Genomic DNA, 57,671 nt, shown 5'->3' with positions numbered 1-57,671 from the left:
GCAATATTGCATCAGCTTTCCTCGATATGCTGGAGGCCAAGCACAAATTCACAGGACCGCTCCCATGCACAGCACCTCCCTCGACACTGGGCGCAGCGCGATCTGGCTGCCGATCTTCGCCGGCCTCTGCGCCAGCCTGGTCAGTATTGGTCTGGCGCGTTTTGCCTACACGCCGTTGATTCCGTCATTGATTCAGGCCCAGTGGTTTTCCGCCAGCGACGTGGTGTACCTCGGCGCCGCCAATCTAGTGGGCTACTTGATCGGCGCACTGATCGGCCATCCGCTGGCCCGTCGCACGTCCAACAAAGCCGCTTTGCGGCTGATGATGCTGGCGGTGACACTGGCGTTTTTTGCCTGTGCCTTTCCGTTATCGGTGAGCTGGTTCTTCGGTTGGCGATTGCTGTCGGGGATTGCCGGTGGCGCGATCATGGTACTGGTGGCGGCAACCGTGTTGCCCCATGTGCCCGCCTCGCGCCGAGGCCTGGCCAGCGGTGCGATTTTCCTGGGCATCGGCTTGGGCATTGCCGGCTCAGGCACCCTCGTTCCGCCGCTGCTGAGCCTTGGCTTACAGAACACTTGGCTTGGGCTCGGCGCCTTGGCCTTGATTCTGACCGCCGCCAGCTGGTTTGGCTGGCCGTCATCCGTTGCCAATGAAACGGCTGCACCACACGCTCAGCACACCAAATCGCCGTTTGATCCCAACCTTTATCTGCTGTTTGCACAGTACGCGTTCATGGCTGCCGGGCTGGTGCCAGCCATGGTGTTTCTGGTGGATTACGTGGCACGCGGCCTCGGTGCCGGGCCCCATGTCGGTGCACTGATCTGGGTGATGTACGGCCTCGGCGCGATAGTCGGGCCGGTGAGTTATGGCTTTCTGGCCGATCAACTGGGGGCGAAGCTGAGCATCCGCCTGGTACTGGTGGTGCAGGCGATTGCCGTCGGCTTGCTGGCGATATCGAGTTCATTCACCGCCCTGGCCCTGCTGGCAGTAATCCTCGGTTCGTTCCCGCCGGGCATCGTGCCGCTGGCGCTGGCCCGGGTGCATGAGCTGGTGCCACAACACCATCACCAGCAAGTGGCCTGGAGCCGCGCCACGGTTTCATTCGCAACCTTTCAGGCCATCGCCGGGTTTGCCTACTCGGCGCTGTTCAACGCCAGCGGCGGTCATCACGGGTTACTGTTCGTCATCGCGGCCGGGGCCATCGTCGTCGCGCTCTTGCTGGAACAGGCCTTGCGCTTGCTGAACCTGCGCGACCGGATGATGCCGGTGGGTTGTCCATGATCGCGCAACACAAGTTTGCGGCTATCGATAACCACGCGCCTGCACGTTGAACAACTGCGCATAACGCCCACCCGCCGCGACCAGGCTGTCGTGATCGCCTCGCTCAAGGATCGACCCCTGGTCCAGCACGATGATGTGGTCGGCATTGCGCACGCTGGAGAAGCGGTGAGAAATCAGCAACGTCATGCGCCCTTCGGTGTGTTGGCTGAAATGCTCGAACACCGCCGCTTCCGCCGCCGGGTCCAGGGCTGAGGTCGGTTCATCCAGAATCAGGATATCGGCGTCGCGGCGCATGTAAGCGCGAGACAAGGCGATCTTTTGCCATTGCCCACCGGACAGTTCCTGTCCACCGGCAAACCACCGTCCCAATTGCGTGGCGTAACCACGATCCAGACGCTCGATGAAAGGCGCGGCCATGCCTTCGGCGGCCGCTTGCTGCCAACGGTTTTCATCGTTGAACGCCAGGGTGTCGCCCACGCCGATGTTCTCGCCCACGGAGAACTGGTAGCGAATGTAGTCCTGGAAGATCACGCCGATGCGCCGTCTCAGCGCCTCTTCTTCCCAGGCCTGCAAATCACTGCCATCCAACAGAATGCGGCCCTGTTCAGGGCGATACAACCGCGTCAACAACTTGATCAGCGTGGTTTTGCCCGAACCGTTTTCCCCCACCAGCGCGACACTGTGTCCGGGCAACAGGTGCAGATCGATGCCCTGTAAAGCAGCGCGGCTCGCCCCCGGATAACGGAAACCGACACGCTCGAAACGCAACCCATCGCCGGGCACCGCACCCACTGTAAGGCTTCCGGCATCGGCCACCACCGGTTCGGCCAGATACTCATAAAGGCTCGACAGGTAAAGGCCGTCCTCGTAGAGACCACTGATGGCGCTCAAGCTGCTGCTCACCGCCGTCTGCCCCTGCTTGAACAGCACCAGGTACATGGTCATTTGCCCGAGGCTGATGCTGCCGTGAACGGTATCGACCACGACCCACGCATAGGCCAGATAAAACGCCGCGGTGCCCAGCAGTCCCAGCACAAATCCCCAACCATCGCGACGTAACGTCAGACGCCGGTCTTCGGCGTAGAGACGAGCAAACGTGTCCCGATAACGCTGCAACAACAGCGGCGCGAAGCCGAACAGCTTCACTTCTTTGATGTAGCCCTCGTGGGAGAGCAGTGTCTCGATGTAGTTCTGCTGCCGACTCTCCGGTGCCCGGCGCGTGAACAGCCGAAAGGCATCCCCGGAAAAGTGCGCTTCGGCAAAGAACACCGGCAACGCCCCAACCACCAGCAGAACCAGCGCCCAGGGCGAAAAATGCACCAGCAACACGCCAAAGCTGATCAACACGATCAGGTTCTGGATCAGCCCCAGCGACTTCATCACCAGCGCCAATGGTCGGGTCGATGCCTCGCGCCGCACCCGAACCAGCTTGTCGTAGAACTCTGAGTTCTCGAACTGCACCAACGATAACGTCTGGGCCTTCTCCAGAATCATCGTGTTGACCTTCTGCCCCAACTGCACCCGCAACAGCGACTGCTGCACCGACAGCGCGCGCTGCGTCCCGGACAGCAATGCAAGCACGCCCGCTTCAAACAGCACATAGCGCACGACCGGCCACAACGGCGCGCTGCCCTGTTGCGCGTGCAACTGCATCGCGGTAACTACCGCGTCGACAATCCGCTGCCCCAACCAGGCTGCCAGTGCCGGCAGCACACCAGCGATCAGCGTCGCCAGCACCAACCCCAGAAACAGCCCGCGGGACGTACCCCAGACCAGCAGCAAGGCACGCCTCGCCTGGTCGAGCAAAGAGGCGAAACGGGTAAGGACAGGCATAGGGCGATGGACTCGGTGGCGGATGTAAAGGGGCGCGGCAGGTCATACGGTATGGGGAATGAGCAACGCCCACTTTACGTGGATATGAGGCGATAAGCCTCGTCTCGCCCATAGGAAAAACATCTAAAAAAGTACCGCCGCTCACCACGTTTTAGCGCTTTGCTATGAGGAGTCAATGCCTAATGGAATTGGAAGACGAACCTGAACGTCCAACCGACGTGCCCCACTCCATCACCGGGAGCAGAACATGAAAATCACCCCGTACCTGATCTTCAACGGCGACTGCCAGGATGCCTTCAACTTCTACGCCAAAAGCCTGCCTGGCCAGATCGAAGTCATGATGACCTTTGGCGAAACTCCGGCTCGCGACCATGTGCCAGCGGACTGCCACAACCTGATCATTCATACGCGCCTGTTGGTCGGGGATCAGTCGATCATGGGGTCGGATACCACACCCGATCGCCCCAGCGCCGGCATGAGCGGTTGTTCGGTGTCGTTGAATGTCGACAGTGTCGTTGAGGCAGAGCGAGTGTTTGCGGCATTGGCGCAAGGCGGGAGTATTCAGATGCCATTGGAGACGACGTTCTGGGCGGCACGCTTCGGGATGCTGGTCGATCGGTTTGGCGTGTCATGGATGATTAATTGCGAAAAAGACCAATGACTGGCTCTCCCCCTTAGACTAATACTTAAGTATAATGGCCAACTGACATCACTCTTGTCTTTTCGTATTCAATCACCAGACGGAATAACTACACTGTTCACAAAATCAGCTCTTGACATAAAATATTACAAATATAATGTAAAAGGAATCAATTAATATCCCCCCGCTCTCATCTGCCCTAAAAAGAGGCGACAGTTGAACTGGCGCCTTTCGAGCGCGCACCTAGACTGCCATAGAACACCGTGGAATATTCTTATAAATCAACTCCAGAAATCAAAAATGCGGACTTCCGCACAATTTATACGCAAGACTTCTCAGTGATGCCTCATTCTGTAGCCCGGTCCGCGGATCAGCCTCGCTTCAGTATTGATCATAGAAAAGTCAACCTAGAGGGCCTAGTCCGACGCAAAGGCGCTCACCAACTAAATCGGATATCAAAAAATCAAATTGGCTAAAGCCTCCACAGTTGGCTATGTCATTGATTCAACTGAAACTACTGGCAATCGAATGGCACCTGCTGACAAGCTCAAAATGTTATAAAAAGTCAGATAATTTCAGTATTTTGTGTATTAAGATTGCAGCGCCAGCACATATGAGTAATTTGCACGATGAGTACTGAGAGCAAAATCGAAAATAGCCAGAGGGGTATTCTCGCTATTGGGCGCACTTGGCGCTCGGCAGAGAAACTTCGACAGTTATTTGCACCCAATCTCACACATATATATACATTAGATTACACAAACCCATTAAACCCAGATAGCGAAGCTCAAGCCCACGATGCCGTACTAATCGACATTGAGAGCCCTTCCATTCTTAATGACTGCCTGGCGCTCATCAAGAAATTACGCACGAGTCCAACAGAACTGTCCATTATCGTTGCAATCAATTTTCGCGCTCCGCAAACCAAAATTGAATGTTACCTGGCCGGTGCAGATCATTGTATCAATGTACCTAACGATCAGGATGAAAAAGCCAGGTTACTTTCAGAGTTGCTCGAAACACCTGAATGGCAGCCCGCCATTAAGCTGACCCTGGACCAAACATGCCTGCACTTATACAACGATGAGTTCAAACTGGATCTGGCTTATCAGGAAATGAAAGCCCTGGATGCGCTTATCAATGCAGAAGGCAATATCCTGCACCATGACTCTATGGCCGAATCCATGGGTTTGAATATCAAACTCTATGACTCACGTGTTCTGGAGAAATCCATAAGCCGCCTTCGAAACAAAATCAAAAAGCACTTCGGCATCAATATCATTCATAGTGTTCGCGGTTATGGCTATCGATTGCTTCGAGGGGTCGTTTCAGTAAAGCAAGCAAACTTTCATTCTTAAAGGGACTAAACGATGGAGTCCAGCAGGCAATATACCGTGCAAGATAACTTCGCAATGGTTTTCTTCAGGCAATCAATTCTCAAGCGAAACGATGAATTGTTCGGCAGTGAGATTTATGCCAAAGCGACCAAACAACAGACACCTCTGAACAAGGGGTATCAGCCATTACATCCCGATCACCCGCTGGCGATATATCGTGAAGTACTGATGCGGATCCAATTAAATGCCCTCTCACAGATCGAGACCACACCGTCCCCATCCGTACAGACACCCAATAAATTATTCGTGACCATGAACCAATCCGCGTTGTTGGATAAAGCGCTCATCAGAGAACTGAACGACGCTCAAACGACACTCAAGAAGCATGAGCAACAGTTAATCCCCAGCATTAATGGCAGTTCGCTCCTTTCGTTCAATCTCAAAGAAAAAAGAACCATTATCAATCATATTCATTTATTGAAGGACAACGGGATCGAGATCGCTTTCGATGGCTATGACTTAAGCGATGACAGCGCTGAAAAACTGATCAGCCCGAAGCTGTTCGATTACATAAAAGTGGACCTGACCCGGTCCAATTTCGACATCATGGTCGATAACAGTCAGGACTTTTTCAACAGGTCTTACGACTGCCTGAGCAGCATGATCCATGACAGCAAAATCAGATTCATTGCGGACCGGGTCGAGCACAAAGCACTGCACACACTGGCCCGCAGCATGCCTTTCGATTTTTTCCAGGGGAGGTATTACTCGCCTACCGAGGTTATTTAAGCTTCAAAAATTTCACCAAACTAGGAAGGAGCCTTATTGTGAATACGCCAAACAACAGCTTTCTAATTTTCACCCGAGATCAACTGGCACGACAAGCTATAGAATCGCTTCTCGCACAACGCCTGCATCTATCTTTTGAAATCGAATCTGGCAAACTCAGCAGCGAACGCATCCGAAAGAGTCGATTCACGCACATCCTGCTCGACCAGGCCGATATATCGCTGAGCGATGTCAGCTTTATCCGCAAAAATCAAAAGGATGCGGAAATCATACTCATTACTCCCAACTCGGAGCATTCAGAACTTCATCACTTCTCGCACTTCGGGGTTGATGGCTTTCTCAAGAAACCGGTGGCAGACGAAGAGTTCATCTCTGCAGTCAGCCGGGTTAAAGAGTCGCAGGGTAACCCCGACATCTGGTGGTTTAATGCCGACGACAGAACATTAATCAAGGAAGATATAACCATCCCATTGACCGGCACCGAATCGTTAATGCTCACCCAATTGGTCATCAGTGATCGACGGGTACTCAGCAAGAACGATCTTATTCTACGTATCGATAAAGACCCGGAGAATTACAGCGGCCTTGAAATGTGCTTGAGCCGACTGCAGAAAAAATTCAAGACTGCCGCCAACGGCGAACGCCTGATTCGCTCGGTCAGAAACCGTGGTTATTGCCTGGCACAAAGGATCAGAATCGCATACTGAGTGAGATCGCAAAAACAATAACAATAAATGCGATTTCCCGCTCCACCCGATACCGCTTGACTGCCTAACCACCTCGCCTTGTATTTCCCGCCGCCTGTCCCTCGCACATCTTTCTCTCCATAGTTCCTACCCGGCTCCCTCCCCATGGCGGGCAAGCGCTCATCGGACTGCTGCAATTTTATAGATGATTTAGCGATGCTCTCCAAATAAAAGAGCACGACCTTTTATAACAGGGGCGCCGAAAGTAGTGTCCGTTATAATTCGTCAGACACCCACAAAGATTAAGGTACTAGTATAAAAACCGGACACTGAGACAACCGTATCAGCTGACTTGAAAACAACATTCGGATGGCCAGCCATAGCCCGCGTTACTCCCTTCCAATAATAAAAATAATCCCTGACCGAACTGCGCTCGCTCAGCCTTTGCGCGCGGCTGCCATTTATTAACCGTCGACTGATACACAACGTGGCGCACGCCCGAGGGACACCGCGATGGTACATAATCGTATTAATCGAAACAGCATATCCAAAGGACTGACCTTCTGGGGGCAATGGATAATTGCCATCACTTCGGTCAATGCGTTGTTATTTGCTCTGGCGTTGTACCAGACAGGAGAAATCGAAGCTCATTATCGTGTGCTTGCCGTGCTGACTTTCCTCGGCTCGGTCCCTTCTTACTCCCTGCTGCTGGTCTATCACAAGCAGCATGGATACCTCTCCGGCCTGGGCCGACTGCTGCTGGGGTGGCTACTGACACTGACCGGTCTGACCAGCATCGGCTTTCTCAGCAAGACCAGCGAATTGTTCTCCCGGGAAATCATCATGGTCTGGGCTGTGGCAGGTTATTGCGTGCAGGCCTTGCTGTACCTGCCTCTGCATAGTTTTTCCAGACACTACCACCGGCAATTGCACAGCCAAAATAACACCCTGATCATCGGCACCGACCAACTGGCGGTGAATCTGGCGGACAAACTGGCCAAAACCGAGTATCCGCCGCTGGTCGGCCTGATCAGCTCAAAACCCAACGAGCTGTCGACCAACGTCAATACCCACCGGATCGTGGGCCAACTGCAGGAACTGCGCGAGCTGATCCGGGTGCACGATGTCCGGCGGTTGTACATCGCGCTGCCCTTGAGCGAAGCCAAACAGGTCGAAGCGCTGTACATCGACCTTCTCGACTCGAATGTGGATGTGGTCTGGGTTCCCGACCTGGGCAGCATGACGTTGCTCAATCATTCCGTCAGCGAGCTGGATGGCCTGCCCGCTATTCACCTCAATGAAAGCCCGCTGACCAGTTACCCGACAGCGGCGCTCAGCAAGACCCTGCTGGACAGAGGCCTCGCCGCCCTGGCACTGATCGCCTTCAGTCCACTGCTGCTGGTGATTGCCGTCGCAGTGAAGATCTCCTCCCCGGGGCCGATCATTTTCAAACAGGAACGGCACGGCTGGAACGGCAAGATCATCAAGGTCTGGAAGTTCCGCTCCATGCGCCTGCACGACGACCATCAAGTCCGCCAGGCCGGCCGCGAAGACCCTCGCATTACCCCGGTTGGTCGTTTCATTCGACGCACGTCCATCGATGAACTGCCGCAGTTCTTCAACGTACTGCAAGGCCATATGGCGCTGGTCGGGCCGCGGCCGCACGCGATTGCCCATAACGACTACTACACCGGCAAGATCCAGGCCTACATGGCCCGTCATCGAATCAAACCGGGCATCACCGGGCTGGCCCAGATCAGTGGCTGCCGTGGCGAAACCGAGACCCTCGACAAGATGCAAAAGCGCGTGGAGATCGACCTCAACTACATCAATAACTGGTCGTTGTGGCTCGACATCAAGATCCTGATCAAGACGCCCTTTACGCTCTTTTCCAAGGACATCTATTAACTGCTGCGATTCACCCCCCCCCCGCGTATTCTTCACCTTAGCTACCGGGGCAGTCAGTTCTCTGACTGCTCCGGAGTTCCCGCCCCGCTGTCTCAGCCCATTCCTAAATCCCCCCTATCGCCTTCCAATACCGGCCACTTTGCCTGCCGGCCTGTAGCAACACTTCCGCGCAATCGAAGAAGTCACTATCTGGATCGACCAGCACGACTCGAATGATGTTCCCGCTCGCATCAATGATCACTTGGCCGTGATTTCCGGAGACTCGGACTTCATAACTGAAATGATCTCCGAGCTGGGAGTTAGATGCAGGTCGCCCAAAGTTTATGACACTAGGGAATCTCTGAAAAAGACTTCCAGGCACGGGGCGGCGAATGTCGCGGATGTGACCCAGGTCGATCAGTTGTTACACGGCGAGGAAACCTACATATCTGGCGGGTTGCACGGGCGTAGATAAGCGTCCAGAGCACCAGAACCGTAAGATGATCTGGTCGATTGCGGCACGGCCAGCACCTACAAAAAGCACGACAAGGAGAGTTTGATCGGTCATCTGCGCCGCAAATCGAATACACCAAGGCCCAACTCAGGGCCAAGGTTGAGAGTACTAAAGCAAAAAAGCCCTACAGCACCGTTAATAAAGGGTCGTAGGGCTTTTTTGACATCACGTGTTTTTTGTTGATTTGGCATGGATTGGCGTGCGGTCTGCCCCATTTTTGCCCGATTGAAATTTGGAGCGCAGCAAGGCTCCTAGGCCCACTCACAACGGGTGTAGCCTTGCTGCGGGCACAAAATAACTGCTCAAGCGATGGTTGTATCGTTGTATCCGCCTTGTAACCAGGACGCCGATCCTGAGTCGCCGAATTTTCAGCGACGGATGAAAGGCATCCCGCAAGGCGGGGTATCGAAAATGTTTTCCGTTGGAAGAATTGAAATGTAGATCCCTATGGGAAAGGCCTATTCAGCAACCTTTTCCGAATACACCTTTTTACCTCTAACGAGGATAAAGGGCTTTTCTATTATCAAAAATGTCACTACAGAAGAAGCTGAAACAAGTGCAAGAACAACCGGCAAAAAAGCAATATAGTACAACATATCGCCCCCTTCAAAAGAGAACACTTTAAATACAGAGAACAGCAAATACAGCACTAACCCATGAGTTAGATATATGCTATAGCTGACCTCCCCAAGAGATTTAAGCCCATTACTCTTAAGCACTCCAAAAACATTATCGCCAAGGGCAATCATCACAAAAGAAACACCGAGTACTAGCATCTGAGCAACAGAATATTCTTGAGCGATAAACATTCCAAAGATCAAAAAAACCAAAGACACCAGAGAGCTAAGCTTATGTCCAACCACCGACAAAAACCTTGGAAAGTGCGCCTTTATAAGAACAGGAATAAATCCTATAAAAAAAAGCAGTGCTAGTTTCGGGACTATGAATCCAAAGTAAATACTTGGAATCGCCAATACCATTACAGCCAATGACAAAATTAGGTATTTGCCATACAATTTTCCGTTAAAAATAGCTGCAACTATAGGGAGTGAAAAATAAAAAAGCCATTCATACCTCAAAGTCCAATGTGCTCCAGCTGTTATACGAGTACTATCAGAGAAACCATTCAAAGAAGAACCAACAAAAACCCCCCACAACAATGCTTCCTTGACTATTCGACCTACTTCAATAACAAATCCAGTCTTTATTAAGCTAATCCCAAAAACAATGAAAACCACGAATATATAAAGCGGCATTATTCTTTGAATTCTCGACCTTAATATAACACCCCAATCTGGACTTCTTCTATATATTTTTCCAAAAAATAAAAACCCAGTTATCATAAAAAATAGTGAAACCGGCACCGCCCCCATATTATTTAAAACGTCACTTTCTGGGCGCACCCATTTGCCATCCACCTTCCAGTAATAAGTCACAACAAAGTGATGACAAACAACAGCAGTCGCAAGCAACCCCCGCAGCGCATCAATTGGCGAGGACCTTGACAATGTCTGCTCTGTCAATATATTAGCTCTCCTGAAGGCCCTATCAAGTAAAAACATTGACACCACATATATAACAATTATTAAAATAGTATCATTCATTACTTCAACTCAGTTTTTTATAAATCTTAATTAATCGCTGATTTAGCCCTTACACTAATACGCAACAGTTGTACTCATATTGTGTATGATCAACACAAGATCGCATTGAGCTCAGAGGTTCCAAGCCATACCAATCCCGCAGTTCACGACCTTATCTTGAGTGCTGGCGAGTGAAAAGTCGTTGACTGCATTCTCCAGCAGTAAGATCCGGACAGCGCGTCACAGTATTTGCTGCCCTAGCAAGGGCGCCGAATCTTATTTAAGTGGTGTGCCTTGTCCTAAGCGCATCCATCATCGGAACCATTGCGCTGACCTTCTTTGGGTTGAACAATACACATCCCTCTTATCACCAGCGACCACTTGAATGCGACAAAAAATAACTGTTAAAGATCGTTGTATTGAAGTTAGCGCCCATCCGAACTACTTCAGCATGCACACCTCAACGACGAATACCTGCAGTGCCCTCAACGCTGCGTGGGTCGGCGATGATTCCGGCCCGGATATCGAAAACAGTTCGTCCAGCAATTGGAGAGCTCGAAGGTTCCGTCAATGTCCAAGCTGGCGATGCCGGTGGAACCGAACACACGGTGCCCGCGATCATCTGGTCAGCAGCCTTCTGTGCCTGGGCGAACTGCCAGGGCAGGATCAGATTGGCGTCGCTCAGGTAGGCATAGCTCCGATCGTTTTTGTTCCAGCAGTTGAACACGCATTGCTTCTGACACACACCGGCATAGCCCTCCCCCCCACCACGAATGGCCCGTTCCGTCGTTAACCCGGTTGCGGATGGTCCAGTCAACGGCAATTTGGCCAGGGCCCCTTCCCCTAGGGCGTCACCCCAGAACGTGCGAGCAAGGATGTCTCGGTCTCTATCTGTGACGCTCATCGTTTTTCTCCAGCCGCGAAAAAGTCCGCGTTTTGGCGGGTTTGGGAAGGTCCTGCAATAGTTTCTGCAGTAGGAAGGACATAATCTCACATGAGCTATGTCATGTTGTGTACGAACCGTTTCTGCTCGTTACCTCAATTGCTTAAGAACCAGCTGGATAAATACTGAAGGACACTGCCGCTCCTGGAGCTGTTGCGCCATATCAATAGACTTAGCGATCATTACAGGTGCGACGTCGGCATTCAACTCACTCCACGCCAGCATTTCGAGGAAGGCTAGTGCGTTTTGACTGCCAACGAGCGCTTCAGAAATATTGGCCATGATTTCTCCTGACAGAAACTTATGTCCATGCGGACTCGCTGATCACAACCCATCCATTGGCGACCGTCCTATAGATAAAATGCAGAGTCTTGTTTTTTTCTCTTATCGCCGTGCCGCCAGACACGTCGACCGAAACCCCAAATACACTAATAGCGCCAGAGGTATAATTACCGGCAGGCCTTAGGGTTATCATAATTTCCCTGCCGTCTACTGGGTTTACTGCAGTAACGACAGCGCCACCATCGGGAACGCCTTTTTGGTAGGAGAAGAGTGGATAGTTGCAGTCAATCACCAATCCACCAAGCGTCCTGTAATTCGAGAAATTAGGTACATAGCGAATACCAGAAAGGTTGCCTATGTTGGACACCATGGAGTCATTCATCAATGGAGCTTCAATCCTGAAATCGACGTCAAGATTTACCAGATAGTTTGTGTCGTCGATATCTAGAAATCCTAGCGGCCGAATACCTGCGAATATCGGCTTTGCGATCGTGACACCAACTACTGATCTAAGTTTTATGCCTATCGACCTAGGAAGATGGGAGTTGTTGCCACGAAGTTCTGGCGCAGAAATCATCACATTTTTATCGCCGGACGCATCAATATCTGTACCATTATTCTCAAAATGCATGCCATCAAGAATGGTGCCGTCGGTTGATCGCATGAGTACACCAATATTGTTACTCTGGCAAACCCCGCCAGAAATCTTGATCCGGCTCAGGACGTCTTCCTCTCCTTCCAAGTGGGCGAGATCAAAGCCGATTCCGCAGTCAAGTGCGACACACTCGATAGCATGCATAACCGCGGCTGCGTTCCTGAACTTGAACCCTATAGCGCACGATTCAACCTCGACGCTCTGCATTTTTGTCATCCAGTTCAACTTTGACCAGAAGACTCCTGTCCAACCGAAGTACTTACCTCCGCCATCAATATACATTTCGCTGATCATTACGTTTCTACGAGCCTGCGGGCAATTGAATACAGTAACGTTTGAGACAAGCGAAGGATTCATGACACGCCCCCCTTTAACGCTGAAGTTACGAGCTGAGGAAGTATTGTCATCACAGTAGAATATTTGGCTATCGCCAGTTACCGGCGCAACTGTCGCCGACTTATCTATCTCTATCTCGCAGCCGTCATAGAGCCTGATGTCCTTTAGCCGGTAGGTGTGCCGCCCGTTAAGGACGACCTTTCCGTTAACAGCTAAGGCGGCAATAAGCGCAGGGGACCAATCCCAAGTGTCCGGATCAAGCGGATTCGGCTTGCTAATCACTAAGCCGGAGCACTCCCAGATGCTGACTACCTGAGCGGACACAAATTGATTGAGATTGCCCATCCCAGCATCTGCGGCATCAAGAATCTTTCGTTTAAAGCCAGATAGGGCTGCACCACCTTGGCTGGCCATCTCCTGCCGAAGCGCGGCGTCACCAATCACGAAGAGCTTAGCGGCATCGCCCGCCCAGCTTGTCGTGGTAAATGGCAGGCTTGCATCCTTGGCGCGATACAGCTCACCACTAAAGCGGAGAACCTGAGTCGGTCGCATAATTTCAAGACCGGCTACGTAATCTACCGGCGTCTCGAATCCGCTACTTTTAAGAAAGTCATGAAACACGGCAACTCGCGCAGCCTGATAAGTATCAAACTCAGATTCGCGGCGCGCTTGATCTGTATTGAACTCCTCCTCCATCCCCATCCACGACTTACGTAGCACACCCAGGCGATCGGGGTAGGACGGATTGGGCCCATTGACGAAGAAGTCCAGGCTCCGGGCGTTGTCATACAGGTCTGTTGAGGAAGCTGAGCCAATCGGATTACCGGTTTTGTAGATCGTTGTCATCTTGCTCGCAGAGTACGCCAGCGGCGCCGCGAAGGACGCGGTGCCGAGGGCGCTGAGCTTTAACAATTGGCGGCGATTTACCATGACGACCAAACCTCCAAAACAGGAACAGCAAGCAGTATGCCGGTGGGGAAAGTTTCGTGGGGGCGCAGCGGCCAAGGCTGGTCACTACTGGGGGCGCATCACTCTTAGGAGGGCCGAGGCCAATCCCTGTTCATGACCATATCGAAGATACTGGACATTGTGATGAAGTCAGGAACGATAATGACCCAGTCAGCATCGACAATCGGCCACTTTAGGAGCTCCAACTTTACGCTGAGCCGTTGACTGATCCTGCCGCCATCGAGGCCCGCTAATCAGTACTTTAATGACCTGATCGCCATGGCCGACCCTGGCGCAGACTCGCCCCCGCTGCGGCCCCAGGTGGAAGACTTACGTTTTGAGGCCCTAACCCATGCCGGCATGTTCAGTACGCAAAACCAATTGCGCGGCTTTATGTGCGACTTGATGGTGGCGGGCACGCTGACGCCTGAGCAGGTCCGGTAATTGAGCCAGCGCTTGAACCAGGGCCTGAGAGCCAATGAATCCGATGTAGATGGAGGTAATTTTAGACAGGTTTTTAGCTCGCAAATCATTCACCTACAAAAACAGATTGCGCTCAAATAAAAGCCCTGAGAAGATCGGAATCACTTTGATATCATCGACCCATCATTGATTGTGTCTATGAACCTATGAACTGGGTGGGCTGCTATCCCTTGTGTCCCAGGGAACACTTAAGACAGCAACAGTCTGAATGCTTTAACTCCAAACTTCTTGATCTATTGTAAGAAAAAAATCGGGGACTTCTCAGGCTCCGACCTCTTAGATTTTGATAGGTCGCCCAAACGCCGATCAATCACGTACTGAAGAAGCGGCCTGCTGATACAGCGAAAATAAACGCTTAGCATATAAACTATGTCCGTAATCATTCGGATGCCAGCGCACCCCATCAGATGAACCGGCACCATGAGCTAGTGGAAGGGCCGCAATATCGGCTACTGAGGAGTAAGGCACATGTTCTTCAGCGGATACTAACGCCATAACTCTATCGACCTCCCTGGACCAACCGCTGTAATGCCCAAGGCCATCTTGACGAGACAAGGACCATGGGCCTACGGCAATGATACTCGGACGGCTATCGAATGAACGAAGAGCAGTAATTAACTTTCTGTAATTTTCTTCTAAATTACCGACTCCACTTCTAATGTCTTCGTGCTCACCTAACTGAATAACTACAAGATTTGGGCGTGTATTAATTGCAGAGTCCAATGCGCGGAGTCGCTCTTCAACTGAGCCACTTCTTCCTGCGTTGTGATAACAAACCGCCGTCGGCTGCTTGCGGGCATCACTAATTTTTTTACTTAAAATACTTACATAATCAGACTGCCTAGAGGACGCGGCCATACCACCTGTATGACTCCATCCTAAATTCTTCTTTGTAGTTTCATCGAAGCCATGCAAAGTAATACTGTCACCGACAAACAATATCCGGTAAGCCTTGACATTTCCGGTATCACATTGCGTCACAGCATCTAGTTGCGACAACGGTGCAGCAGCCAAGAAAGAGCAACCAAGGGCAAGAATACTCCCCATCAACACTCTCATTAGAACTTTCATTTTTCACCCGTTTTCTAAAATCAATCGAATTACTAAAATATTGTTTAACATAGCGATTTTGAGCCTATCCGTAAGTGGACATTCAACAAAACGATACATGAAAGCCCAGACGCAAAGGGTAATAAAGATACTGCCAAGCACCGACGAAACAGAATAGATAATGCCAAGTCTCTTGAACACCTCAGCACCACAGGTGGCAGTTGTGGGATTAGACAAATGAATGGAGTAATACGCCGCCCCCCCAAAAATACCAAACCCCGATGCACTGTAATTTTTAACGCCTTTTCAAAGTTTGAACAGCGATAAACCACCAAAAAATATGCCAGACCATAAGTTATAGTATTGCCACATTCATGGAAGCGCAAAAAAACAAGCAGCCAAGTGAAAGCAGCAGAATGATAACAGTAGCACTTCGCTCAATGAGTACACCTCGCAGCATTAGCCTAGCCGTCACCCCCCCACAAAGAAATTAAGAACCATTGGATAGAAATAAAATACCAAAGCCACACTCCATGTATCCGATTTAAATATTGACGCAACTGCGAAAGCAACTAATACCGATACTGTAAATTTCACCGCACCCACCCGACCCAACAATGCCAGTGTAAAACCGGGCCGACTCCTATTGCGAGAATGACCTCTTCGCATGCAGCGCGCTAAGTAACAATTACGTTGGTTTTTTCAGTTCGAGGCGCGTGTTTCACTAGGGACTAGTAACTCGAACCTGGCGAGTTATTTGCTACATGTCACCATGGTGCCAAGCCAGACCGGAGTGGTCTCGGTTATTTCAGCTCAGGCTTTTAACTGCCAGGGGGAGCAACTAACCACCCCATCTTTCACCTTTAGCATTGACAACGATTACCTAACGGTAACTCCTGTGGTTGCGACCACTGGGGCGTTCATATTCACTATTGCCACGCTGGGTGGTACCAGTATGAAGCCTGACAGGTCATAGCATGAAGCGCCCGCACGGCTTGGATCGCAAGCCGTGCGGGGAGGGTTTAGGCGGGTGTTTTTATGGCGGGAGTAGTGTCGGCTGTAGGTTTTGCGAGGCGCCTTTTAATCAGGGCGTTTAGCCGCGAGGTCGCAGGCGTCTCTATCAAAGCATAGAAAAAGCTGCCGGCCACAATGGCGATCAGAGTGCTGAAGATTACTGAGATCGAGGGAATGATTAGGCCAATACGCTTTAGGATTTCCGGCGCCGCGGGCGATAGCAACGGGTGAAACAGATAGATGGAATAAGAGGCGGCTCCAAGAAAAACAAGTAATTTGGGTACAGTAACGTTAACGGTTTTCTCGATGGACGCGCATCCGTATACCGTAAAAAGCGAGGCGATTCCGTAGAGTATTGTTCCGCCCCACTCGGTGGAGCGTGGTAGGAATAGATAAGCCAGTGACAATACAACTAAGATAACGGCAAGGGACTTAGGCATGTAAATACGCTTCTGGATAAGACGCGCGGCCAGCATTCCCCATAGAAAATTAAGGACAATCGGATCTGCATAGAATTGCATCGCCGGTGACCAGTTTTCTGTTTTAAAGAATGAGGCGACGGTCAATAAACCGAACAGCCCGGCGCACCAGCGTATGGCGCTCAACTTTAGCAGCAGGCAAAGGGTAAACACGGCATAAAAGAACATTTCAAATAGCAGTGTCCAACCGACGCCCAATAGCGGCTTGACTTCGTTGTCAATATTTACGGAAGGAATAAAAAAATATGATTTAAATATATATCCCCAGTCAATTTCGGCGTGTAACACCAAGTGCGCGGCTGAGAGTAACACGAACAGTTTTATGGTGGTGGCAACCCAGTACAGCGGAACGATACGGGCAATTCTGCGGGCGGCGAAGTGCTTCCAGCCATTGGCCGTTCCGTGCAGTTTTTCAGAGGCGAGAATCATGACGAAGCCGCTGATCACAAAGAATAAGGAAACGCCATGGCTTCCGGGTCCGTACCTGAACGCGTCAGAATCTAGTCGCTCTTGCGCATAAAACGCGGAATGGCATAGGACAACGGCTAGCGCTGCGATAAAACGTAGCACCTGGATTAGATCGTATTTTTCTGATCTTTCCGGTGGGTTGTATGTTTCGCGTAGCATAGTTAATAAGTTCTTCATGAGGTCCATTTCCTAAAACTCTGTTGTGATATCGATTTAGCGTCGCAGGCGTATTCGAAGCCAGCCGTTGTCGCCAGTGAACGAACCGGTGTTGCCAACGGTACAACATGCCAGGAGGCTGCTTAGTGCTTAAAGTCTTTTCAGCGCAGCCAGTATCTGGAGGCCAGCAATCCCATCAACACGCCGATACTGTTTGCCAGCATGTCGTAGGGTGAAGCCGTACGCAGCGGCATCAAACCTTGCGCAAGCTCAATGAGTACGCCGGTGAGCAAACACCCCAAAGCTATCCAGACAAACTTCACATTGGGGAAAGCCAGACGGCAACTGCACGCAAACACCAGAAAGCCGATCCAGTGATGGAGCTTGTCCTCTTCGGCGAATAACTCCGGGATCGGCTGAGAGCGCAATCCCGCGAACAGCAGTATCGCCGTCACCATGGCAAAGGCCAGGCACCGGAGCCAAAACGGCAATTCGATCAAGCCTTTGAGCCACGTGATCATTCGGTAATTTTCTCGAAGTTGTTGTAGAACAAGCTGCTGTCACGCCCGTCGGTCATGGTCTGCAATGAGTAGGCACGACTCAGTCGCGCACCACCATCGCGAGTCAGTGGCGCCCAAATGATATTGGCACGACGCATGGTCGAGGTACTCAACAGCTCGTCGAACGGGATGGAAATGTAAATGCCTTTGTCAAAGCTGCCCTCGCCATATTCCGCCTTCGACGCAGTGGTCAGGGTGACCCAGCCGCCAAACTTCACGCCGTTCTTGAACTCCCGCGACAAGTCGACGGTGGTGCCCCAGTCCCGTGCCAGGTAACGCCCGACGCTGACCGCTGCAAGCATGTCATTGGGCAATTCAGTATAGCTGGTGACATGACCCGTTATGGTCTGGTAATCGCGCAGGCCAAAGCCCTGATCAAAATCCCGCTGGCGCACAAAGTTCAGATCGGCGCCCAATGACCAGCGTTTCCCCGTGGGTCGATACAGCACTTCACTGCCGACCCCGGCATACATGGATTCCAGATAGCCGCCATAGACCATGCCGTACAGATCCTGATCCAGCCGCGCCGCGTGGTTGAACTGGAACGTCGGCATCGTCACATCGGAGGTGGTCAGGTATTGACGCAAATCGGTGCGCACTCGCGGCAGCCCGCTCGGTGCGTCGTAGGTGAACTTGTCGTAGTTGTTCAGCAGGTTGGCGCTGAGCAGGCCGCTCCACCAGGTGTTGCGGGTGAAACGGTACTCCGCGTCGGCATCGGCGGTGAACTGATAGAGCAAGCCGTTGGGGCCGCCGATGTTCTGTTTGTAGCCCAGGCCCAAGCCATAGCTGAACGGTTCCAGCGCCTGGGTATAGAGCGTGGTTTCCCGGTGCGCAGTTGCTGGATTGACCTCGGTCGTACGGTGCAGATCCTTCAGCGGCTGATCGTTGTTCACCACCGCGCGGAAGGTTTCCCGCGGCACGCTGGTTTCTTCGATAGACATGTCATAACGCTGATTCACCAAGGTGAACCAGTCGATGTCCTGATTGACGCTGTTATCGAGAATCCGGCTGGCCCGACCGACAGCCTTGGCCGAATAAAAATAGCGAGACTGCTCGCCATACACCATCAACTCCGAGCCGCGCTGGGTGATGCGTTTGACCTTGTAGCCGGCATTTTGCTGCAGCCGGTTGGAGACATCGGCCCAGTTGACTTGATCGAGCGGGGTCGACGGTGTCTGCGCGGGTAGCCGCTCGGCGGGAGGATCATAGGTCTTGGCCGGTGCCTTGCGACTGACAAAGTTGGTGTGCAGGGTGATGCCGAACATCGCCGTATTGCCACGCTCCCAACCGGCGCTCAAGTCGACGCTATCGGCCAACTTGTAGACCACACCGACGTTGATCGGCAGGTCTTGCTTGAGCGGGTTGTCCAGTGGCTCATTCTTGTAATCGTTGCCCTCGTACTCGATCTTCAGGCTCAGTGGTTCCCAGGGCGTTTGATAGGCAATCCCGCCAAACAACGAAGGGTGGCCCCTGAAGTAAGCGTTGGTGTTCACGTCCCCTGCCCTGGCCACAGCCGCCGTGCTCTGCGGCCGGTCGTTGAATTGGCTGCCCAATACCGACAGCGGGTTACTGAAATCCCCACGATTACCCAGATAACCCCAGGCAATGCCGAGGCTGAAATCCAGGTCGCCATAACGCTTGTTGGCGACGAAATACTCGCTGGAAAACAGCCCGGTACCACCGATATCCCGGGCGCCGATAGCGACCTGCGGGGCCCAGTGAGTTTCTTCCCAAAGCCGCGCTTTCAAGTCGATGGCCTTGTCTTTGAAGCTCTGGCCGTCGCTAAAGTCCTCGGGGCCGTAATTACGGTTGGTGATCGCTGTGTAACGAAACGACCCTTCCAGCCAATCAAGCGGCTGCAAGGAAAAACTGTAGCGCGAATAAGGGTCGGTACGACTGGCCGTGACGCTCAACTCCCCCGCCGGGGCCATGCGCGCGGTGGGGGTCTGTAACAGACCAACGCCACCAAAATCACTCTGGGTGTAGCGAGGTTCACCGTGAGCCAATCCGCAGGGCAGGAGCAATGCAGCAGCAAAACGTAACTTCAACGGGCACTTCAAGGGGCCACCTCAGCCAGCGGTTGAGTGGCGAGAAACTCGGCCAATTGTTGATTGAGCTCAGGGGTCGGTGTCTCGAGATCGTCGCTCCTGATCGGCACCAGGATCTTGCTGCCGGGCGCCACAATGATGCCGTCCTCACGATTCCACGCCGCCACGCCCACGCGCCGAACCTGGCCGTCAGGCTGGATCAGCCACAGATAGTCGCCCTCGGCGTCGCCAAGAATGGCGCAGTCACGGGCATAGGCACGCACTTCCTGCAGGGCTCGGTAAGGCACCTGACAAGGCTGCGCGACCGCCCCGAAAACTTCCACGGTGGATGGCCGCTGGGGGTAAATCAGATGGTCGCCATTATCCAGCAGCGCGTTGCGGGCGAACCCCGTTTCCACAGCGATCGGATCGAGCACCGCGACCTGACGTCCGGTGACCGGCAGTTGCGCGACCTGCTCATATAGGCGCGCGCTCAATTCTGCTCGCGTGTTTTTGCCATCGAGCAAGGCCCCCCGTTGCAGCAGTTTCAGATCGAACAAAACACCTGCCTTCAAGCGCGTCTGCTTGTCCACCAATGAACGGTGCAGCCACGCCGCGCCCAGCCAGTAACTTTCGGCATTGGGTTGGGCGTTACGAATGACATCCAGCAAGCGCGCACCGGGCTTGATTTCGAATTGGCCAGGGCTGCGCACATCACCGCTGACCGTGACGGCCGCCTGGCCCACGCCCGGGCCGATTAACAGCAGGCCAAGTAAAAAAAGGTTTGAACACTTCACCGGGCAGCTCCCCGATCACGGCGCACCTGCACGATTTTCAGAAACAGTTGCGGCGTCAGATGCTGCTCGCTGCGCAGGATGAAACCGTCCTGGGGGTCGACCCAGTAGCGGTTGGTGGCGCGGAAATTCAGGGTGGGTGCATCCACCTGCTCGTCGATACGTAGCAAGGCGTAATCCTTGTCCAGAATGCTGATGGTCTCGATACCGTGAGGGCTGAAACGGCTGTTGACCGCGATACCAATGCGGTTGCCGTTATAGATGTCGATCCAGCGCGTGCTGGTATAGCCGTCAGGCAAATGCTGAAGGCCGCGCTTGAAGGGCGACTCTTCATTGAAACGAGTACCATCCAGGGAAGCGCCCAGCCCGACAGTGCGCACTACCAGACCGTCGCGCATCAGCAGCACTTGCTTACCAGAAGCGACCCAGAACTGCAGGTCGCCCCGCCGACGAGCCATAGCCATCACACCCTCACTGGAGGGGGTGGTGACCAGGATCTGCGGATACGGAACGGCGTCGACCTGAGCACGGGTCAAATTGATGGAAGCAGGCCCCGCGACAGATGTTTCAAGGGTGTCCCAGGAGGCCTTCATCAACGGGTTACACCCGCACAACAAGAGCGCCATCGTCAGACTGGCGCAGGTAGGCAAATTTTTCACGGCGGAATTGAGCCTTATCTGCTGTTGGCTTCGCTGAGGTTATTGAGAGAGCTGGCACCGGTCCCCAGGACAGTGGCCGTAGGCAGAAGCTGGCTGATCAGACGGTTCCAGCGCGTCACGCCGGCCGGGCCGACATAGACGATGTCTTGCGGTTGCAAGTCGAAACGGGTGGCCAGTACCAGGGCAGACGGGGATTCGGCGTCGAGCTGGAACACCTTGGCCGGTTCGGTTTCCAGGTGGTCGGCGCCGCGAATCACGTACACCGCATTGCCGTTGGAGGTGGTCTGGTTCAAGCCCCCCACTGTGCCCAGCGCATCGGTCAGGTTGATCGATTTGCCTTTGAAGCTCAGCGCGCGAGGCAGGTTGACCTCGCCCATGACATAGATCCGCTTTTGGTCGTTATAGGGCAGGTACAGCCGGTCGCCGCCCTTGAGGTAAACGGCTTGCAGCTGTGAGTCCTGGCGATTGAGGGTGTCCAGATCGAGCTTGTATTCGCGCCCGTCCCGGGTCAGCGTCAGGCCTGACAGGTCCGCGTTCGAGGGGTCCACACCGGCCGCACCAACGGCCTCCACCACGCTCAGCGGTGTGGTAGTGATCGGCTGTTGGCCAGCTTTGAGCACCGCACCGGAAATCACCACGGTCTGGCTGGCGAAGCGCAATACGCTGACGTCAACCTGGGGGCTTTCGACAAATTGCGACAAGCGCTCGGCAATAAAGGCTCGCAACTCTTCGATGGTTTTACCGGCGGCAGGGATATTACCAATGTAGGGATAAAACAACGTGCCATCCGGACGAACCAGACGCCCGTTGGCATCGATTTGCTGTTGCGGACCCGAAGGCGCCGTCAACTCGGGGTGATCCCAGACCGTGATGAATAACAGGTCGTTGGCACCCACGCGATAACCGCCTGGAACATAGGACAACAACGCTGGGGGAACGGATTCGCGAACTTGCGTGGCCGCATCCATGGCAATCAATTTAGGCGTGATGGGAATAAGCTCCACCCGGCTACTTTCCGGAGAGCCGTCACTGACCATTTGACTGGTGTCCATATGTTGACCAGGCGAAAACATACAGCCGTGCAAGCTGATACTTGCCAGCATAACAACAGATAATCTACGGATCATAAGGGCACTACGCTAGTCGAGGGCAAATCTAAAACAAGATCACCCAGAAAGTTCTGAGTGATCTTGAACAACATACTTCGCGAGGTTTAGTTGGTACCCGTCGTACCACTAGTACCGGTTGTGCCACCCGTTCCAGAGGTACCGCCATTGGAACTGCCTCCAGAGTTTGAAGCGGCCGCCGCAGCGCCGACAATGGCCGCGCCGATCACCACGGTTTCGGCGACCGTCACGTCCCCGACCAGCGGGGTATTCAAGGACAATGGCTCGCTCACTTCTTCGCTAGCCGTTTCGCCCGTCGTTTTGCTCGGCGGTGCATCCGCCGCCAACGCTGCGGTGCTCATGACAGCCAGCAAGCCGGCCGTAAGTAGTTTCTTCATATCAGACTCCTTCTCGACATCAACTCTGCATAAGATTTGATACTAAGGGACCGGGAATGGAACAGCAGGTGAATGAACTGACACCCGTCAATTTAACGAGACAGTTCATGCACATTGCCTCCTTTGGAGAATGTCATTTATAGGGAGTGCATGCCATACGCCAAACCTCGTCCCGTCATGGACAAAAGCGCTTGCACCGGGCAGGACCTTTTGACGAAAAAAGGTGATTTTCCAAGATGTTTGCTGCATGACAAGGCATTTTCGGCACAAAGTTCCGAGTAAAAATCACCCACCCCTCGCGCCTATTGTTATTATTAGTCAGGATTTTCCCAGCATCTTGTCCCGCAAGGTTCTATTGTGACTGAACATGCAAGGCTAAATAACATCAGGTCATAAATAGTTAATGTTAACTATAGACCATTATTAACCCGTCATTCCCCGTTCAACACCGCGCGCAAGCGTGGGTTGCGCAAGTCTTTTTCCGAGAGTTGAGGCGATTCAATGGGCCAGGTAATGCCCAGGTCCGGGTCATTCCAGAGCAGCCCACCCTCATCCTCGGGGAAATACAGATCGGTACATTTGTATTGAAAATCAGCGGTATCGCTGAGTACGCAAAAGCCGTGGGCATAACCCGGCGGCACCCATAGCTGCAGATGGTTGTCGGCGGTCAACTTGACCCCTACATGTTCACCGCAAGTGGCCGATTCGGGATTGATGTCCACCACCACGTCGTACACCGCACCTTGGGTAACGCGCACCAACTTGCCCTGGGGCCGGGTCCGCTGGAAGTGCAAACCACGCAGTACGCCATACTGCGAGCGTGAGTGATTGTCCTGGACGAAAGGCAACTCGATGCCGGCGTCGCGATAACGCTGTTCGTGATAACTCTCGAGAAAGAACCCACGGGCATCGCCAAACACCTTGGGCTCGATAATCAGTACACCGGGCAACCGGGTGTTGATGACATTCATTTCGAAGGCTCCATCGTCAGTACGCGCGCCAGGTATTGTCCGTACCCGGTTTTGTGTAACGCGGTGGCTTGTTTATCCAGTTCCGCAGCCGACAACCAACCCTGGTGATAGGCCACTTCTTCAAGGCAAGCCACTTTCAAGCCCTGTCGCGCTTCGATGGTCTGGACGAAATGCCCGGCCTCCATCAACGAATCATGGGTGCCGGTGTCCAGCCAGGCAAAACCACGCCCCAGCACGCTGACGTGCAGATCCCCGCGCTGTAGATAAGCGTTGTTCACGTCGGTGATTTCAAGCTCGCCGCGTACCGAAGGTTTGACTTGCTTGGCGATGCTCACCACGTCTTTGTCGTAGAAATACAAACCGGTGACAGCATGGTCGGACTTCGGATGTTTAGGCTTCTCTTCGATCGAGATCGCCTTGCCGCTCTCGTCGAACTCGACAACGCCAAAACGCTCCGGGTCGCTGACCCGATAACCAAAGACCGTGGCACCGGTTTGTCGTTGAGACGCTTCGCGCAACAACGCACTGAAGCCATAACCGTAGAAGATGTTGTCGCCCAGGATCAGCGCCACATTGCTGTCGCCGATGAACTCCTCGCCGATCAGAAAGGCTTGCGCCAAGCCATCAGGAGAAGGCTGTTCGGCATAGCTGAGTTCAATGCCGAAAGAAGAACCGTCACCCAGCAAGTTCTGGAAGTTGGGCAAGTCCTGCGGCGTTGAAATAATCAATACCTCGCGAATCCCCGCCAGCATTAATACCGACAGCGGATAATAAATCATCGGCTTGTCGTAGACCGGCAGCAGCTGTTTGGACACACCACGGGTAATGGGATGCAAGCGGGTGCCGGAGCCTCCCGCCAGAATGATACCTTTCATAGGGGATTCCCTTCGAAGTTAAATAGAGGCAGGTTTTGAATGTTTCAGCCAACGTGGCCAAGACGCTCGGACCGGTATTGGCCGTTGAGTATCCGTTGCCACCAATCTTGATTATCCAGATACCACTGAACCGTTTTGCGTATACCGCTTTCAAAGGTTTCCTGTGGTCGCCAACCAAGTTCACGCTCAATCTTGCCTGCATCGATGGCGTAACGACGATCATGCCCAGGGCGGTCGGTGACGAAGGTGATCAACTCCTTGTAAGAGCCCTGCCCTTCATCGCGGGGGCGCAACTCATCGAGCAGCTCACAGATGGTTTCCACCACTTGCAGGTTGCGCTTCTCGTTGTGCCCGCCGATGTTGTAGGTTTCGCCCACGATACCGCGCGACACCACTTCGACCAGCGCTCGAGCATGGTCTTCAACAAACAGCCAGTCGCGGATCTGCGAGCCGTCGCCATACACCGGCAACGGCTTGCCGTGGATGGCATTGAGAATCACATGAGGGATCAACTTCTCGGGGAAGTGGAAGGGCCCGTAGTTGTTCGAGCAGTTGGTGACCAGCACCGGCAGGCCATACGTGCGGTGCCAGGCGCGCACCAGATGGTCGGAGCCGGCCTTGGACGCCGAGTACGGCGAGCTCGGCTCGTAGGGCGTAGTCTCGGTGAACAGATCGTCGGTGCCTTCCAGGTCGCCATAAACTTCATCGGTGGAGATATGGTGGAAGCGAAAGCCCGGTTTCTGCTCCGCAGCCAGCCCTGACCAGTAGCGGCGGCTGGCCTCCAGCATGCTGTAGGTGCCGACGATGTTGGTCTGGATGAAATCCGATGGGCTGTCGATGGAACGGTCCACATGGGACTCGGCCGCCAGGTGCATTACCGCATCGGGCTGGAAACGCGCGAACAGCTCGTGCAGCGCCGCCGTGTCGCAGATATCCACCTGCTGGAATTCATACCGGGGGCTACCCGCCACCGACGCCAGGGACTCGGTATTGCCGGCGTAGGTGAGCTTGTCGATATTGAGCACGCTCACATCGGTGTTGTCGATCAGATGGCGAACGACGGCGGAGCCGATAAAACCAGCGCCGCCGGTGACGATAATACGTTGGGTCACTTGCTGTACTCCTTGGGGTACCACTGGATCAGTAGTTTTTCGTACTGGGAAAGAATGTTTTCCCAAGTGAACTTTTCGTTGAAGCGGCGTGTGCTTTCAGCCTTCATCGCCGCGATCAAATGGTTGTGGTCGTCGCGCAGGTACTTCTCGAACAACTTGGCGCAGTCGTGCTCGTCATCGAAGTACACCGCCGCATCACCGGCGACCCAACGGTTGAAATGGTTGTTATGGGCAATCACCGAGCAGCCGGCGCCCAATGCCTCCACCAGCGAAGGGTTGGTGCCCCCGACTTGATGGCCGTGGATGTAAAAGCGGCTGAAAAACCGCAGCGCCCGAACCACCGCCGACTCATAGATGGCGCCGGGGAAGATCACTTCCTCGCCGGCCGCGTCCATCACCCGCTTGTGGTACTCGTTCTTCTCTGGGGTGAAGTTGCCCAGCACCACCAACTTATGGTTACGGCGCTTGCTGCTGAAAGCCTTGACGACCTGCAGAAAGGAGTTCTCCGGCTCCGGCCGGGCAATAACTACCGAGAAACTATGGGGCTCCAGGCCATAACTGGCCAGGGCGGCCGGGTCTGCTTCGTTCACCCGGTCCCCGCCATAGGGGATCATGGTGATCTTCGAATCCTTGACCCGGGTGGCCAGGTGATCCTTGATTTTCGGGTGGTCGGCCACCAGGTGGTTGCCAATCCAGCAACCTGCTCGCTCGTTCAACCAGAACCAGGTCTTCGCCACCAACCCCCACTTCTCCCGTCGCCATTCAATGCCATCCATATTGATGACATTGGTCTGGCCCTTGACCCGCTGCAGAATATTGAACGCCGCCGTGTTATAGCCGAGAGTCAGAAACAATCCCTTCTGGCCCAGCGCATGGACGGTAGCCTTCCAGTCGAAAAACACCGTGCCCGCCACGCCGGTGTTGGCGATCGGGATATGAATGCGATGAACCCCCTTCCATTCACTGGTCGATATACCGCCGGAACCGTCTTCCTGGCAGTAGACAGTGACTTTCCAGCCCTGCTTGACCAAGTAGAGGGAGAGCTTTTCGGCGAAGGTTTCAAAACCGCCGTGTTTGGCGGGGATGCCACGAATGCCGAGGATGTATAGTTTTTTCATGAGTTAATTGATTCTTTTTTATGGATAAAATAAAAGAAACTTAAAGCGAATAAGAATGGCAAGTCAGTGACGATTAGTGTAAATGTAGAAAAGCAAACTATGCAGCAAAAGTAAGCCGCTCGATAAAAGTTATCCCTGATATTTTCAATTGTAAACACCATGAAAAAATAGGTAATTAGAAAGAGTCCAATGAAGCCGCAATCTAAATAAAATGCATAAATAAGGCTAAAGCCCGAATAATAATCCCAACTTTTACTTAATGGATTATAATAACTTAAAAGCCCTTTACCTATCCAATAAAAATCGGAGTAAATGGCTTCACCAACTGGCGCAAGACGGCTAGCCGAATCGGATTTATACCTTGAGTAATAAGCATCCTGAAACACACCCAACAATTCATTGAGCGCATCAACGATCATAGGCATCAGCAGCGCAAGAGCAATCATTAATAATATAAATACTAATAGTCGTTTCCCTATAGCAAACCTACCCTGAAGAAATCCCGAGTAGAACAATACGGAGGGAATTATCACGATAGTCAACCCCTGGATTGCCTTGGAATTTGTAAGGAATATAATTGCGATCGAGATAAAAGCTGATAAAAACTTTAATCTAGCGGACACCCCTAATGAAAATGCGGTTAACACAACCAACAAAGCAAACATTGCTAGCGAAGCGTCCGACTTTATAAAGAAAGTGCCCGATACTGCATCAATGGCAAACATAGGTACTTTTGAGAAACTCGCAATTTGTTCACCCGCGACTACTTGGACAATGGCAAACAGCATCTGAACCAGCAAAAAATAATTGCAGTATGTAATTATCGCTTTAGGCGAAAGCGTAATTTTTTGAGAGAGCATTTTCCCCGCCCTAAACACCAAGACAGGACAAAGCAAGTAATAACAATATACAAGCAAGTAAGAAACTGGACTTTTATAAAAAATAGATATAAAAGCAACGTACATAAATAGCACTATCATCGCCATAGCGCTTCTACCAAGATGTACTTTTTTTCTGAACGTAAAGCATACAACGAGCAATGAGATTGCCAGATAGTTAGTTTCAGTTGGCGTCAAAAGCCCAGTTATTTGCAAAGGCGCGCCTAAAATAAAACACAACAGCATAAAAAAATATAATGCTGAAAACCTCACCTTACTGAAGGCTTGAGACGTATACATCCGTATATCCCTTTCAAATTAAATTTCAATTAGCATCCAACATGAAAGAAATCCCTATACAGAGGTCGCCTTGGAACTCAAATCAAAGCCAACTAACAACTCTTTCAAAAACGATTTCAAACGAACTTTAACATGCCAACTCTCTTCGATGCTTTCGGATATCTTGAAATTACCCGACAGACAAGCAAGGGCTCTAACCTTTTCGGAAGTCATCTCCGAATGATTATAATTAAAAATAAACTCACTTTGGATTTCATAGTCTATTGACGTCACACAAGGCAAGTTGTGCTTGAAATATTCATACAGCTTTAACGGTGATTCATCGTGAGATCTTTCCTTTAAATATGGAAGCAAACCTATTTTAAAAGTTCTGGCTATCACCCCAATGTCGTTATATTGAAACTTACCAAAATAATGAACATTCCTCATAGCTCTAATGCTGGCTAGAACTTTCTTATCAAGACAAAGACCGTATAGGGCTACCGAGTAGTTTTCCGATAGTTTTTTTATGAAAGATAAATCTAATTTATCTGTAATGAACCCAATAAACCCAAAATCATAAGTGTTCGGATGGGCGGCGAGTTTATTCATATTAGCATCGTTAAAAAAAATGCCATTTGGCAAAACTGTTTTTTTAGTCTTGAAAGATGTTAGCGCCTCGCTTGTCACCCCGGTGACAGCGTTAGAAAATTTATCTACCCAAGCGTACTTATTTCGCACCAACTCCCGCTGAGACGGTGTATAACGATTGTGCTTTGTAAAATTATCTATCAAATCATACCAATATAGTACGTTACTGCTCTTTAGCAATGGAAATATAGCAAAAGGAGAAAAATCTAAAACCACCACCGCCTTATGGCTTTTATTATACTTTGAAAGCAATGTCTTTATTGTTTTAGCAAAACAGATTTTCGCCCACGCTCTGCCACGCAATGGACCAAACAGATCGAAGGATGTAGCATCAACAAAATTCACGCCAGGAATGATAGACAGATTACTATTCAACTTACCAAGAACACGCTCATATACACTAACCGGCCTATTAACAACAGTTATAGTATCAAAAAAATCAAGCTCAGATATGGTTTTTATAAACTGCAAGTCTCTAACCGCAGGCCCATATTCACTTAAGAAATACTGATCCCTATATGGGATAACTATAAGATCAGGTTTATCTTTAGCATCCATTTTATATATTCCAAGTGAAGTTAAACAAAACCCATACTGGTAGCTCTCAGTTTAAATGGATCTTCCCGGTCGCCCGAATCATAGAGGCAACGTAAACTGAGCCGTTTTTTGTATAATGGCCATAGTCGAATTGAATTGGATCTTCACTCGCAGGAGCTGCTGTAGTGCATACACTGCCTTTATCTGGGCATAGCAAACTATAGACCGAAATATAAATCGCACTAGAGTCTTTCAACTGCTCACTCATAGAGCGATCCAATGACCGTTGAGATGTTATTGTATTCTTCTGAACAACTGACGTGTAATTATCACCTTGCACTTGAGCTAGAATTTTAGGCAACTTATTTTTATACTCTACAGTTGGCCCTATAACGTAGACTTGTTTTGTGTACTTGGACACTTCTTCTATAGTATTTTTTAGTTTGGTTATATCATTTTCATGCCAGCGAGCTGAAAGTATTACAGCGTCCGGTCTAGAAGATTTTGTATAGTTTCGAATAACATCAGTGATCAATTCGATGCAGTCTGCGTCACCATCCCCTCCTAGTATTGGGCGGCATCCCGAAGCAGTTGCTTGCTGGATATTTACTTCAGGGTTAATTGTTGACAACCCATACCAGAGATGTGCCGCATGGCTATCACCAATTAGGAGGAAGTTTTCTTTTTTTGTGTCGTGGCTTAAGCACTCCGAACGATTAAATAGTTCCGCTTCTCTATAAGCTGACGAAAGAAAACATTTTCCTGTTCTCATATACTCGGAGGGATCGGACTCCATAAATGAAAATAGCCATTGCTGATGCTTGGAAAACCGTTCTACGACTCCGTGAGTTGCAAGCATTACTATTCCAACGGATAAAAATAGAGACATCGCAACCAAGGAACTTTTGAATACTTCTACCGAACGAAATTTATTTCTTCTAAACGGCTGCTCTACAAAGCGCCATGATACAAACGCCAATAGAATTGAAAGTATTACTACAGATATCTTCCCTGTGACATCGAACTCAAACAAGTTTCTGTAGAAAACTATTACCGGCCAATGCCATAAATACAATGAATATGAGACTAAGCCTATCCATACTATTGGCTTTAATGAAAGAAATCGGTAGACGAATGTATCTTTGTGACTTCCAGAGTAAATTATAAGTGCGCCCCCTAGACAGGGCAGTAATGCAGACACACCAGGAAAACTTGTAGCCTTATTGTATACAAACAAACCAATCAATATACATAGCGCCCCAATCCCGGCTAGTACATGCCGTAGAATGACGGTTCTTGCGGATGGTACTGCATTCAACGCAAGTATCGCACCGACTGCTAGCTCCCAGGCCCTAGAGAAAGGAAGGTAAAAGGCGAGGCTCTTGTCCAGCTCCATCAGATACAGACAGCTAACAAACGAAATCAAAGCCAGTACAATAGTAAAGCTCAATACTCTAGAAGCGAACCAACGATGGCAAGCGTAGAACATCAATGGAAAAAATAGATAAAATTGTTCCTCTACAGCAAGAGACCACGTATGTAATAGCGGCCATGACGCTGCTGGTACGACGAAATAGTTTTCTTGACCCAGGAAAAAAAAATTTGACACGAAGGATATAGTTGCAATAAGGCTTTTGCTATAACCCACAAGCTGAGAAGGCAAAAAGATAAAATATGCGGCTACAGTGGTAGATGCCAAAACAGCAAATAATGCGGGGAAAATTCGTAAAGCTCTTCGCTCATAAAATTTCGCAATCGAAAAACTATTACTCGTTACTTCCTTGTGAAGTATTTTCGTAATTAAGTACCCTGAAATAACAAAAAAAATGTCTACACCAATATAGCCACCTTTTATTAAAGGAAACCCAGCATGATATAAAAGCACGGAAATAACAGCGACAGCCCTTAGTCCGTCTATATCTGGCCTGTAGTTTATGATGCTATTTTGTCCAGCCGCCATATTCAATGTACCCTTGATAAAAACATAACACCAGGCATGTACAGCCCCCCTAGATGTATAGATATAGCTTGAGAAAAATGGAATACCAATACATCTCAACCACTAAGCGTATTTCGATATTTTAATACTTTAGAATCATCGCACTTGCAGTCATCGCCGCAGTTATCAAACCAGCGGGTAACATTCTAGACAAGAACCTTAATGGGCTTTTTTTGAAAACCACAATATACAAAACACAATATGCCAATATAAAATTTATGTGAAAGGTTATAACAATTGACCAGGACAATACCGTTAGATCTCTTTGAAGTATTCCCCAAACAATACCGCCAGCAGTTATGATGGATGAGAAAACTCCGCAAACGAATAAGAGATCTGTTCGATTTAATGCTTGAAAAAAACTCCCACTCGTAGAAAGCACGACCTGGACTGGTATCGCTAACGCAAGAATTTTTATTAACGGTACGACTTCACTCCAGCTAGACCCTAGTAGGACTAGGACCATCTGATCGGAAAATAAAAATATAATCAGTGCTACTACTGCGCCTGCAATTGAAAGTTTGAAGGTGAAATCCCTATGTATCACCTCCACCATTTCCAAATCATTCGCATACTTGCGGATCACTGGTTGAATTGCTGGTGTCATTGCAAAGGTTAACAACATTAAAGGATATCGCATAATTTGATACGCCTTATCATAGACACCTAAATATGCTGCCCCCATGTACCTTGCCACTAATATGTTATCGAGATTCCTTGTAAAATAGTTAACCAAGTTAAAGCTGAATTGATACGCAGAGAATGAAAACAAGGGTTTTATAGCCGAAAACTTCGTTCCAAAAATGGGCCTACCAAACTCCGTTTTACTAGAAAACAAATAAGCCAATAAGAAACCAGTGGCTGATAAAACTAATGGTTTCGAGGCCAAAGCATGCAACGGATCAGTCACCTTGCTTATTACTATAGTTGTGCCGGTTGAAACTATTTCAGAAGCCAAACCTATTACAGAGATATTAAAAAATAATTGCTCCCTCAACAGAAATGCCATTGGGACAATGGAGCAAGTGAAAAAAAATAGCCCCATACTGGTGTATGGTATTATTTGCTCCAGCGCTTCTATTTTGTAAAAGTCAACAATTACAGGCGTTGCCAAATAGAACAAAAGCCCTACACAAAGACCAATAATAACTGTTAAGCCGAATATTCCATTTCGATCTGTTTTTTCAAGGGTGTCGATATTTATTATCGACGGCCCTAAACCAGCTTCTGAAAGCATTTGAAAAAATGTCGAAAAAACCGCAACGGATGCAATAATGCCAAATTGCTCGGGAGTGAAGACACGAGCCAATAACATCATTGATCCCAAATTCGCGGCGTAAACGGAATACCGGCCTAGCATACTTTTGCTAATAGCTTTATAAAGTTGGCTTTGGGCTTTCAAGATGCTCACTCTTTAAACGATGAGTTTTCTATTTATCTTCATGAGCTTTATTTTACTCGATGATAATTCGAGTACACCTTTTATTCCGCCCATCCCACGAAATGACGAAAATATTTCTTTTTTAAACGTACCATCCAACCTTACTCTACTGGCTCGAACATTCAACGGCAGAGGCAAAATCTTGTGTGATGTAATAACAAACTTTACCAGTTCTTCAGCGTGTAATGGCTTTTTAGCTGACTCGCAGAAATTCACCATCTCACAAATCCGCTTACCATATACTTTATAAGAGTCAGCTCCGCATACTGCGAACCTATCGTTGTACCCCCCCCACCATTGCCAAGCTGGTATGAATACAGAGGTTTTATCATTTAGTAGCATCGAAAAAATTTCTTTCGGCAACGGGTCATGATAAAAAAGATCTGGTCTTAAAAAAATTGTAACGTCAGGTTTGTAATCTTCAATTAACAACGTCACTTGATGCAGTGAATTCAGCTGATGTATCAAATTACTAAGGGAGTTAAAGTCATCCTTCCAAACATCACCAAAAGATTTAACCCCTTCAAAATCCCACTTTTCTAAACATTCACCAGGCTTTTCCAACCCCCCATTGAAACTTAAGAAAGGATGATATTCTTGCGGAGAAAGAGCACCATTTTCCCCTGATCGTTTATTTACAACTTTCGATTGCTCATACAGATGATAAAAGAACTCTACCTCTGCATTCTCAGGAAGACTGTTTAGAATGTTCTCCTGGATTGACGGAAAGCAAATTGTTGTTGATCTTGGTATTCCATAGAATGCTAAAGCTATTTTCATATTTCACCCTCGAAAAACAACTCCTATCGGCCGATTGAGTAATAGGTCACACCTTTCTTAACCATCCGTTTTACATCAAATAGATTTCGCCCATCAAAAACTATCAGCTCTTTTAGTTCCTTCTCAACCATGTCAATATCGAGAGTTTTAAACACCGGCCACTCAGTAACAATAACAAGCGCATCAGCGCCTCTTAGCGCGGCCTCCTTCGTCCCACATAACCTGAGATCGTCACGATATCCGTAGATACGTTGCGTTTCTTCCATAGCCTCAGGGTCATAAGCCTGGACTTTAGCGCCATACTTCCATAGCTCTTCCATCAGAGTCCTACTTGGCGCTTCCCGCATATCGTCTGTATTTGGTTTAAAACTAAGCCCCCATAGGGCAAAAGTTTTATCTTTAAGATCCCCGGCATAATGCTTATATATTTTCTTGAACAAAACACTCTTTTGTTCTTTATTGCGCTCTTCAACCGATTTAAGTAGCTTTGCATCAAAATCAATGATTTCGGCAGTGCGTATTAACGCTTGCACATCTTTAGGGAAACAGGATCCACCGTACCCAACTCCAGGATAGATAAAATGATATCCAATTCGTGGGTCGGAGCCTATTCCCTGTCGAACCATCTCGATGTCAGCTCCCAATATCTCTGCAAGATTAGCCATTTCATTCATGAAACTGATTTTTGTAGCTAGCATGCAGTTTGCTGCATATTTTGTTAATTCTGCACTCTTAACATCCATTACAATCATCTTTTCATGATTACGGTTGAAAGGTGCGTAGAGATCTCGCATTACCTCCTCCGCACGCTCACTGTCGGTACCTATAACAATACGATCAGGACGCAGACAGTCCGCAACAGCAGAGCCTTCTTTTAGGAATTCTGGATTTGACACGACGTCAAAAATAAGGTCCCCGCGATTTCTCTGGGCCAGCACTTCATCTACACAGGCTTTTACTTTATCCGCGGTACCTACGGGCACAGTGGACTTATTTACAATTATCTGATTTTTTTCCATATTTCTCGCGATGGTTTCTGCCACAGCAAGAACATACTTCAGGTCGGCGGAGCCATCTTCATCAGGAGGAGTACCAACGGCAATAAACTGAACATCGCCATGTAGTACGCCCACCGAGACATCAGTAGAAAAATTCAGGCGGCCTGCCGAATAATTTTCTTTTACTAAAGCTTCCAGCCCTGGTTCGTAAATTGGGATATGGCCTTGCGTCAAACGCTCAACTTTATTTACGTCGACATCAATACAAACGACATCATGTCCTACTTGTGCGAGGACTGCTCCCTGGACAAGACCAACATAACCGGTTCCAAATATCGTGACTTTCATAGCACCCTCTTTGACTTTAAATACTAAATTCTAACCGAAAAAACTTGCCCATCGCTTTATCGCAGTTACTGGGAGAAGTAATGATCAAGTTTAATATTGAACTGGCACGCTACCGCCCCAGGATTTTTCGTCATCTTCCTCAGGACGTGGTGCTTTCATGAACTATCGGTTTGATCATGCCTATTGGCTAATGATCCGGCGCAGCAATAAACGACAAAAACTCAAGAACAACAGCAATACCGTAAAAAATCTGAACGGATGACGCGACCTGTTCAATACCCTTTAGTTTTTGTCGGAGGCGTAGGCATAGTGGTAATAACCATAATCACTGTAGCCATACTTGTTGGAAGCCTTTCTCTCCACGCCATTGAAAATCGCACCTTTAATGACAACGCCGTTCTGGGTGAACCGGCGCACTGTCAACTCGATTTCTTTCGCCGGGTTCAGGCCATAGCGCGTCACGATCAGATTGGTTCCGGACAGACGCCCGACAATCGCCGCATCTGTCACAGCCAGTAGTGGCGGCGTATCGAGAATCACTAGATCGTAAAGCTCACTCACCTGCTCCAATAGCGCACTGAAATTGGCGTGCATCAGTAGCTCGGAAGGATTGGGCGGGATTTGGCCTCGACTGACAAAATCGAAGTTGTCGATTGCGGTCTTGTGGATAGCCGTGGCCACATCGCAGCGCCGGGCCAGGATATCGGAGAGCCCATTGTCTGAAGTAGTACCCAACACTTTGTGCAGATACCCCTTGCGCATGTCGACGTCGATCAACAATACCCGCAGACCGGTTTGTGCTATCACCACCGCGAGGTTGACCGACACGAACGTTTTCCCCACCTGAGGACTGGGCCCGGAAATCATCAAGCGGTTATTGTCGGCCTCATGCATGGCGAAGTGCAAACTGGTACGCAAACTGCGTAATGCCTCGATTGCCAGATCGGTAGGATGAGTGACAGCCAGCAATGAAGTCCCATTGGAACGCCCACGTCCGCGGGAGACTTTATCTTCTTCGGTTTTCTGCAGAATGCTGTAGGGAATCGACGCATAGACCGGCAACCCAAGTTGCTCGATGGCTTCCGGGCTTTCCAATCCCCGGCTCAGCGCCTTGCGTATCAGCACCAAGGCCACCGCGAGGAAGCCGCCAAGAAGTGTGGCGATCAGTACAATCAAAGCTTTTTTCGGTTTGACCGGCTGGAACAAATTGACGTCCGCAGTGTCGATCAGACGCACGTTACCGACCGTCCCCGCTCGCATCACATCCAGCTCCTGAGATTTGTTCAGCAGTTGGGTATAAATGGCCGTACCGACTTCTACATCCCGGGTAAGGTTCAGCAATTCTTGCTGGGTGGAAGGAAGGCCCTCCACCTTGCTCGCCAAACTTTTCTGCTTGCTGCTCAACTCACCGATCTGGGTCAATAATGCGCGATAGGCGGGATGTTGCCGGGTGAACTTGCGGTCCATTTCGGCTTGTTGCAGCTTCAACTCGGAGATGCTGGTATCGAGCCCGACAATCTGATCGAGAATGGCTTTGGTTTCGAGCGTGATATCCACGGACTTGCTGCGGGTCTGGTATTCATTCAAGGCATTCCCGGCTTTCTCCAAGTCCTTCTTGACTACCGGAAGTTGCTCTTTGAGAAACGCCAGGCTCTGCGCTGCCTCAGCGGAAGTGCGCTCTACGTTTTGCCGAACATAAATAGCGGCGATTTCATTGAGTGTTTTAATGGCCTGATGCGGATCTGTGCTTTCCAGCGCCAACCCGATAATTCCCGACTCTTTTCCTCGTTCGGATACACCCAAATCCTCTTGGTAGTCGAGGATGCTGGTCAGGCGAGAATTGCGGATGATTTTGAAACGGGTCCCAGGTTTGGCATGCAGTTCCTCTATCTGGACCGCAACGCCATTTTGTTCGAACAGTTGTCCCGTCTGGCTGACTGCCAATAGGTTGTCATCTTCGTCCACCAGGGTGTAATGCCCATTCTCACCCGTGGTCAGGGTCAACTTCTTGCCCAGTTGCGAGTCGGGAAGATCCAGTTTGAATATTTTCAGCGACTCCCCTCCCCAGGCGTAACTGTTCAATCCCAACAAAGGGTCGGCTATTTCACCGGGATTTTTATTCTGGAACCGACGCGCCAGGAACTCACCGACAACCGGGAAATACATCGGTTGTATGACGATATCAAGTTTCAGGTTATCGACCGCCTTGCCAATCACCGAACGAGACTTGATCAACTCCATCTCGGTCGCCGAAGGCGACTCTTTTCCCAACATGCTGCTGACATCGGAGAAGCCCAACAAATCGTTCTTCTTCGCTTCGACCTGCAACAATGCATTCGCCTGGTATACCGGCGTCGCCAGCACCGCGACCGCTACACCAGTCACCATAAAGGCACCGGTAACCGCGGCAATCAGCCATTTATGGTCGATAAGTGTCCCAAACAGGCCGAGAAGATCAATCTCGTCATTGTCGTCGTCCCGCACGTTGACTACCGGTGCTTGCTGCATAAGTCGGATTCTTTGCCTTGATTACGATTCAAAAAGGAAGTGGCCATCAGCGTGCCAGACGCTGTGCCCATGCGTGTACGGCTTCTTCGATCAACGCATAAGCGTGCACAAAAGCAGGTTTGCCTTGACGGTAGGGGTCGCTGATCTCTCGATCGTCCTGCCATTTGCCCAACAACAACACTTTGCCCCGCGCTTCAGGGGCAATGTTGAGCACGCCACTGACATGCCGCCGCTCCATCACCAGAATCAAGTCCGCCTCACTGACGGCTTGAGAAGTGAGCTGAACGGCCTGGTGCTCATGGGGCAGATGACCATGCTCCGTGAGTACGGCGTGTGCTGTCGGCTCGATGGGTTTGCCCGTCAGAGCGGCAAGGCCGGCTGAACTGACCTGAATATCGGAATGGACGAGTGCCCCACGCAGCAAATGCTCCGCGGTGGGACTGCGGCATATATTGCCAACACAGACAATCAAAACCCTTTTAAGCAAGATGACCTTCCCCGTCTTGTCAACATTGGCGGTGACCTAGCACTTGCCGAACATAAGAGCTTTAAATTACGAATGAGCCCGGGCACTTATAATGGCCAGGAACTGCGACTGAAACTTTCAGACAATCAATGCGTATTTATTACCATGACGTTTGAACAGCCCCCAACTTTTTATCCAGACAAAAAATAACATCACACTCTTCAGGGTATGAAAATAACAGTTAGCGAATTTATCCAGACAATTTCTAACGGTTGTCGTTTTCTGGCGACCGTTCAATCTAAATTACACTGAAATAGCGAATGACTAATGTATAGCCGTTCCGCTAGTGCATTGCCAGGGTGTCGAACATTTGGTTAGTAGTTGGGTAAGGGACGCCTCGGGCAATAACTCTATTTACAGCGGGTTACGTCGCGAGCATGCCGTGGAACAACCGGGCATGCTCGCCGGTCAATCGGCTGCTCAATGCCTCCCCTACCCGCGCCTGGCGAGAAGCATGGCGTGCAGACCATTCGCAGCCCCTGGCGCGTTGCGAACATTTTTCTCGAGTGACCGGGCCGCTTCGAGCCCGCACTCCCCAGCGTGACCGGTTCGGCCAGCCTGGATCGAACCTTTCCTACTGCCATTAGCCACTCCATCAGTCTACTTTCAAGGACGCTTCCATGATTCGTAAATGCCTGTTCCCCGCCGCCGGCTATGGAACCCGCTTTTTACCCGCCACCAAGGCCATGCCGAAGGAGATGCTGCCGATCGTCAGCAAGCCGCTGATCCAGTACGCCGTCGAGGAAGCGCGTGACGCCGGCCTGCAACACATGGCCATCGTGACCGGTCGCGGCAAGCGCGCGCTGGAGGATCATTTCGATACCAGCTACGAGCTGGAGCACCAGATTCGTGGCACCGATAAGGAAAAGTTCCTGCACGGCACTCGCGAGCTGATCGATACCTGCAGCTTTTCCTACACCCGTCAGGTGGAAATGAAAGGCCTGGGGCACGCCATTCTCAGCGGCCGCTCGTTGATCGGTGATGAGCCATTCGCCGTGGTGCTGGCCGACGACCTGTGCCTGAACCTGGAGGGGGATGGAGTTCTGGCGCAAATGCTCAAACTTTATGAGCAGTTCCGCTGTTCGATCGTGGCGATCCAGGAAGTACCCCGCGAGCAGACTCAGAAGTACGGCGTGATTGCCGGCGAGTTGATTCGCGAGGGGATTTACCGGGTCAACAGCATGGTCGAAAAACCCCGTCCGGAAGACGCTCCGTCCAACCTGGCGATCATCGGTCGATACATTCTGACCCCCGACATCTTCGACCTGATCGCTGACACCGAACCTGGCAAGGGCGGTGAAATCCAGATCACCGATGCGCTGATGAAGCAGGCCCAGAACGGTTGCGTACTGGCTTACAAGTTCGAGGGTCGACGCTTCGACTGTGGCGGTGCCGAAGGTTATATCGAAGCCACCAACTTCTGCTTCGAGCATCTGCATCAAAACGCCCTGTGATGTTGCTGTCCCCCGATATGGTCTTTATCACCTTATGGACGAAGCCTCTATGAATACGTTGAGCGGTTTCAAGGCAGATGACAGTCGCCACCCGTATAGCACTGACCTTAAGCACAACCTCGCGTACCGCATCGTGCGCGCCTATGCGTCGGAACTGATTTCCCCTCGAGTGCGAAAACCACCGGTACTGCTGGTGGAACGCATCGGCGCGTTTCCCTCTTCCGGGGAGATCCGCCGCCAAGTCAAGGATGGTCCGTCGCTATTGGCGAGCATCAAGCAGCGTTACGCCCACGATGCCCTCGACCTCAACGAAAGCAGCGGGCTGAACCTGGTCTTTGCCGACTGGCGCTTCAGCTTGCGCCTCTCGGGCGAGGGTTGCGTAGCTTGCCTGACCGTGGAGAGTCGGGGCGACAGCTCGCTCCTGCAGCGCAAAACTACCGAGCTGCTGGAGCAGATTGATGCAGGGAGGGCATTTGAATGAACGCGATTGCCGAACACGCCACCAAAGCCTGGTACCTGGTTCAGTGCAAGCCCAAACAAGATGAGCGCGCCGAAGAACATTTGCAGCGCCAAGGCTATGCCTGCTTTCGCAAGACCTACAGACGTGAGCGCATATTGCGCGGGCAACGTCGAGTAATCAGCGAGTCGCTGTTTCCGGGCTACCTGTTTATTCAACTGAGCCTTCAGGACAGCTGGGGTCCACTGCGCTCGACCCGCGGCGTTTCGCGGGTCGTCGGGTTCGGTGGTCAGCCATTGCCGATCCGCGATGCGCTGATCGACGAACTCCAGGAACCGGACAGCCAGGCGATTGTGACCACGCTGTTGAAACACGGAGATGCGGTGCGCATCACTGAAGGTCCGTTCTGCGATCTCGAAGCGGTGTTCCTGGCCATGGATGGCGAAGAACGGGTGCTGCTGATGATGAATTTGCTGCAGCGTGAACAGCAAATCAGCCTGCCACTGGCGCGGGTCAACAAGCTTTAGATGCTTTTAGCTGCTCACACAAAAACGCCGCTCAACAAGCGGCGTTTTTTATCAACACAGGAAAACCTACGCCCCTTCCGAGAGGTGATTCCAGTCGACCCAACCCAAAAACCACGTCGCCAGAATCAGTAAACCGAAGGCGATCCGGTACCAGGCAAACACCGCATAACTATGGTTGGCGATGAACTTGAGCAACCCGCGCACGGCAATCATCGCAAAGACGAAAGCGGCGACAAACCCCAGGGCAAACACCGGCAAATCTGCGGCCTGGAACAGGTCGCGATATTTATAGCCCGAGTACACCGCGGCCCCCACCATTGTCGGCATCGCCAGGAAAAACGAAAACTCGGTGGCCGTCTTGCGTGACAGGCCAAACAGCAACCCGCCGATAATCGTCGATCCCGATCGCGAAGTGCCGGGAATCATCGCCAGGCATTGTGCACATCCGACTTTCAAGGCATCGGTCCAGCGCATCTCGTCCACGTGATCGACCACTACCACGTGCTCGCGCTGTTCGGCCCACAACATGATGATCCCGCCGATCACCAGCGCCACGGCCACGGTGATCGGGTTGAACAGATACTGATGGATTTTGTCGGCGAACATCACACCCAGGACCACCGCCGGCAAGAAACCTATCAGCAAATTCAGAGTAAAACGTTGCGCATTTCGCTGGGTCGGCAAACCCGTGGTGATGTCCAGAATCTTGCGACGGAACTCCCAGACGACCGCCAGAATAGCTCCCAACTGAATAATGATATTGAACGCCATGGCTCGCTCACCGCCAAAGTCGAGCAAGTCCGCGGCAATAATCTGATGGCCTGTACTGGAGATCGGCAAAAACTCTGTGAGTCCTTCAACCAGCCCTAGAATCGATACTTGCGTGGTGGTCCAGAAATCCATTAATCCCCCGTTAACCCCTTTCGGCTGAAAGGTCTGTTGTTGGTTCCGAGCAGCTGTCGGGTCAACGGAGAATTAAAACGCATTACCCGCCGGCTTGAGGCAAACGTTATAAAACGTCCATGACCAGGCCTATGACCACCTCGACGGCCCTACCCGCCTGCTACGCTTTGCGTTCATGACTGGAGGAGATGGGCGCATGAAGAAGAAATTGACCCGGAAGACTGATACTTGTGTATCGCAAATCCATGGCTGCCACTCATCGTCAGCTCGTTGACGTTTTGAGTTTGGACGCGCGCAATGTCTACCCCAAAAATGATCGCCCAAGAGAACATTCCACATGGCAAAGATCATAGTGCTCGCTGGTGACTTCCCGCAGTGCGACGGGGAATATCACTCGGGTACCATCACGCTCAAAACGGCCCTTAAGCCACGACTGGGGAAAAGCTTCCCGGTCTCGGAATTTAAAGATTTAACGATCCAGAACACGGACTCCAACAAGAATATAAAGAGCGCCATCGGCCTGGGCATTGCGGGCGCGATGTTGTTGGGGCCGGTCGGTGCCATCGCTGGCTATCTGCTCGCGGGCAACAACACGGAAGTGACCTTCATGGCCACTCTGAAGGACGGTGGCAAGCTCCTGGCGGCAACCGATAGCGAGACCTTCGAGGACATCTCGGCACGTGCCCACAAAAAAAACCGCCCCGGTCGCCGAGGCGTCCCTCGCGAATCATTTAACAACGACTCCATTCACTGATCCGCTGACCCCGTGACCGCGAAGATGTTGCAGGGCACTCGATACAGAACATGCTCCGTCGTACTGCCCACCCACTTGCCTAACCCCTTGCGATGCGCATTGCCCATGACGATCACATCGGCCCGGTGATGCGCTGCAAAGTCAGCCAGCGCTTTGCCGGGCGGCCCCGCAACGAAGTGTTGTCGCTCGGTGGGCACTCCATAGTGGTCGGCCAATGCGATGAATGACTGATGCAGAGACTTGCGCAGGTCACTGTTGAAGCCTGGCATCGTCACTGCCCCAGCGCCTGCGTCGGCTATATGCGTCAGCGATAGATCATAGGCATACAGCAAATGCAGTTCTGCGTTGCATTGCATGGCCAATCCGTTCGCTGCCTGGATGATGCGGTCGTTGATGCCGGTGATCTGCGTCTCGGGTTGCGACGGATCGACCGCCGCCACGATCACCCGCGGCAGCGGACACCTGACTTCGCTGACCAGATGCACAGGCACCGGACATTCGCGCAACAGGTGCCAATCCAGAGGCGTAACGAAAACGCGCTTGAGTGCAGACTCGTGCTGCACGTCCTTGATCACCAGATCCGGCTGCATTTCTGCCACATGCCGAAGGATCTCTTGCAACGCGCTGCGGGTTATAAGCACTTCGGTGCTTACCGTGACCCCGCGTCCGCGTATCAGATCGGCTTCATCCTTCAGCCACTTTTCGTTCTCTTGCTGACAGGCCTCACGAAACCGCGCACCGGCGCTCATCAACCCCAAAAGGTGAGAGTCTTCGATAAACACCGTGATGTGCAGCGCTGCGCCAGTGGCTTCGGCGATGGCGACCGCTCGTTCCAACGCCGGAGTATGACGCATGGCTGGGCCGGCTATCAGAAAGAGTCGTTGATATTGGCTCATGTAACACCTCCAAACGTTCCGGAATATCTAACTCCCCCAACGCTCTCGCCTGTCACACCACCGACGATTGGCTATCGCCTCAACTAACGGGATCGACACTATCAATATACGCCTGGATTGTATAAGCGAGTGATAGACGTGCCACGTCATCACCGAATCCGATGTTCCGAATTCGGTGATGAGCCAACGCTACTTCTGCGCGTATTTCGTGCCGTGCGAATCGTTAAGCTGTGCCTGCATCAGCCCCCACTCACGCTGAATGATCGAGTAAGGAATAAAGATACTGATCCGCTCAGCGCCCTTTACCCCAGGGTGAAAACTCACATCGTGAAGTGTGGTGGAGAAGAATCCGACATTAATACCGACAATGCTGCCGTCATTGGCGATAACCGGCCCACCCGACATCCCCTTGATCATCGGGGCATCATGGATGGAATAGCGTTCGCCGCTGCCTTCATCACTGTTGATGAAAGGCGCCGGATACACCTTGCCTTGCCCGCTGACCGTTGTCATATACGGACTCGTTCCCACGGCAGTGATGTGCTCACCCACGCGCGGTGCGCGCCATGACGGATAATGGCCGTCGGCCTTGTGCTTGATGAAGACCAGGTCGCAACCGGTGCTGCAGCTGTATATCACGTTGCGGATGAGGGGTGTGTGGCGGGTGGTGACGGCGTAATCCTCGTTCCATTGCACGGCCGAGGCCGTGTACAGATAGGGCAAGGGAAAGCCTGAGAAGACTGAGAAATATGAATCATTGGCAGGTCCCGACAAGTCGGGTTTTACCATACCGTTGCATCCTGCAATACCAGCTCCTATTAAAAAGTAGGCCATGATTTTAATCATGATGTTCACCGACTTATAAGGAGATTTTAGTTTTTGTTGTGTCAGGTTTTTAGTGATCAGGTTGTTGTAGTTGTTCCTCGCTGCCTGTTCTGGTGGGTAATGTATGGCTTAGGTTGCAAGCGTGTGTATGAATTAATTGCGCTAAGAACAATCGCTTTTCGTTACATATAAAAAACTTCAAATATTTGGCGCCTGAAAAATGTCACATGCACCAAAATAAATATAAATGTAAGTTGCACTTAATAAGTGTAAAAGGCGTGAAACAGTACTTTTAGAGCGATTTAGAGCACGTTGGAATGCCGCGGCAACCTAACAGAAATCAGTGCCGCGAAAATAACAAATGCGCTGGATATCCATAAACACGCTTCCAGCCCGAAGACCTGAAAAACCCAACCGGAGAGCACGGTGCCGATCAGCCGTCCCATGGCGTTGGACATGTAGTAAAAACCCACATCCAGCGATACGCCGTCTTCCTTGGCGTAGGACACGATCAGGTAGCTGTGCAGCGAGGAATTCACCGCGAACAACGCACCAAAGATCATCAGACCGCCCAACAACACCCACTGCGGCGACAACCCGGTGTTCAGCCCCAGCGCGATTGCCGCCGGCAGGCCTGCCAAGGCAACCGCCCAAAGAAACGCGGCGCGGCCATCCGGGACATGCCCTCGTTGCTTGCCGGTGATCCGCGGCGCGAGCGATTGCACGATGCCGTAGCCAATCACCCAGGCCGCCAGGAATCCACCGACCTTCCAGAAGTCCCAGCCAAAAACGCTGCTCAAGTACACCGGTAAAGCCACGACGAACCAGACATCGCGGGCACCGAACAGGAACATCCGTGCCGCCGACAAGATGTTGATGGCCCGGCTCTTGGAGAGGATGTCACGGAACCTGGGCTTGGCTTTCGCCTTACCCAGGTCCTTTTTCAACAGGATCAGGCTGCCGAGCCAGATCAGCGAAAGAACGCCTGCCATGGCCAGCAGCGCCCCTCTGAAACCGATCAGGGCGAGCAATGCCCCGCCGAGAAAGAAACCGACGCCCTTGAGGGCATTCTTCGAGCCGGTGAGGATGGCTATCCATTGATAAAGCGTGCCCTGTTGCCCGTCGGGCACCAGAAGCTTGATCGAGCTTTTGGCGCTCATCTTGTTCAGGTCTTTGGCGATCCCCGACAGCGCCTGAGCCCCCATCACCCAAGGGATCGTCAGCCAGGTGACTGGCACCGTCAGCATCAACAGCGCCACCACCTGCATCCCCAGCCCGATGTTCATGGTCCGGTTCAGCCCCAGTCGCGCGCCGAAATAACCGCCCAGCAGGTTGGTGATCACGCCAAAGAGTTCGTAGAACAGAAACAACGCCGCGATTTGCAACGGGCTGTAGCCCAACCCGTGAAAGTGCAGCACCACCAACATGCGCAAGGCACCGTCGGTGAGGGTAAAAGCCCAGTAATTGCCCGTAACAAGCAGGTATTGCCGCACTGACGGCGCGAGGGCTGACAAGGCTTTCATCAACGCTCCTTAAACGGCCAGACCGACCATCCTGGCCAATTCGACGGTGCGGTTCGCGTAACCCCATTCGTTGTCGTACCAGGCATAGATTTTGACCTGGGTGCCGTTGATGACCATGGTCGACAGCGCATCGATGATCGATGAGCGCGGATCGGTGCGGTAGTCGATGGACACCAGCGGACGCTCCTCGAAACCGAGAATACCTTTGAGTTCGTTCTCGGACGCGTCCTTGAGAAACCGATTCACTTCGTCAACCGTGGTGACGCGATCGACCTCGAACACACAATCAGTCAGCGAAGCATTGGCCAACGGTACGCGCACTGCGTGACCATTCAGACGCCCGCGCAGCTCCGGGAAAATTTCCGCGATGGCGGTGGCCGAACCGGTGCTGGTCGGGATCAGGCTCATGCACGAAGCCCGCGCACGGCGCAGATCCTTGTGGGGTTGGTCGAGAATGCTTTGGGTGTTGGTCAAGTCGTGAATGGTGGTGATCGAGCCGTGGCGAATGCCTAGCGCTTCATGGATCACCTTGACCACTGGCGCGAGGCAATTGGTGGTGCACGACGCCGCGGTAACGATGCGATGTTCCGCCGGATTGAACAGTTGATGGTTGACGCCCATGACGATGTTCAGCGCGCCCTCTTCTTTCACCGGAGCACTGACCACCACGCGCTTGACGCCCTGGTCGAGGTACGCCTGAAGCACCGCGACAGTCTTCATCTTGCCGCTGGCTTCAATCACCAGGTCGCAGCCCGACCAATCGGTATCGGCAATCGCCTTGTTGGCGCTGACCTTGACGCGCTTGCCGTCGATGACAATACAGTTGCCCTCGGCGCTGGCTTGATCATTCCAGCGACCATGCACCGAATCGAAGTTCAGCAGGTGCGCATGCGTCGCCGCGTCGCCTGCCGGGTCGTTGATCTGCACGAACTCAAACTCCGGCCAGTGCCAGGCGGCGCGCATGGCGAGACGACCGATGCGGCCAAAACCATTGATGCCCACTTTGATAGTCATGTTGGTGTGCTCTGTATCTGTTGTCAGGGATAGGCTTTTGAAATTATCGAACCGGACAGCAGGCGGCTGCCCGTTCAGGGCGCTCACCCATGTCTTCAAGACGTTTGGCATCAGCGCTTAGCCAATGCTGGTTGGTTTCAAGCACGACAGTCAGCATCTGAAGCACCCAGTCAGGAAGGCTCGGGTGCAACCGGTAGTAAACCCATTGGCCTTGTCGACGGTCCGACAGCAATCCGCTGGTGCGCAACTGCGCCAGGTGCCTGGAGACTTTTGGCTGGCTCTCATCCAACGCACAGGTCAGCTCGCAGACACACAACTCTCCCTCGCGGGCGATGAGCAGCATCATGCGGACCCGGTTGTCGTCAGCCAGGCATTTGAAAACAGTGGTCGGCGTCAGAGAGTCAGCCATTTCGGGTCTCGGCGTTTGGGTTTCATACAGCAACACGGGCTTCGCGACACAGGCAAGCCTCATCAATATGCGTTTTTCCGAATATATGTTTTTCCGCATATACGGTAAAGCAGCAAATCGGCGACCGGGGTGAATAATCGGATTGCACAGCCAGCGTCCTGACGTTCGTGCGGTCCCGGGAAGATCAGCGAAAGGATTTCGTATACCCTATCGCTATCTCACTCCAAACGATCGCCGCCGTGAACCTACCCAAACTCAACGCTCCCGACCTTGGCAATACGCCGTCGACCTCGGAAATCATCACCCGTCATCTGCGCGACGCCATCGTCGCCGGGCATTTCGCCGAAGACGAACCGATTCGCCAGGACGACATCGCCCGCCAGTTCAACGTCAGCAAGATTCCGGTGCGCGAGGCCCTCAAGCGGCTGGAAGCCGAAGGGTTGGTGATGTTCCAGCGCAATCGCGGGGCGATGGTCACGCGGGTTTCCGATGCCGAGCTGGCGCAGATGTTCGAAGTGCGCATGTTGCTGGAAGACAAAATACTGCGCCTGGCCATCCCCAACATGACCGAAGAAACCTTCGCCCGGGCCGAGCGTATCTGTCAGGAATTCATCGGCGAGGACGACGTGGGCCGCTGGGCCGAGCTCAATTGGGAGCTGCACGCCTGCCTTTACGAACCGGCACAACGACCGTTTCTGGTCAGCCTGATTCGATCGGTCAACGACAAGCTGGAGCGCTACCTGCGCATGCAGATGAGCCTGTCGGCCGGCAAGGAACGGGCCGATCACGAACACCGTGAGATCCTCGCGGCCTGTCGTGCCGGCGATGTGGAGCTGGCGGTGAAGCTGCTGGACGAACACATTGCAGGGGTCTGCAAAACACTATTCGAACACCTGCCTCACGCACACTAGGACGCTGTGCTGATTTCGTCATCGGCACAGGATAAATCCATCAAGCCGACATCCCGCTGCACAGGCCACTCTTTCGTTCACTCATCTGAACGGACGTGGCCCTCCCATGAAACGCATCACCGTGATCGACTCCCACACCGGCGGCGAACCGACCCGCCTGGTGACCGCCGGTTTTCCTGACCTGGGCACCGGCAGCATGGCCGAGCGTCGCAAGCTGCTCGCCGAACATCACGATCAATGGCGCGCGGCCTGCGTGCTGGAACCACGAGGCAGCGACGTACTGGTGGGTGCCCTGCTCTGCACGCCGGTGGACCCGAGCGCCTGTGCCGGGGTGATTTTCTTCAACAACAGCGGTTACCTGGGCATGTGCGGCCACGGCACCATCGGCCTGGTGGCGTCGTTGGCGCATCTGGGCAAGATCGGCCCCGGCGTACACCGCATCGAGACGCCGGTGGGGACGGTGCAGGCAACCCTGCACGAAGACCATTCGGTGAGCGTGCGCAATGTGCCGGCCTACCGTTACCGCAAGGCGCTGGTGTTGCAGGTGCCGGGCATCGGTCAGGTGGTCGGCGATATCGCCTGGGGCGGCAACTGGTTTTTCCTGATCGCCGAGCATGGCCTGCGAGTGGCCGGCGACAACCTCGACGCGCTGACTGCTTATACCTACGCCGTGCAACAAGCGCTGGAAACCCAGGGCATTCGTGGCGAAGACGGCGGGCTGATCGACCATATCGAACTGTTCAGCGATGACGATCACGCCGACAGTCGCAACTTCGTGCTCTGCCCCGGCAAGGCCTATGACCGCTCACCGTGCGGCACCGGCACCAGTGCCAAACTGGCCTGCCTGGCCGCCGACGACAAGTTGCAACCGGGGCAGATCTGGCGTCAGGCCAGTGTCATCGGCAGCGAGTTCGAAGGCTCTTATGAATGGCAAGGCGAGCGCATTGTGCCGACCATTCGTGGCCGTGCCTTTATCAGTGCCGAAGCCAGTTTGATCATCGAACAGGATGATCCGTTCGCCTGGGGCATTCGCCCATGAGCGAGGGCCTGGTGGCCGATGTGATCGTGATCGGCGCCGGCATCATCGGCGCCGCCTGTGCTCAGGCGCTGGCCCGACGTGGCTTGCAGGTGCTGGTGCTGGACGCCGGCCTGCACGGTGCGACGGCGGCGGGCATGGGCCACCTACTGGTGCTCGATGACAACCCGGCCGAATTGGCCCTGAGCCAATATTCCCTGCAACGCTGGCGTGAACTGGCGCCGGACCTGCCCGACGGCTGCGCCTACCGTAACAACGGCACACTGTGGCTGGCAGCCAACGCCGAGGAAATGGCGGTCGCCCACAGCAAATACCTGAACCTGAAAGCCCAGGGCGTGGCGTGTGAACTGGTCAGTGCCAGCGCCTTGCGTCAGCGTGAACCGGAACTGCGCGAGGGTCTGGAAGGCGGCTTGCTGATCAATGGCGACGGCATTCTGTATGCGCCGGCGACGGCCCGCTGGATGCTCGACACACCGAACATCCGTCAGCATCGGGCGCGGGTCAGCGCGGTCGATGGCAATCGCGTCTGCCTTGACGACGGTCAGTGGTTGCGGGCCGAAGCGGTGGTGTTGGCCAACGGCATTCAGGCCAGCGACCTGTGCCCGGAACTGCCCATCGAGCCGAAAAAAGGTCACCTGCTGATTACCGACCGCTACCCCGGCACCGTCACCCACACCTTGGTGGAGCTGGGTTACGTCACCAGCGCGCACAACGCCACCGGCCCATCGACCGCCTGCAATATTCAGCCGCGCCCCACCGGGCAATTGTTCATCGGTGCCTCGCGGCAATTCGGCACCACCGACCCGCAGGTCGAAGGCTGGATGCTGGCGAAAATGCTCAAGCGTGCCGCCGAGTACATGCCAGGGCTGGCCCGGCTCAACGGCATCCGCGCCTGGACCGGCTTTCGCGCTGCCAGCCCCGACGGCCTGCCGCTGGTTGGCCAGCACCCACAGCAGCAGGGCTTGTGGCTGGCGGTCGGGCACGAAGGGTTGGGCGTCACCACGGCCCCCGGCACGGCCGACTTGCTGGTGGCGCAGCTGTTCAACGAAACCCCGCCACTGACCGCGCAACCCTATCTGCCCCAGCGTTTCCTCGGAGAACCCGCCTATGCCTGAATTACTGCTGGACGGCCGCGCCTTGAAGGTGGCCGAGGGCACCAGCGTCGCCGCTGCCTTGGCGCTGGGCAGCGACGGCTGCACGCGCACTTCGGTCAGTGGCCAACGCCGCGCACCGCTGTGCGGCATGGGCATTTGCCAGGAATGCCGGGTGACCATCGACGGCCGGCGACGCCTGGCCTGCCAGACTCTGTGCCGCGACGGCATGCAGGTGCAGACATGCCCATGAACGAATACGCCGATCTGCTGATTATCGGAGCCGGCCCCGCTGGCATGGCCGCTGCTCTTGCCGCTGCCCCCAGTGGCGCACGCATCGTCATGCTCGACGACAATCCGCTGCCGGGCGGGCAAATCTGGCGTGACGGTCCGCAAGCCAATGTGCCCGATCAGGCCCGTCGCCTGCGTGAACGTTTGCAGGCGTGCAGCAACATCCACCGTCACGCCGCCACCCGGGTGATCGCCAGTCCCGGCCCAAAACAACTGCTGGTCGAAAATGACGATGCCGGTTGGCTGATCAGTTACGACAAACTGATTCTGTGCACCGGCGCCCGCGAGTTGCTGCTGCCCTTCCCCGGCTGGACGTTGCCCGGCGTGACCGGCGCCGGTGGTTTGCAGGCGCTGATCAAGGCGGGCCTGCCGGTGCAGGGTGAGCGCGTGGTGATCGCCGGCAGCGGCCCGCTGTTGCTGGCCAGTGCCGCCACGGCGAAAAAACACGGCGCGCAGATCCAGCGCATCGCCGAGCAAGCCTCGCGCACCGCCGTCGCCGGTTTCGCCGCGCAACTGCCCCGCTGGCCTGGCAAATGGCTGCAATCGTTCAGCCTGTTCGACCGCCATTACCGCACCGCGACGCATGTGCTGGCCGCCCTTGGCACTGATCGGCTGGAAGGTGTGCGCCTGCAACAGCAGGGCAAAATCATCGAACTGGCCTGTGATCGGCTGGCCTGTGGTTTCGGCTTGATCCCGAACATTCAATTGGGCCAGGCACTGGGTTACGCCATCGAGGGTCAGGCGTTGGCCGTGGATGCCTGGCAGGCCAGTCGCGTCGATCATTATGCGGCGGGTGAATGCACCGGGTTTGGTGGCAGTGAACTGGCCTTGGTCGAAGGGGCCATTGCGGGCCACGCGGCGGTCGGTGACCTTGAAGCGGCACGCCAGTTGTGGCCGCGTCGGGCACGCTGGCAGGGTTTCGCCAAGGCACTGAATCAGGCCTTCGCCCTCGACCCGCAACTCAAATCCCTGGCCCGCCCCGACACCCTGGTCTGCCGCTGCGAAGACGTGCCCTACGGCGCATTGACCGGGCACACCGACTGGCGCGAAGCCAAGCTGGCCAGTCGCTGCGGCATGGGCGCCTGTCAGGGCCGGGTGTGTGGCGGCGCGGTGCAGCACCTGTTTGGCTGGCAACCCTCGGCGCCCCGCCCGCCCTTCAGCCCGGCACGCATCGAGACCTTGATGTGTCTGGACGACACCCCGCCAGCCTGAACCCCCCTCGGGGGTTTCAGCCGCGCTGTCGAGCCTCTATGATCCCGGGGTCGCCCTCAGACCCCAGCGCCATGTACCCCTCGCTCAGCACCTTCAAACCCTGCGACCTGCCCACGCTGTTGAACAGCCTGCAGCCGATTGCGCCGCTGCTCGACACCCTGGCGGACGTGGTGTTTTTCATCAAGGACCGCGAAGCCCGCTACGCCTTCGTCAACCAGACCCTGGCCCGGCGTTGCGGCTTCAAACATCGCGAGGATCTGCTGGGGCTCACCGCCGAGATGGTCTTCCCGGAACGTTTCGGCCCGCTGTACACCGAACAGGATCGGCGGGTGCTGTCCAGCGGTCGCGAGATGGCCGACCAACTGGAGCTGCACCTGTATTACGGCAACCAGCCGATCTGGTGCCTGACCCACAAACTCGCCTTGAAGGATGAACAGGGCCACATCGTGGGCCTGGCCGGGATCTCCCGCGACCTGCAATCGCCACAGTCCAATCACCCCGCGTTCCAGAAACTCGCCGCCGTGGACGCGCACATCCGCAGCCACTTCGCCCGCCCCATCAGCCTCGCCGAACTGACCGCCATCGCCGGTTACTCCGTGGCGCAACTGGAGCGTCACTGCAAGCGGGTGTTCCAGCTCACGCCACGGCAGATGATCAACAAGGCGCGCCTGGAAGAAGGTTCGCGGTTGTTGTTGCACAGCGACCTGCCGATCACCGAGATCGCCCTGCGCTGCGGTTACACCGACCACAGTGCGTTCAGCCGACAGTTTCGTGCGTTGACCGGTCTGTCACCGAGTCAGTATCGCGATACTCAGCGCTAAGGATCGTTTAGGGATCGTTCCCACGCTCTGCGTGGGAACGATCACAAGACCAATAAACAGGCGATGTTTAATAGACATCTCCAGACACTCACCCAGGCTACACATCCTTGCGCCTCTGCCTACGACTACGCCAGAATCCGCCGGCTAGTGCGCCTGTGGCCCGGGCTATATCGTTTCCCTGTCGCTGAAAAACAGCGATCGGGTTTGGTAGCCCGGTTTTCTGGCGCATAGCGCGACCTAATGCAGAGACTATTTTTGTCTTCTGTTTTTATGGTGGCTATGCGTAGGGCGCCCTTGGGCGCGCCGGGTTGCCAGATAACCGGTCTACCAACCTGCGTATGGCCACCACCTCTTCGTTTGGTAGCGAGGGTGATGGCTCCACTTTTTAATATCTGGAGTTCCATCTATGTTCAAACCAACACCCAATCCACCGGCACCCGACGACGTTTCCCCCTACGAATCCCTCGATTCCAAAAAACTCCACGAAGCCGCCGACCGCGCCCTCGACCACTACCTCAAACCACCCATCCCCAAAGACACCCAGCGCAAACCCAGCACCATTTACCACGTCGGCCCCAAGGTCGATAACGAAACCCTGCTGGTCAACGCCTGCGAATCCCTGGCGTCAGCCAGCATGATGCTCAGTGAGTTCGCCGGGTTGATGGACATGCCCCATCGCAACGTGATGTTGGGGATTCAATCGGTGGTCATGCTCGGGGAGCTGGCGGTGAACCGCGTGCTGGATAACCTCGATCCACAAGGCTAACGAAGGATCTGTGGCAAAGGGGCTTCTTGTGGCGAGGGGGCTTGCCCCCGTTCGGCTGCAAAGCAGTCGTCAATCCGGTGTATGCGATTTCTCTGATACACCGCGGTTGCAGGTTTTGGGGTCGCTGCGCAACCCAACGGGGGCAAGCCCCCTCGCCACATGAGGTGTGTCAGAGCACGGGTTGATCGCAGGGTGCCGATGTTCCTTTAAGGGGCGCCCCACACAACCATTGCTCCCATCTGTAACACCCACCATCGCGGACCTCGCCCCTCACAACATCCCCCTGACGCACCGCAACACCTCTACTCCAAGGCCTGCCAACAAATTCACGCCTCAGCCTGGAAACGGGCACGTTGATTGCTATATTTAATATCGTATACGAAATCCCCAATACGATATCCAACAGCACTTCACATCAACGAGGCCTCTATGAAAAACCCCGCATTTGCCGTAGCCCTCAGCGCTGTTCTCAGTACCTCCTTCATTGCCACCGCCCAGGCCGACAAGCTCGACGACATCATCGGTTCGGGCAAGCTGCGCTGCGCCGTGACCCTGGACTTCCCACCCATGGGTTTCCGCGATGCCGGTAACAACCCAGCCGGTTTCGACGTGGACTACTGCCGTGACCTGGCGAAAATCCTCGGGGTCGAGGCCGAAGTGGTCGAGACACCTTTCCCGGACCGCATTCCGGCGCTGGTCTCCGGGCGGGCCGATGTGATTGTCGCCTCCACCTCCGACACCCTCGAACGGGCCAAGACCGTCGGCCTCACCGTGCCCTACTTCGCCTTCCAGATGGTGGTGCTGACCCGCGACGACACCGGCATCAACAGCTTCGATGACCTCAAGGGCAAACCCGTGGGCAACACCAGCGGCACCTATGAGGCCATCGCCCTGGAGAAAGACGTGAAGAACTGGGGCACCGGCACCTTCCGCGCCTATCAGTCGCAGAACGACACCCTGCTGGCGGTTGCCCAAGGCCACATCGATGCCACCGTGGTCACCAATACCGTGGCCGCCGCCACCCTCAAGTCGGGCAAATACAAAAACCTGAAGGTCGCCGGTAACGCGCCGTACGTGATCGACTACGTCTCCCTCGGCGCCAAGCGTAACGAGTATGGCCTGCTCAACTACCTCAACCTGTTCGTCAACCAACAGGTGCGCACCGGTCGTTACAAAGAGCTGTTCGTCAAATGGGTCGGCACTGAAATCCCGCCGACCAACCTGACCGTGCCCCAGGTCTACTACTGAGGTGTCCGGCATGCCTAGGCCCACTTCTCTGACCGGTCGCAGCCTGGTCGCGGGCGCCGCCGAGGGCGCCCTGCTGTTCGCCGATATCGGGTTGAGTTTCTGGGGCGGGGTCGATCCGTTTAGCGGCGAGATCATTGACCGTCACCATCCGCTCAGCGGCGAATACCTGGCCGGCCGCGTGCTGGCCATCCCCAGCGGTCGCGGCTCGTGCACCGGCAGTAGCGTGTTGATGGAACTGATCAGCAACGGTCACGCACCGGCTGCATTGGTGCTGGCCGAACCCGATGAGATCCTGACCTTGGGCGTGCTCGTGGCGCAGACCATTTTCGAGCGTTCCCTGCCGGTGCTGTGCATCGGCCGGGAGGCCTTCGCCGCGTTGCGCGGCAAGACCTTCGCTCGGGTCGACGGCGCCTCGGTAACCGTGTTCGAACACCTGCCGAGCGATGCCTGGCAGGCACTCGACAGCCCATTGCAAACGCAAGACCCAAGCGCCCCGCTCGAACTCACCGAACACGACCGGGCGCTGCTCGACGGCCAACATGGCAAGGCTGCGCAAGTGGCTATGCAGATCGTCCTGCGCATGGCCGAACTGCAAGGTGCCCGCCGCCTGGTGGATGTCACCCAGGCACACATCGACGGCTGCATCTACACCGGACCTGCGAGCCTGCGCTTTGCCGAACAACTGGTGCAATGGGGCGCCAACGTGCGGGTGCCCACCACCCTCAATTCGATTTCCGTGGACCAGCGTCGCTGGCGCGAATTGGGCATCGACCCGGCGCTCGGCGAACCGGCCAGTGCCTTGGGCGATGCCTATATGGCGATGGGTGCGCAACTCAGTTTCACCTGCGCGCCCTACCTGCTCGACAGTGCGCCGAAGGCGGGCGAGCAGATCGTCTGGGCCGAATCCAACGCGGTGGTCTACGCCAACAGCGTGCTGGGGGCACGCACCCTGAAGTACCCGGACTACCTGGACATCTGCATCGCCCTGACCGGCCGAGCCCCGTTGATCGGCTGCCACCTGGACGCCCAACGCAAGGCCCGATTGCAGGTCGAAGTGCCCGCTCTGGGTGAACTGGACGATGCCTTCTACCCGCTGCTCGGTTACCACATCGGCGCGCTGGCGGGCAGCCGGATTCCACTGGTGCGCGGGTTGGAAAACCGCAAGCCGAGCCTGGACGACCTCAAGGCGTTCGGCGCGGCGTTTGCCACCACCTCCGCCGCTCCCTTGTTCCATATCGCCGGGATCACCCCGGAGGCCATCGACCCGGTGCAGGTGCTGGAGGGAGATGTAGCCCTACCCGTGAAAACAATCCGCCTGAAGGATCTATTGGTCAGTTGGCGCGAACTCAACAGTGCCCGCGACAGCCGGGTGGATGTGGTCTCGTTGGGTAACCCGCATTTCTCCCTCAGCGAGTTCGCTCACCTGGCGCAACTGTGCCTCGGTCGGCACAAACACCCCGACGTGGTCCTCGCCATTACTTGCGGCCGCGCCGTGCTGGAGCAGGCTCGCGAAGCCGGGCATATCGCCGTGATCGAAGCCTTCGGCGCGACCCTGGTCACCGATACCTGCTGGTGCATGCTCGGCGAACCGGTGATCCCGCCGGGTGCAACAACCTTGATGACCAACTCCGGCAAATACGCCCATTACGCACCCGGCCTGGTGGGCCGCAAGGTGCACTTCGCCAGCCTGGCCGAATGCGTCGATACCGCTTGCAGTGCCACGGCCAGCGGTCGTCTGCCGGCCTGGCTGAACATTGCCACCCCTCAGGAGACGCTCGCGCATGTTTGATTACACCTTCCAATGGCGCGCCACCCTGCGCGCCCTGCCGGACATGCTCGCCGGCGCCTGGGTCACTTTCGAGACCGCCGCGTTGTCGATGATCTTCGGAGTGCTGATCGCCCTGGCCCTGACGGTGATGCGCGAAAGCAAAACCCCGCTGCTGCGCGGTATCGGCAACGGCTGGGTATCGATCGCGCGCAACACCCCGTCGCTGTTCCAGATCTACGTCCTCTACTTCGGCCTCGGCTCGCTGGGCTTGCACGTCAGCTCATGGTTCGCCCTGCTGGCCGGGATCACCTTCAACAATGCCGGGTATCTGGCGGAGAACTTTCGCGGCGGCCTCAAGGCCGTACCCGACACCCAAGTGCGCGCCGCGCGTTCGCTGGGCATGAGTGCCTTCCAGGCCTACCGCATGATCATCGTCCCGCAGCTGCTGCGGATCGTTTTCTATCCGCTGACCAATCAGATGGTCTGGGCGGTGCTGATGACGTCGCTGGGGGTGATCGTCGGGTTGAACAATGACCTGACCGGGGTGACCCAGGACTACAACGTCAAAACGTTCCGCACCTTCGAATACTTCGCCATCGCCGCCGCGCTGTATTACCTGATTGCCAAGGCGATCGTCGCGTCAGCCCGGCTGATGGCCTGGCGGTTGTTCCGTTACTGAGGGCTTGACCATGTTTTCCACCAGTTTTTCCTGGAATGACTTGCTGTTCCTGCTCGATGGCGCCTGGGTCACCCTGCAACTGACGTTCTGGTCGATCATCCTCGGCTCCTTCGCCGGGCTGTTGTTTGGCCTGCTGCGGGCGCTGTTGCCCCGCGCCAGCCTGCCCCTGGCCTGGGTGCTGGACGTGTTCCGCAGCGTGCCGCTGCTGATCCAGTTCGTGCTGTTCAACTCACTCAAAAGCATCGTCGGCTTGAACCTCAGCGCCTTCAGCGTCGGCTGCATTGTGCTGGGGGTCTACACCGCCGCGTACTTCACCGAGATCGTGCGCAGCGGCGTGCTGTCGGTGCCGTTCACCTTGCGGCGGGCCAGTCGTTCGCTGGGCCTGAGCTTTTTGCAGGACCTGCGCTGGATCGTCCTGCCGATGGCCACCCGCGTGGCCTTCCCCGGCTGGCTGAACCTGGTGCTCGGGGTGATGAAAGACACCGCGCTGGTGATGTGGATCGGCATCGTCGAACTGCTGCGCGCCTCGCAAACCATCGTCACCCGCATTCAGGAACCGCTGCTGGTGCTGTGCGTCGCGGGCCTTATCTATTACGTCATGAGCCTGGTGGTTGCACGCCTGGGCGCTCGTCTGGAAAGAAGGTGGCAAGAAAATGATTGAGATCGACAACGTACATAAATCCTTCGGCGATCTGGCCGTGGTCAAGGGTGTCAGCCTGACGGTGGACAAGGGCGAAGTGGTGTCGATCATCGGCGGCTCGGGCTCCGGCAAATCGACCCTGCTGATGTGCATCAACGGCTTGGAGCCGATCCAGAAAGGCAACATCCGGGTCGATGGCGTCGAGGTCCATCACAGCGCCACCGACCTCAACCGCCTGCGGCAGAAAATCGGCATCGTGTTCCAGCAATGGAATGCCTTCCCGCACCTGACCGTGCTGGAAAACGTGATGCTGGCGCCGCGCAAGGTCTTGGGCAAAAGCAAGGCCGAAGCCGAGGCACTGGCAGTGCAGCAACTGACCCACGTGGGCCTTGGCGACAAGCTCAAGACCTTCCCCGGCAAGTTGTCTGGAGGCCAGCAACAACGCATGGCCATCGCCCGCGCCCTGGCCATGTCGCCGGACTACATGCTGTTCGACGAAGCCACCTCGGCCCTCGA

The 57,671-nt window shown here is 53.8% G+C and carries 53 protein-coding genes and 1 pseudogene (1 of these 54 running past the window's edge); 23 read left to right on the top strand and 31 right to left on the bottom strand.

Annotated features, from left to right (window positions below):
* The first annotated feature begins 64 nt into the window (after positions 1-64).
* Complete coding sequence (locus PSH69_RS10110; protein WP_305411860.1) at positions 65-1,282, top strand: YbfB/YjiJ family MFS transporter; 1,218 nt, start codon at positions 65-67, stop codon at positions 1,280-1,282.
* A 21-nt stretch (positions 1,283-1,303) separates the two neighbouring features.
* Here PSH69_RS10110 and PSH69_RS10105 read toward each other — a convergent pair whose 3' ends face one another.
* Entirely contained in the window at positions 1,304-3,115 is a 1,812-nt protein-coding gene (locus PSH69_RS10105) for an ABC transporter ATP-binding protein (RefSeq protein ID WP_305411859.1), read from the bottom strand.
* Positions 3,116-3,362: 247 nt separating this feature from the next.
* Here PSH69_RS10105 and PSH69_RS10100 point away from each other — a divergent pair, with 247 nt between their 5' ends.
* The 6 genes and pseudogenes from PSH69_RS10100 to PSH69_RS10075 all read left to right on the top strand — a co-directional run.
* On the top strand, positions 3,363-3,776 hold the full coding sequence (locus PSH69_RS10100) for a VOC family protein (RefSeq protein WP_305411858.1): 414 nt from the start codon (positions 3,363-3,365) through the stop codon (positions 3,774-3,776).
* 608 nt (positions 3,777-4,384) lie between these two features.
* The gene (locus tag PSH69_RS10095) at positions 4,385-5,113 is read left to right on the top strand and encodes a winged helix-turn-helix domain-containing protein (RefSeq protein WP_305411857.1); all 729 of its coding nucleotides are present in this window, start codon (positions 4,385-4,387) and stop codon (positions 5,111-5,113) included.
* Between the two features lie 12 nt (positions 5,114-5,125).
* Positions 5,126-5,881, top strand: a complete 756-nt coding sequence (locus PSH69_RS10090; RefSeq protein WP_370695237.1) for an EAL domain-containing protein — start codon at positions 5,126-5,128, stop codon at positions 5,879-5,881.
* A 38-nt stretch (positions 5,882-5,919) separates the two neighbouring features.
* Positions 5,920-6,588, top strand: a complete 669-nt coding sequence (locus tag PSH69_RS10085) for a winged helix-turn-helix domain-containing protein (RefSeq protein ID WP_018928261.1) — start codon at positions 5,920-5,922, stop codon at positions 6,586-6,588.
* Between the two features lie 492 nt (positions 6,589-7,080).
* The gene (locus PSH69_RS10080; protein WP_018928262.1) at positions 7,081-8,475 is read left to right on the top strand and encodes an undecaprenyl-phosphate glucose phosphotransferase; all 1,395 of its coding nucleotides are present in this window, start codon (positions 7,081-7,083) and stop codon (positions 8,473-8,475) included.
* A gap of 364 nt (positions 8,476-8,839) precedes the next feature.
* Positions 8,840-9,072, top strand: a pseudogene (locus PSH69_RS10075) (IS5/IS1182 family transposase); the annotation flags it as partial.
* Positions 9,073-9,426: 354 nt separating this feature from the next.
* Here the strand turns inward: PSH69_RS10075 and PSH69_RS10070 are convergent.
* The 24 genes from PSH69_RS10070 to PSH69_RS09955 form a co-directional block, all read right to left on the bottom strand.
* Complete coding sequence (locus tag PSH69_RS10070) at positions 9,427-10,572, bottom strand: acyltransferase (protein WP_305411852.1); 1,146 nt, start codon at positions 10,570-10,572, stop codon at positions 9,427-9,429.
* Positions 10,573-11,011: 439 nt separating this feature from the next.
* On the bottom strand, positions 11,012-11,455 hold the full coding sequence (locus PSH69_RS10065; RefSeq protein ID WP_370695236.1) for a cell wall hydrolase: 444 nt from the start codon (positions 11,453-11,455) through the stop codon (positions 11,012-11,014).
* 129 nt (positions 11,456-11,584) lie between these two features.
* Positions 11,585-11,776 (bottom strand): hypothetical protein, encoded by a 192-nt coding sequence (locus PSH69_RS10060; RefSeq protein WP_305411851.1) that lies wholly within the window; start codon positions 11,774-11,776, stop codon positions 11,585-11,587.
* Positions 11,777-11,795: 19 nt separating this feature from the next.
* Entirely contained in the window at positions 11,796-13,697 is a 1,902-nt protein-coding gene (locus PSH69_RS10055) for a hypothetical protein (protein ID WP_305411850.1), read from the bottom strand.
* Between the two features lie 807 nt (positions 13,698-14,504).
* Positions 14,505-15,269: an SGNH/GDSL hydrolase family protein gene (locus PSH69_RS10050; protein WP_305411849.1), complete on the bottom strand. Its 765-nt coding sequence runs from the start codon at positions 15,267-15,269 to the stop codon at positions 14,505-14,507.
* A 1,001-nt stretch (positions 15,270-16,270) separates the two neighbouring features.
* On the bottom strand, positions 16,271-17,386 hold the full coding sequence (locus PSH69_RS10045; protein ID WP_305411848.1) for an acyltransferase: 1,116 nt from the start codon (positions 17,384-17,386) through the stop codon (positions 16,271-16,273).
* 140 nt (positions 17,387-17,526) lie between these two features.
* A complete protein-coding gene (locus tag PSH69_RS10040) occupies positions 17,527-17,886 on the bottom strand; it encodes a VanZ family protein (protein ID WP_305411845.1) in 360 nt (119 codons plus the stop codon).
* Positions 17,883-19,973, bottom strand: a complete 2,091-nt coding sequence (locus PSH69_RS10035) for a YjbH domain-containing protein (RefSeq protein ID WP_305411844.1) — start codon at positions 19,971-19,973, stop codon at positions 17,883-17,885. The genes PSH69_RS10040 and PSH69_RS10035 overlap by 4 nt, the downstream gene beginning before the upstream one ends.
* An 8-nt stretch (positions 19,974-19,981) precedes the next feature.
* Positions 19,982-20,749, bottom strand: coding sequence for a capsule biosynthesis GfcC family protein (locus tag PSH69_RS10030; protein ID WP_305411843.1), 768 nt, complete (start codon positions 20,747-20,749; stop codon positions 19,982-19,984).
* The gene (locus tag PSH69_RS10025) at positions 20,746-21,405 is read right to left on the bottom strand and encodes a YjbF family lipoprotein (protein ID WP_032834022.1); all 660 of its coding nucleotides are present in this window, start codon (positions 21,403-21,405) and stop codon (positions 20,746-20,748) included. Before PSH69_RS10025 ends, PSH69_RS10030 begins: the two co-directional genes overlap by 4 nt.
* A 14-nt stretch (positions 21,406-21,419) precedes the next feature.
* Positions 21,420-22,532 carry a polysaccharide biosynthesis/export family protein gene (locus PSH69_RS10020; RefSeq protein ID WP_177325195.1) on the bottom strand — a complete coding sequence of 371 codons (1,113 nt, stop codon included), beginning with the start codon at positions 22,530-22,532 and terminating at the stop codon, positions 21,420-21,422.
* An 86-nt stretch (positions 22,533-22,618) separates the two neighbouring features.
* The gene (locus tag PSH69_RS10015) at positions 22,619-22,909 is read right to left on the bottom strand and encodes a hypothetical protein (RefSeq protein WP_305411842.1); all 291 of its coding nucleotides are present in this window, start codon (positions 22,907-22,909) and stop codon (positions 22,619-22,621) included.
* Positions 22,910-23,340: 431 nt separating this feature from the next.
* The gene (gene rfbC / locus PSH69_RS10010; RefSeq protein WP_018928272.1) at positions 23,341-23,880 is read right to left on the bottom strand and encodes a dTDP-4-dehydrorhamnose 3,5-epimerase; all 540 of its coding nucleotides are present in this window, start codon (positions 23,878-23,880) and stop codon (positions 23,341-23,343) included.
* Positions 23,877-24,755 (bottom strand): glucose-1-phosphate thymidylyltransferase RfbA, encoded by an 879-nt coding sequence (gene rfbA, locus PSH69_RS10005; protein WP_018928273.1) that lies wholly within the window; start codon positions 24,753-24,755, stop codon positions 23,877-23,879. The genes rfbC and rfbA overlap by 4 nt, the downstream gene beginning before the upstream one ends.
* A 44-nt stretch (positions 24,756-24,799) precedes the next feature.
* Positions 24,800-25,867: a dTDP-glucose 4,6-dehydratase gene (gene rfbB / locus PSH69_RS10000; RefSeq protein WP_305411841.1), complete on the bottom strand. Its 1,068-nt coding sequence runs from the start codon at positions 25,865-25,867 to the stop codon at positions 24,800-24,802.
* Positions 25,864-26,985: a DUF1972 domain-containing protein gene (locus tag PSH69_RS09995; RefSeq protein ID WP_305411840.1), complete on the bottom strand. Its 1,122-nt coding sequence runs from the start codon at positions 26,983-26,985 to the stop codon at positions 25,864-25,866. Before PSH69_RS09995 ends, rfbB begins: the two co-directional genes overlap by 4 nt.
* Positions 26,982-28,163 (bottom strand): hypothetical protein, encoded by a 1,182-nt coding sequence (locus tag PSH69_RS09990; RefSeq protein WP_305411839.1) that lies wholly within the window; start codon positions 28,161-28,163, stop codon positions 26,982-26,984. The genes PSH69_RS09995 and PSH69_RS09990 overlap by 4 nt, the downstream gene beginning before the upstream one ends.
* Before the next feature lie 54 nt (positions 28,164-28,217).
* Positions 28,218-29,351, bottom strand: coding sequence for a hypothetical protein (locus PSH69_RS09985; protein ID WP_305411838.1), 1,134 nt, complete (start codon positions 29,349-29,351; stop codon positions 28,218-28,220).
* A 46-nt stretch (positions 29,352-29,397) separates the two neighbouring features.
* Positions 29,398-31,290, bottom strand: coding sequence for an acyltransferase family protein (locus tag PSH69_RS09980; protein WP_305411837.1), 1,893 nt, complete (start codon positions 31,288-31,290; stop codon positions 29,398-29,400).
* Positions 31,291-31,411: 121 nt separating this feature from the next.
* A complete protein-coding gene (locus PSH69_RS09975; protein ID WP_305411836.1) occupies positions 31,412-32,731 on the bottom strand; it encodes an oligosaccharide flippase family protein in 1,320 nt (439 codons plus the stop codon).
* Between the two features lie 12 nt (positions 32,732-32,743).
* Positions 32,744-33,550 (bottom strand): hypothetical protein, encoded by an 807-nt coding sequence (locus PSH69_RS09970; RefSeq protein ID WP_305411834.1) that lies wholly within the window; start codon positions 33,548-33,550, stop codon positions 32,744-32,746.
* A 23-nt stretch (positions 33,551-33,573) separates the two neighbouring features.
* Positions 33,574-34,896: a UDP-glucose/GDP-mannose dehydrogenase family protein gene (locus tag PSH69_RS09965; protein WP_018928280.1), complete on the bottom strand. Its 1,323-nt coding sequence runs from the start codon at positions 34,894-34,896 to the stop codon at positions 33,574-33,576.
* A gap of 282 nt (positions 34,897-35,178) precedes the next feature.
* Positions 35,179-37,404, bottom strand: coding sequence for a polysaccharide biosynthesis tyrosine autokinase (locus tag PSH69_RS09960; RefSeq protein WP_305411833.1), 2,226 nt, complete (start codon positions 37,402-37,404; stop codon positions 35,179-35,181).
* 46 nt (positions 37,405-37,450) lie between these two features.
* The gene (locus PSH69_RS09955) at positions 37,451-37,828 is read right to left on the bottom strand and encodes a low molecular weight phosphotyrosine protein phosphatase (protein WP_018928282.1); all 378 of its coding nucleotides are present in this window, start codon (positions 37,826-37,828) and stop codon (positions 37,451-37,453) included.
* Between the two features lie 722 nt (positions 37,829-38,550).
* On the opposite strand from PSH69_RS09955, the gene galU reads away from it, so the two are divergent.
* The 3 genes from galU to rfaH are packed head-to-tail and all read left to right on the top strand — an operon-like array spanning position 38,551 to position 40,368.
* Positions 38,551-39,384 carry a UTP--glucose-1-phosphate uridylyltransferase GalU gene (galU, locus tag PSH69_RS09950; protein ID WP_018928284.1) on the top strand — a complete coding sequence of 278 codons (834 nt, stop codon included), beginning with the start codon at positions 38,551-38,553 and terminating at the stop codon, positions 39,382-39,384.
* A gap of 49 nt (positions 39,385-39,433) precedes the next feature.
* On the top strand, positions 39,434-39,865 hold the full coding sequence (locus PSH69_RS09945; protein WP_305411831.1) for a phosphomannomutase: 432 nt from the start codon (positions 39,434-39,436) through the stop codon (positions 39,863-39,865).
* Positions 39,862-40,368 carry a transcription/translation regulatory transformer protein RfaH gene (rfaH, locus tag PSH69_RS09940; RefSeq protein WP_019649534.1) on the top strand — a complete coding sequence of 169 codons (507 nt, stop codon included), beginning with the start codon at positions 39,862-39,864 and terminating at the stop codon, positions 40,366-40,368. Before PSH69_RS09945 ends, rfaH begins: the two co-directional genes overlap by 4 nt.
* Before the next feature lie 66 nt (positions 40,369-40,434).
* On the opposite strand, the gene PSH69_RS09935 is transcribed toward rfaH, so the two are convergent.
* Positions 40,435-41,271 (bottom strand): undecaprenyl-diphosphate phosphatase, encoded by an 837-nt coding sequence (locus tag PSH69_RS09935; protein ID WP_019581965.1) that lies wholly within the window; start codon positions 41,269-41,271, stop codon positions 40,435-40,437.
* Positions 41,272-41,608: 337 nt separating this feature from the next.
* On the opposite strand from PSH69_RS09935, the gene PSH69_RS09930 reads away from it, so the two are divergent.
* The gene (locus tag PSH69_RS09930; protein ID WP_111453690.1) at positions 41,609-42,025 is read left to right on the top strand and encodes a hypothetical protein; all 417 of its coding nucleotides are present in this window, start codon (positions 41,609-41,611) and stop codon (positions 42,023-42,025) included.
* Here the strand turns inward: PSH69_RS09930 and PSH69_RS09925 are convergent.
* The 5 genes from PSH69_RS09925 to PSH69_RS09905 all read right to left on the bottom strand — a co-directional run bounded on the left by PSH69_RS09925 (position 42,019) and on the right by PSH69_RS09905 (position 46,692).
* Positions 42,019-42,921 (bottom strand): universal stress protein, encoded by a 903-nt coding sequence (locus PSH69_RS09925; protein ID WP_305411829.1) that lies wholly within the window; start codon positions 42,919-42,921, stop codon positions 42,019-42,021. The two genes, PSH69_RS09930 and PSH69_RS09925, sit on opposite strands and share 7 nt — an antisense overlap.
* A gap of 189 nt (positions 42,922-43,110) precedes the next feature.
* Positions 43,111-43,710, bottom strand: coding sequence for a serine protease (locus PSH69_RS09920; RefSeq protein ID WP_305412809.1), 600 nt, complete (start codon positions 43,708-43,710; stop codon positions 43,111-43,113).
* Positions 43,711-44,048: 338 nt separating this feature from the next.
* Positions 44,049-45,269, bottom strand: a complete 1,221-nt coding sequence (gene arsJ / locus PSH69_RS09915; RefSeq protein WP_305411827.1) for an organoarsenical effux MFS transporter ArsJ — start codon at positions 45,267-45,269, stop codon at positions 44,049-44,051.
* Between the two features lie 9 nt (positions 45,270-45,278).
* Positions 45,279-46,283, bottom strand: coding sequence for an ArsJ-associated glyceraldehyde-3-phosphate dehydrogenase (locus tag PSH69_RS09910; RefSeq protein WP_305411826.1), 1,005 nt, complete (start codon positions 46,281-46,283; stop codon positions 45,279-45,281).
* Between the two features lie 43 nt (positions 46,284-46,326).
* Positions 46,327-46,692: a metalloregulator ArsR/SmtB family transcription factor gene (locus PSH69_RS09905; RefSeq protein ID WP_086945530.1), complete on the bottom strand. Its 366-nt coding sequence runs from the start codon at positions 46,690-46,692 to the stop codon at positions 46,327-46,329.
* A 239-nt stretch (positions 46,693-46,931) separates the two neighbouring features.
* On the opposite strand from PSH69_RS09905, the gene PSH69_RS09900 reads away from it, so the two are divergent.
* The 12 genes from PSH69_RS09900 to PSH69_RS09845 all read left to right on the top strand — a co-directional run.
* The gene (locus tag PSH69_RS09900) at positions 46,932-47,603 is read left to right on the top strand and encodes a GntR family transcriptional regulator (RefSeq protein ID WP_007935506.1); all 672 of its coding nucleotides are present in this window, start codon (positions 46,932-46,934) and stop codon (positions 47,601-47,603) included.
* 106 nt (positions 47,604-47,709) lie between these two features.
* Positions 47,710-48,642 (top strand): 4-hydroxyproline epimerase, encoded by a 933-nt coding sequence (locus PSH69_RS09895; RefSeq protein WP_305411824.1) that lies wholly within the window; start codon positions 47,710-47,712, stop codon positions 48,640-48,642.
* Positions 48,639-49,754 (top strand): FAD-binding oxidoreductase, encoded by a 1,116-nt coding sequence (locus PSH69_RS09890; RefSeq protein ID WP_305411823.1) that lies wholly within the window; start codon positions 48,639-48,641, stop codon positions 49,752-49,754. Before PSH69_RS09895 ends, PSH69_RS09890 begins: the two co-directional genes overlap by 4 nt.
* Complete coding sequence (locus PSH69_RS09885) at positions 49,747-49,983, top strand: (2Fe-2S)-binding protein (RefSeq protein ID WP_008074690.1); 237 nt, start codon at positions 49,747-49,749, stop codon at positions 49,981-49,983. The genes PSH69_RS09890 and PSH69_RS09885 overlap by 8 nt, the downstream gene beginning before the upstream one ends.
* Complete coding sequence (locus PSH69_RS09880; protein WP_305412808.1) at positions 49,980-51,233, top strand: FAD/NAD(P)-binding oxidoreductase; 1,254 nt, start codon at positions 49,980-49,982, stop codon at positions 51,231-51,233. The genes PSH69_RS09885 and PSH69_RS09880 overlap by 4 nt, the downstream gene beginning before the upstream one ends.
* 71 nt (positions 51,234-51,304) lie before the next feature.
* A complete protein-coding gene (locus PSH69_RS09875) occupies positions 51,305-52,054 on the top strand; it encodes an AraC family transcriptional regulator (RefSeq protein ID WP_138867116.1) in 750 nt (249 codons plus the stop codon).
* A 406-nt stretch (positions 52,055-52,460) separates the two neighbouring features.
* Entirely contained in the window at positions 52,461-52,820 is a 360-nt protein-coding gene (locus PSH69_RS09870) for a DUF6124 family protein (RefSeq protein WP_305411822.1), read from the top strand.
* A gap of 429 nt (positions 52,821-53,249) precedes the next feature.
* Positions 53,250-54,068, top strand: coding sequence for a transporter substrate-binding domain-containing protein (locus tag PSH69_RS09865; protein ID WP_019581953.1), 819 nt, complete (start codon positions 53,250-53,252; stop codon positions 54,066-54,068).
* A gap of 10 nt (positions 54,069-54,078) precedes the next feature.
* Positions 54,079-55,857 carry an aconitase family protein gene (locus tag PSH69_RS09860; RefSeq protein WP_305411821.1) on the top strand — a complete coding sequence of 593 codons (1,779 nt, stop codon included), beginning with the start codon at positions 54,079-54,081 and terminating at the stop codon, positions 55,855-55,857.
* Positions 55,850-56,515 carry an amino acid ABC transporter permease gene (locus PSH69_RS09855; RefSeq protein WP_018928302.1) on the top strand — a complete coding sequence of 222 codons (666 nt, stop codon included), beginning with the start codon at positions 55,850-55,852 and terminating at the stop codon, positions 56,513-56,515. Before PSH69_RS09860 ends, PSH69_RS09855 begins: the two co-directional genes overlap by 8 nt.
* A 10-nt stretch (positions 56,516-56,525) precedes the next feature.
* The gene (locus tag PSH69_RS09850; protein WP_018928303.1) at positions 56,526-57,176 is read left to right on the top strand and encodes an amino acid ABC transporter permease; all 651 of its coding nucleotides are present in this window, start codon (positions 56,526-56,528) and stop codon (positions 57,174-57,176) included.
* Positions 57,169-57,671: the 5' portion of an amino acid ABC transporter ATP-binding protein gene (locus tag PSH69_RS09845; protein ID WP_253426038.1), read on the top strand. It continues 220 nt past the right edge of the window; 503 of the gene's 723 nt are visible here — the first part of the coding sequence; its start codon is at positions 57,169-57,171; the stop codon falls past the right edge of the window. The genes PSH69_RS09850 and PSH69_RS09845 overlap by 8 nt, the downstream gene beginning before the upstream one ends.

Source organism: Pseudomonas sp. FP1740 (genome assembly GCF_030687165.1).
Lineage (GTDB): Bacteria > Pseudomonadota > Gammaproteobacteria > Pseudomonadales > Pseudomonadaceae > Aquipseudomonas.
This window is presented reverse-complemented; position numbering and strand designations above follow the sequence as displayed.

Excerpts from the sequence above, each read along its gene's own strand:
- PSH69_RS09865 (WP_019581953.1), top strand. The coding sequence starts at position 53,250 with ATGAAAAACCCCGCATTTGCCGTAGCCCTCAGCGCTGTTCTCAGTACC.
- PSH69_RS10020 (WP_177325195.1), bottom strand. The coding sequence starts at position 22,532 with ATGATCCGTAGATTATCTGTTGTTATGCTGGCAAGTATCAGCTTGCAC.
- PSH69_RS09965 (WP_018928280.1), bottom strand. The coding sequence starts at position 34,896 with ATGAAAGTCACGATATTTGGAACCGGTTATGTTGGTCTTGTCCAGGGA.
- PSH69_RS09985 (WP_305411838.1), bottom strand. The coding sequence starts at position 29,351 with ATGGATGCTAAAGATAAACCTGATCTTATAGTTATCCCATATAGGGAT.
- PSH69_RS09990 (WP_305411839.1), bottom strand. The coding sequence starts at position 28,163 with ATGTATACGTCTCAAGCCTTCAGTAAGGTGAGGTTTTCAGCATTATAT.
- PSH69_RS10045 (WP_305411848.1), bottom strand. The coding sequence starts at position 17,386 with ATGAAGAACTTATTAACTATGCTACGCGAAACATACAACCCACCGGAA.
- galU (WP_018928284.1), top strand. The coding sequence starts at position 38,551 with ATGATTCGTAAATGCCTGTTCCCCGCCGCCGGCTATGGAACCCGCTTT.
- PSH69_RS09970 (WP_305411834.1), bottom strand. The coding sequence starts at position 33,550 with ATGAAAATAGCTTTAGCATTCTATGGAATACCAAGATCAACAACAATT.
- PSH69_RS09885 (WP_008074690.1), top strand. The coding sequence starts at position 49,747 with ATGCCTGAATTACTGCTGGACGGCCGCGCCTTGAAGGTGGCCGAGGGC.
- PSH69_RS09920 (WP_305412809.1), bottom strand. The coding sequence starts at position 43,710 with ATGGTAAAACCCGACTTGTCGGGACCTGCCAATGATTCATATTTCTCA.
- PSH69_RS09850 (WP_018928303.1), top strand. The coding sequence starts at position 56,526 with ATGTTTTCCACCAGTTTTTCCTGGAATGACTTGCTGTTCCTGCTCGAT.
- PSH69_RS10060 (WP_305411851.1), bottom strand. The coding sequence starts at position 11,776 with ATGGCCAATATTTCTGAAGCGCTCGTTGGCAGTCAAAACGCACTAGCC.
- rfaH (WP_019649534.1), top strand. The coding sequence starts at position 39,862 with ATGAACGCGATTGCCGAACACGCCACCAAAGCCTGGTACCTGGTTCAG.
- PSH69_RS10070 (WP_305411852.1), bottom strand. The coding sequence starts at position 10,572 with ATGAATGATACTATTTTAATAATTGTTATATATGTGGTGTCAATGTTT.
- PSH69_RS09935 (WP_019581965.1), bottom strand. The coding sequence starts at position 41,271 with ATGGATTTCTGGACCACCACGCAAGTATCGATTCTAGGGCTGGTTGAA.
- PSH69_RS10105 (WP_305411859.1), bottom strand. The coding sequence starts at position 3,115 with ATGCCTGTCCTTACCCGTTTCGCCTCTTTGCTCGACCAGGCGAGGCGT.
- PSH69_RS10100 (WP_305411858.1), top strand. The coding sequence starts at position 3,363 with ATGAAAATCACCCCGTACCTGATCTTCAACGGCGACTGCCAGGATGCC.
- PSH69_RS09910 (WP_305411826.1), bottom strand. The coding sequence starts at position 46,283 with ATGACTATCAAAGTGGGCATCAATGGTTTTGGCCGCATCGGTCGTCTC.
- PSH69_RS09905 (WP_086945530.1), bottom strand. The coding sequence starts at position 46,692 with ATGGCTGACTCTCTGACGCCGACCACTGTTTTCAAATGCCTGGCTGAC.
- PSH69_RS09960 (WP_305411833.1), bottom strand. The coding sequence starts at position 37,404 with ATGCAGCAAGCACCGGTAGTCAACGTGCGGGACGACGACAATGACGAG.
- PSH69_RS10080 (WP_018928262.1), top strand. The coding sequence starts at position 7,081 with ATGGTACATAATCGTATTAATCGAAACAGCATATCCAAAGGACTGACC.
- PSH69_RS09860 (WP_305411821.1), top strand. The coding sequence starts at position 54,079 with ATGCCTAGGCCCACTTCTCTGACCGGTCGCAGCCTGGTCGCGGGCGCC.
- PSH69_RS10095 (WP_305411857.1), top strand. The coding sequence starts at position 4,385 with ATGAGTACTGAGAGCAAAATCGAAAATAGCCAGAGGGGTATTCTCGCT.
- PSH69_RS09870 (WP_305411822.1), top strand. The coding sequence starts at position 52,461 with ATGTTCAAACCAACACCCAATCCACCGGCACCCGACGACGTTTCCCCC.
- PSH69_RS10110 (WP_305411860.1), top strand. The coding sequence starts at position 65 with ATGCACAGCACCTCCCTCGACACTGGGCGCAGCGCGATCTGGCTGCCG.
- PSH69_RS10090 (WP_370695237.1), top strand. The coding sequence starts at position 5,126 with ATGGAGTCCAGCAGGCAATATACCGTGCAAGATAACTTCGCAATGGTT.
- PSH69_RS10015 (WP_305411842.1), bottom strand. The coding sequence starts at position 22,909 with ATGAAGAAACTACTTACGGCCGGCTTGCTGGCTGTCATGAGCACCGCA.
- PSH69_RS09925 (WP_305411829.1), bottom strand. The coding sequence starts at position 42,921 with ATGAGCCAATATCAACGACTCTTTCTGATAGCCGGCCCAGCCATGCGT.
- PSH69_RS09930 (WP_111453690.1), top strand. The coding sequence starts at position 41,609 with ATGGCAAAGATCATAGTGCTCGCTGGTGACTTCCCGCAGTGCGACGGG.
- PSH69_RS09880 (WP_305412808.1), top strand. The coding sequence starts at position 49,980 with ATGAACGAATACGCCGATCTGCTGATTATCGGAGCCGGCCCCGCTGGC.
- PSH69_RS09890 (WP_305411823.1), top strand. The coding sequence starts at position 48,639 with ATGAGCGAGGGCCTGGTGGCCGATGTGATCGTGATCGGCGCCGGCATC.
- PSH69_RS10055 (WP_305411850.1), bottom strand. The coding sequence starts at position 13,697 with ATGGTAAATCGCCGCCAATTGTTAAAGCTCAGCGCCCTCGGCACCGCG.
- PSH69_RS09995 (WP_305411840.1), bottom strand. The coding sequence starts at position 26,985 with ATGAAAAAACTATACATCCTCGGCATTCGTGGCATCCCCGCCAAACAC.
- rfbA (WP_018928273.1), bottom strand. The coding sequence starts at position 24,755 with ATGAAAGGTATCATTCTGGCGGGAGGCTCCGGCACCCGCTTGCATCCC.
- PSH69_RS09945 (WP_305411831.1), top strand. The coding sequence starts at position 39,434 with ATGAATACGTTGAGCGGTTTCAAGGCAGATGACAGTCGCCACCCGTAT.
- PSH69_RS09980 (WP_305411837.1), bottom strand. The coding sequence starts at position 31,290 with ATGGCGGCTGGACAAAATAGCATCATAAACTACAGGCCAGATATAGAC.
- PSH69_RS09895 (WP_305411824.1), top strand. The coding sequence starts at position 47,710 with ATGAAACGCATCACCGTGATCGACTCCCACACCGGCGGCGAACCGACC.
- PSH69_RS10065 (WP_370695236.1), bottom strand. The coding sequence starts at position 11,455 with ATGAGCGTCACAGATAGAGACCGAGACATCCTTGCTCGCACGTTCTGG.
- rfbC (WP_018928272.1), bottom strand. The coding sequence starts at position 23,880 with ATGAATGTCATCAACACCCGGTTGCCCGGTGTACTGATTATCGAGCCC.
- arsJ (WP_305411827.1), bottom strand. The coding sequence starts at position 45,269 with ATGAAAGCCTTGTCAGCCCTCGCGCCGTCAGTGCGGCAATACCTGCTT.
- PSH69_RS09875 (WP_138867116.1), top strand. The coding sequence starts at position 51,305 with ATGTACCCCTCGCTCAGCACCTTCAAACCCTGCGACCTGCCCACGCTG.
- PSH69_RS10040 (WP_305411845.1), bottom strand. The coding sequence starts at position 17,886 with ATGATCACGTGGCTCAAAGGCTTGATCGAATTGCCGTTTTGGCTCCGG.
- PSH69_RS10050 (WP_305411849.1), bottom strand. The coding sequence starts at position 15,269 with ATGAAAGTTCTAATGAGAGTGTTGATGGGGAGTATTCTTGCCCTTGGT.
- PSH69_RS09855 (WP_018928302.1), top strand. The coding sequence starts at position 55,850 with ATGTTTGATTACACCTTCCAATGGCGCGCCACCCTGCGCGCCCTGCCG.